We start from the raw sequence: 55322 nt of genomic DNA on the forward strand, positions 1-55322 counted from the left end.
GCACCTGGCCGGCATGAAGGACTCCAAGGTGATCGTGGCCATCAACAAGGATGGCGAGGCTCCGATCTTTTCGGTGGCCGACTACGGTCTGGAGGCGGACCTCTTCACCGCAGTACCGGAGCTGGTCAAGGCGCTGTAAGCACCAGTGGCGCTGTAGCCCCTACTGCGCCACAAAGCCGCTGGCCTTGATGATGCGGGCCCAGGTCTTGGTATAGGCCTGTTCCCGGCTGGCCAGTTGCTGGCTGTTCATGAAGCCCACGGTCAGCCCCATGTGCGTGAGGCGGTCCTTCACATCGGGCATGGTCAGTACCTTGGCCAGCGCATCGGAGAAGCGGTCTATCGCCGCGCGCGGCGTACCGGCCGGTGCGAAGAAGCCGTAGTACGGCACGTCCTCAAAGCCGCTCAGGCCCAGCTCGGAAAAGGTGGGCACATCGGGCAATATGGCTTGGCGCTTGGCGCCCATCACTGCCACGATCTGCAGCTTGCCAGCGCGGTGGTTCTCGATGAAGTCTGGAACTGAAGCCACGCCTGCTGCTATCTGATTGCCCAGCATGTCGGACATCATGGGCGCACCGCCCCGGTAAGGTGCGGCCTGCAAGTCCAGCGCATATTTCTGCCCGATCACCTGCACCAGAAACTCCGGCACGGAGGCTGGCGCGGGAACGCCAACCGTCCCCTTGCCGCCGCCCTGGCCCTTGATCCAGGTCACGTAGGCCGTCATGGATTTCGCCGGTGTGCCACCCGACAGGGCAAAGGCATTCACAAAAGTTGCCACACCGGCCACGGGCACAAAGTCCTTGGCCGGCTCATAGCCCGGGTTCTTGAGCACCTGCGGCAGTATGGAAATGGTGTGGTCATGCGACAGAAAGACCGTGTTGCCGTCCGCAGCCGCGGCCTTGAGCGCCTGCGCCGCAATCTGGCCGCCAGCACCCGCCTTGTTTTCCACCAGCACCGGAACGCCCAACACATCCTTGAGTTTGTCACCCAGCGTGCGGGCAATCGCATCGGTGCCACCACCGGGCGGAAAGCCCACCAGCATGTGCAGCGCAGACCCCTCTGCCCGGGCCGCACCGGCAAAAACCAAAGCAAGACATACCCAGGCACGCACAAAAGAACGGACTATTTTGAACATCGGCATTCAGCGTAAAAAGGAAAATTGCATTATCGCGATCCGCCGTCGCGTCGCTTGCAGACCTAGGTGAACTTTGGGCTCACGCATTAAGCCGCACGACGGCCCCAGGGCGGCTTCTGAAGCACAATCGCGCGGTCATACCCTATGGTCAGCTCAACCATGCAACCCATTGTTCTCATAACCGGTGCCTCCCGTGGCATTGGTGCCGCCACAGCCCGGCTATGCGCAGCCGCAGGCTTCACGGTCGCAGTCAACTTCCACAGCAATGCCTCTGCGGCCCAGTCCGTGGTGCAGAACATCATCACAGCTGGCGGTCATGCATTTGCCGTGCAGGCCGACGTGGCGCACGAAGACCAGGTGCTGCGGATGTTCGAGGCGATTGACAAGCAGCCAGGTCGCCTGGGCGCGCTGGTCAACAATGCCGGCTTGGTGGATGTGACCAGCCGCGTTGAAGACATGTCGGTTTCACGCTTCAGGCGCATGTTCGACACCAATGTCATTGGCACCATGGTCTGTGCCCGCGAAGCAGTGCGACGCATGAGCACCCTGCGCAATGGTGCAGGCGGCGCCATCGTGAACGTCTCCAGCGTGGCATCCACCCTGGGCAGTCCGGGACAGTATGTGGACTACGCCGCAAGCAAGGGCGCGGTGGATGTCTTCACCATCGGTCTGGCTCGCGAAGTCGCGACCGCCGGGATACGCGTCAACGCTGTGCGCCCGGGCATCATCGACACAGAAATTCACGCCTCCGGTGGCCAACCCGAGCGCGCTCGCCAGCTCGCCCACCTGATACCGATGCAGCGCGCGGGAACTGCCGAAGAGGTGGCCCAGGCCATTGTCTGGCTGCTCAGCCCGCAGGCAAGCTACACCACAGGAGCCATTTTGGATGTAGGAGGTGGAAGGTAGACATTGGAAAACCGAATGCCGTGAATCTATACTGAGCAGGGTATGCATTCAGATGCATAGGCGGAGTTGTATCGCTGTCGGCTGCCAAACTGAGAGACGACTTTCACATGAAATATAAATTGGGAACCCTATGAAGCTTGAGAACATTTCCTTTGCCCACAAGCTGTGGCTACTCGCTCTGTTCATCATCATCACCATGACGGCAGTGTCCATCTACGGACAGCGTACTTCCAAGGCACACCAGCAGGAAGCCATTGAGCAGATCCAGCTCCACGAAAGCCGGATCACCGAGGCGGTGCGTTGGCGTGGACTGATCGAGGCCAACGTTCAAAGAACGCTGGCCCTGGCCTCTTCCATGGACCCGGCCATTGCCGATACCTTCACGGAAAGCAACAAGGCCGGCATCGTGGCCAGCAGTGCCATGCAGAAGGCCATTCTGGAGCATGCAACTTCCGAGGAAGACAAGAAGGCGCTGGCTTTGGTCGGCGAACGCCGCGCTGCAGTGCTGGGTATCGTGAAGAACCTGGCTGAACTCAAGAAGGCCGAGAACGCCGCCGAAATGGCCAAAGTGGCCAAGGAGCAGTTCCTGCCAGCCATCACGGGTTACCTGGACGCGCTGGACGGTTTCGTCAAGGCGCAGGAACAGGCACGCGATGTGGCCAAAGAAACCGCACTGGAAAATGCCAGCCGTGCAGAGATGCTGAGCTATGCCGGCATGCTGGGCGTGGTGCTGATCAGCTTGTGGCTGGTGTACACCATGACCCACTCCATCATCCAGCCGCTGAACCAGACAGTCGCCGTGGCCAAAAACATTGCAGCCGGTGACCTGACCCAGCATCTGCAGACCACCCGCCAGGATGAATTCGGCGAACTCATGCGTGCCGTGGATGACATGAATTCCCGCCTGCACGGCGTAGTCAGTGAAGTCATCACCGCATCCTCATCGGTGGCCAATGCCAGTACCGAGATTGCCCAGGGCAACCAGGACCTGAGCGCCCGCACCGAGAGCCAGGCCAGCGCCCTGGAGCAGACGGCGGCGTCCATGGAAGAGCTCAGCTCACAGGTCAAGCACAACGCAGACAACGCACGCCAGGCCAACCAGCTGGCATCCAGTGCATCCACCGTGGCCGTGCGCGGCGGCGAAGTGGTGGGGCAGGTGGTGGAGACCATGAAGGGCATCAACGAATCCAGCCGCAAGATCTCCGACATCATTTCCGTCATCGACGGCATTGCCTTCCAGACCAACATCCTGGCCCTGAACGCTGCGGTGGAAGCCGCACGCGCCGGCGACCAGGGACGTGGCTTTGCCGTGGTGGCATCGGAAGTGCGGGCCCTGGCCGGACGCAGTGCCGAAGCGGCCAAGGAGATCAAGGCCCTGATCAATGCCAGTGTGGAGCGGGTGGAGCAAGGCACCGTGCTGGTGGATGAAGCCGGCACCACGATGGGTGAAGTCGTCAGCTCCATTCGCCGGGTGACGGACCTGATGGGCGAGATCAGCTCGGCCAGCAACGAACAGTCGGCCGGCGTAGCGCAGGTGGGAGAGGCAGTGGCACAAATGGACCAGGCCACCCAGCAAAATGCAGCGCTGGTGGAAGAGATGTCCGCAGCCGCAAGCAGCCTGAAGTCGCAGGCGGCAGATCTGGTGAAGACGGTTGCCATCTTCAAGCTCGAGACCGGGCACGGCGTGGCCAAAGCCACGGTGCGTTCGACAACTCCCAAGAGCACTCCGTTCCAGGGCCAGGAGCGCCGGGGCGCCGCAGCGGCTGCTGCAGCCAAGCCTGCCGCCACCAAACCAGCAGCGCCTGCGGCCCCGGCCGCCGCCTTGCCCAAGCCGGTCATACAGGCCAAGGCAACCGCCAAGGCCAACGACGACGAATGGGAAACTTTCTGAGTCTGGCTTGGTAGCCTAGTGCCCAGGCCAGCACTACACTCACCAGGCCATGGAACTCAAACCCCTCGTCACCCTGCTGGCCATTGTCAACCCGTTGGCCATCGTGCCGTTCTTCATCCACTACACGCAGGGGTTCTCGCGCGAGCAGCGCCGCCAGACCATTCTGGTCTCCACCTTGAGCACTTTCATCGTGATTGCGGTGAGTGCGCTGGCGGGTCTGCAGATCCTGGAGTTCTTCGGCATCACGCTGGCGAGTTTCCAGGTGGGTGGCGGCATGCTGCTGCTCACCAGCGCCCTCAACATGCTCAACGCCCAACCGGCCGAAGCCAAGCCCAGCACCAACGTGATGGAGGACGGTGCTGAAAAGGCCGCACAGGGCTCCAGCATCGCGGTGGTACCGCTGACCATCCCGCTCCTCACCGGACCGGCCACCATGTCCACGGTGGTGATCTATGCCGACAAGGCCAAGACCATGCTGCAACTGGCCACCCTGGTGGGCTATGGCGTGGTGGTGGCGCTGGCCACGCTGGCGTGTTTTTCTTTGGCCGCACCCATCGCCCGCTTCCTGGGCAAGACCGGCATCAGCGTGATGACGCGTCTGATGGGTCTGATCCTGGCCGCGCTAGCGGTGGAAGTGATGTCCGACGGTCTGGTCAAGCTCTTCCCGCTTCTGGGCGGACACTGAGCCTTAGGCCGCTGTCTGGTTGGACAGCAGGTCCGCCACCAGCTCTAGCCGCAGCAGCGGGCTGTCCAGCCGCAGCAGGCTTTGCTTGAAGGTGGTGGGCAAAGACAGCAGATCACACCAGCGGTTGGCCACCCAGCCGCATTCGTCCAACCGGTAGGGCTGAGAAAAAAGCGGCGACTCCTGTGGCGACTGGCTGCTCTGCTGCTCCAGCAGATGCGCCAGCGCATGGGCCACAGGCCGCAAGTCCTCCGGAATGGGCATGGGTTCGTCATTGGCAAGATGCTCCACATCGCCCACCCACAAGCCGTGCTTGAGTTGCCTGCGTGCACGAACCTTGAATCGGCCGCCGCCCGTACAACGGATCACCATCAGTCCGGCCTGGGGCGCGGCAAAGTCGACGATGGTGGCAAGCGTGCCTACGTCGGCAAAGTCCTCGCGCACAAAGGCCTCGCCCGTGGGCGCCAACGGGTCGCGCGTACGCACTTCCTGCCCTTGGGTGAGCGACACCACGCCAAACGGTGTACCACTCTTGTGGCATTTGCCGATCAGGTCCAGATAGCGCACTTCAAAGATCTGCAGACTCAGGCTGCCGTCCGGGAACAGCACCGTGTTGAGCGGAAACAGCGGCAGCTCCTGCTGCACGGTGCCGGGAGTGGGGGCGGTCCAGGTCGTCACGGTGTTGTGGATTCCGCACTGGCCACTTGCTGCACCCAGGCGTCCAGTTGCGCGATCAGCGCGTCACTGGCTTGCGCAAGCGCCTGCACACCGCCTGCGGCGTCGCCACGGGTGGCCGCCTTCTGCACCACCAGACTGGTTTGTGCCAGCGTCCTGGCGGGCAGGCCAGTGCGGCTCAGCGTCGCACGTACGCGCACCAGGCCCGAGCTGTTCTGTGCCGACTCGAAGTAGTGGCTGAACTCCTCCAGCTCCAACCGCAGCACCAGCGTGCCGGGCGCCACCGCGTCGGCGGGCAACAGCACCGGACGGCGCTGCCCCAGCTGTTCGCGCAGGCGCTGGCGCAGCAGCTGTCCGGGCGGCATGGTCCAGTGGGCCTGGGCGTAGGGACGCAGTTGCTGCGCGTCGGCATAGGCCAGGCGGTACAGCACCGCATTGCCTTCCAGCGCTGCCGGGGCTTCCACATCCGCCAGCACCAGAGGCGGCAACGGCGCCATGCGGTTGGACATCACGGGCTGGGTGGCACCCGGACCGAAGTCGTACACCACGCTGCGCGCAGCGGGCGGCGCAGCACAGGCGCACAACAGCGCACCCAGCAGCAGTGCCGATGGAAGCGCCACACTGCGTCGCAGGGATTGGAGGGACAGAAGTTGCAGATGCATAGGGACCTCAGGGTTGTACCGCCGGGCTGCCAGCCTTGTCGGACGGTGGCACAAAGCCGCTTTCACCAGGACCGGGCGCGGCAGGCCCTTTGCCAAACAGCAGCGACTGGGGTTGATCGCCAATGTCTTCCACCGCACGCCCCACCAGACGGACCGTGCGGGTGGCCTCCTCGCTGGTGCGACTCAGGCGCGGCAGCAGGGTGGCGTTGAGGGTGGTGGCGGTGTTGGTCAAGGCCTCGGTGCTGCGCGCAATGCGGTCCAGCGTGCCGCCGGGCTCATTCATGCGCACCGAGGTGCGGCGGAACTGCTCGGCGGAATTCTTGACGACTTCGGCACTGTCGCGCAGCCGCTCGGAAGTTTGCTGCATGCTCTTGAAGGTGGCGTCCACCTGGGCGGTCAGCCGTGGCAGGTTGGTGCTGCCCTCAGGTCCGGTGCCCGTCAGCGCCTGGTCCGCATGGCGCGTCAGTTGCTGGATGCTGGCGGCAGCCTGACCGAGGTTGGCCACTGCGGTCGTCAGCGTCTGCTGGTTCTCCGGAGCCAACAGGGCGTTCATGCGCTTGCTGGCTTCTTCCAGCTGGTTGAGCAGGTTGCCGCCCTGCTCGGTCAGGCGCGACATCAGCCCCGCTCGCATGGGGATGCGCGCCGGATGCGCCTTGCTGGTGGACAGGGGTGCTCCGGTCAAGCCGGCATCGTCGAGCTGCACGAAGGCCAGGCCGGTCACGCCCTGAAAACCCAGGCTGGCAAAAGTAGTGGTGCTCATGGGCGCGCTGTCATTCACGGCGATGCGCACCAGCACATTGCCCGGAACTTGCGTATCCAGTCCAATGGCCGTGACCCGCCCCACGCTCACGCCCTTGTAGCGCACGCCGGCCTGGGGCTGCAGCCCGTTGACTGATTCCTTGCTGGAAATTTCGAACTGGCGCTGTTCACTGGTATCGCGCTTGAGCCACAGCGCCATGGCGATCAGCAGGGCCATCATCAGCAGCAAGAAGGTGCCGGCAGCGATGGCGTGGGATTTGTTTTCCATGAGGTTCTCTTTTTACACGCCTTGCGCCGGGTGGTGCAAGACTTCCATGGCGCGCTGCCCACGCTCGCCCAGAAAGAAGTCGCGCACGAACGGATGGGCAAAGCGGATTGCTTCACGCAACGGTGCATCGACAATGATGTGCTTGTCGGCCACCACCGCCACGCGGGTACTCAGCTCAAAGATGGTGTCCAGGTCATGGGTGACCATCACCACGGTCAGGCCCAGCTCCTGGTGCAGCGACCGCAGCAAGGTGCAGAACGCATCGGATGCATCCGGGTCCAGCCCCGCGGTGGGCTCATCCAGCAGCAGCAGGGGCGGGTCCATCACCAGGGCGCGTGCCAGGGCCACGCGCTTGATCATTCCGCCGGACAGATCGGCCGGCATCTTGTGTGCAGCAGACGGATCCAGCCCCACCATCTGCATCTTGACCATGGCCACATCGTGGATCAGGTTCTTGGGCAGCACACCCAGCTCGCGCAGCGGAAAGGCAATGTTCTCCAGCACGGTGAAGGCGGAGAACAGGGCACCATGCTGGAACAGCATGCCCACCCGGCTGGCGGCACCGGCCCGGCCCAGCTCGCTGGCGGGCTCGCCCAACACCGTCACACTGCCCTTGAGTGGCGTCTCCAGCCCAAGGATCTGGCGCAGCAGCACGGTCTTGCCACCGCCCGAGCCACCCACGATCGACAGAAACTCGCCACGTGCAATCGTCAGGTCCAGGTCCTGGTGGATGATGGCGCGCACGCCGCGGGTGGAGAACGACGACCACAGCCCGCGGATCTCGACGATGGGCGGTACCACGGCGCTCACAGCCCCACCCCCTTGAACAGCACGGCAAACAGCGCATCCACCAGGATCACCAGCGTGATGGAACTCACCACCGATGCCGTAGTGCCCTCGCCCAGACTCTGGGTATTGGGCAGCACACGCAGGCCGAAGTGGCAACCGTTGATGGCAATCAGCAGGCCGAACACCAGCGACTTGAACAGGGCCAGCCAGAGGTTGGACAGCGGCACCACCTTGGGCAGCGCAATCAGGAAATATTCGGGCGAGAGGTGTATGGACAAGTCAGACGCCAGCATGCCGCCCAGCAGTGACGCCGCCGTGGTCCAGATGGCGAGCAAGGGCATGACCAGCGCCAATGCCAGTGCCCGCGGGAACACCAGTCGGTAGCCGCGGCGTATGCCCATGACGCGCATGGCATCCAACTCTTCGGTGACGCGCATCACGCCAATCTGGGCGGTGATGGCCGAACCCGAGCGACCCGCAATCAGGATAGCCGCCAGCACCGGCCCCAGCTCACGTATCAGTGCCATGCCGAGGATGTTGACGATAAAGGCGTCCGCGCCAAACTGGCGTAACTGACGCGACATGAGGTAGGCCAGCACCACACCGATCAGGAATCCGACCAGCGCCGTGATCGGCAACGCGGTGGCGCCGATGCGGTAGATGTGGCCGGAGATATCGCGCCAGGGCGCACGGCTGGGGTCGCGCAGGAAATTCAGCGTGTCCAGGAACAGCTGGCCAATAAGTCGCAGTGCACTCTCCGCGTGGCTTTCCACACCCATGAGCCACTCGCCCAGCTTGAGAAACAGCTCCTTGAGTGTGGTGTGATGTGGCTTGGGCGGTGCCACGGCAAACCGTGCCACCCGGTTGAGCGTGGCACGCTGCAGGTCCAGCACCATCACGTGGCGCGGCCAGACCCGGCCCCAGGTGTTCCACAACAACTGCGCGCCGGTGTGGTCGAGCCGCTCGATATGGCGCAGGTCCCAGCTTGCTTCCATGCCGCCCTTGCCGTGTCGCGGCAGCGACTCCTGCAGGTTGTTCCAGAGGTCACGGTTCGCCAACGTACCGGCGCTCCAGCTGCCGTACAAGACCAGACTTTCCCCAGTGGCAGAGGCCTCCTTGACGATGCGCGGCGGGGTGTTTTGCACTGGTGGTTGCAGGGACTGAATTATGTGAGGGCTATGGTAGCGCCTCCGCACAGCTTGCAAGCAAAATACGGGGATTCATTGGCTTTACCCGCACACCATGGCTGACCACTCTTCGTTTCTCTCCACGCCCGAACTTTCGGTCGAGCTACGCGGCACCGTGCTGTGGCTGACCATCACGCGCGAAGAACGCCGCAATGCCATGAGCCATGGAGTGCTGGCATCCATGGCGCAGGCAGTTACACAGGCACAGTCGCACCGCGACATCCGTGCCATCGTGGTCACGGGCGCAGGCAGCAAGGCCTTCTGCGCCGGCGCGGACCTGCAAAGTGCCAACGCATTCACCACCGACTACTCCGAGCCGCATGGCCATCTGGCGCAGGTGCTGCGGGCTGTGCGTGCCAGCACCATTCCGTTGATCGCGCGGGTCAACGGCGCCTGCATGGCCGGTGGGATGGGCCTGATGAGCATGTGCGACATGGCCGTTGCCTCCAGCCACGCGGTGTTCGGCTTGCCGGAAGTCAAGGTAGGTGTGTTCCCTGCACAGGTGCTCAGTGTGCTGCAGCACCTGATTCCGCGGCGCGTACTGGTGGAGATGTGCCTCACCGGCGAACCCATCACCAGCGCGCAGGCGCTGGAATACGGGCTGGTGAACTATGTGGCCGACGATGTGGATGCCAAGCTGCAGTGGCTGCTGGAGCGCATGCTGGACAAGTCGCCAGCCGCCATCCGGCGCGGCCTCTACACCATGAAGAAGGTGGAATCCATGGCCTTTGAGGAGTCCATGGCCTTCACCGAGAGCCAGATCGCGCTCTTCACCCTAACCGAAGACGCCAAGGAAGGCCAGAAGGCCTTCCAGGAAAAACGCAAACCGCAGTGGGCCGGGAAATAAATATGAGTGAGACAACCTTTGACTACATCATCGTCGGCGCCGGAACGGCCGGCTGCCTGCTGGCCAACCGCCTGAGTGCCAACGCCTCCAAGCGCGTGCTGCTGATCGAGGCCGGCCGCAAGGACGACTACCACTGGATCCACATTCCGGTCGGCTACCTCTACTGCATCGGCAACCCGCGCACCGACTGGCTCTACAACACCGAGCCCGACGCCGGCCTCAACGGCCGCACCCTGCGCTACCCGCGCGGCAAGACACTGGGCGGCTGCAGCAGCATCAACGGCATGATCTACATGCGCGGTCAGGCGCGCGACTACGACCAGTGGGCAGCGCTCACCGGCGATGCCGCCTGGAGCTGGGACAACAGCCTGCCCTACTTCAAGCTGCACGAAGACCACCACAAGGGTGCCAACGCCCTGCACGGTGCCAAAGGCCAGGCGCCCGAGCTGCTGCAGCAAGACGGCTCCGAGTACCGCACCATCCTGCGCCACCACCAGGCCGGCGGCGAATGGCGGGTGGAAAAGCAGCGCCTGCGCTGGGACGTGCTCGATGCCTTTGCCCAGGCTGCCACCCAGGCCGGCATTCCCGCCACCGATGACTTCAACCGCGGCAGCAACGAAGGCGTGGGCTACTTCGAGGTGAACCAGCGCGCCGGCTGGCGCTGGAACACGGCCAAGGCCTTCTTGCGCCCTACCTGTTATGGCCGCCCCAACTTCGAGCTGTGGACAAATGCCCAAGTCGCCAAGCTGCTGGTGGAACCCAACACCGCAGGCGAGGACCGCCCGCTGCGCTGTACCGGCGTGCAGGTCTGGAACGGTTCGGAGATGGTGACCGCCACGGCGCGTGCCGAGGTCATCCTGTGCGCCGGCGCCATTGGCTCGCCGCAGATTCTGCAGCTCAGCGGCATCGGGCCCGCACCCTTGCTGCAGTCGCTGGGCATTCCGGTCGTGCACGACCTGCCGGGCGTGGGCGAGAACCTGCAGGACCATCTGCAGATTCGCGCGGTGTTCAAGGTCAAGGGCGCGACCACCCTCAACACCCAGGCCAATTCCCTCTGGGGCAAGGCCAAGATCGGCCTGGAATACGCGCTCAAGCGCAGCGGTCCCATGAGCATGGCGCCCAGCCAGCTGGGCGCCTTCACCCGTAGCGATGCGTCCCAGCCCTACCCCAACCTGGAGTACCACGTGCAGCCTCTCAGCCTGGAGGCTTTCGGCCAGCCGCTGCACAGCTTCAATGCCTTTACCGCCAGCGTCTGCAACCTCAACCCCAGCAGCCGCGGCCACGTGCGCATCACCTCGCCCGATTTCCGCATGGCGCCGGCCATTGCGCCCAACTACCTCAGCACCGACGAGGACCGCAAGATCGCCGCCGACTCGCTACGCCTGACCCGCAACATCGTGCGCCAGCCCGCCTTGCAGAAGTACGCCCCTGAGGAGTACAAGCCCGGCGTGCAGTTCCAGACCGATGCCGAACTGGCCAAGTTGGCCGGGGACATTGCCACCACGATTTTTCATCCCGTGGGAACCACGCAGATGGGCCGCGCCGACGACCCAACCAGCGTGGTCGACTCGCGGCTGCGGGTGCACGGCGTGGCGGGCTTGCGCGTGGTGGATGCGGGCGTGATGCCGCGCATCACCAGCGGCAACACCAATTCGCCCACCCTGATGATTGCGGAAAAGGCCGCCGAATGGATTGCACAGGGTAAGTCCTGATACTCCCTTGCAGGGTGGCGGGGTACAGTCCGTCTGTTCGCGTGTTGGAGCGTAAGAATACATTCCATCGGCACGAGACCTGATACGAAACCGATCCCGAGGAAGCTGTCGAACCATCGGCAATACAAAGCAAGAACAGTGGCTCCACGAAGTGCCACGAAAAAAAGCACCGGCTACCCCGGTGCTTTTTTTTGCCTGTTCAGTGCGGATGCGACAATCTTCGGATGGAAATGCTTGTCGTGGCCCTGGCCTCACTTTTCGCCGGTTTTGTGGATTCGATGGTCGGGGGCGGCGGGCTGATCCTGATTCCTGCTCTGCTCACCACCTTCCCCAACGCCCACCCGGCCACGCTGTTTGGCACCAATAAGGGCGCCTCGGTCTGGGGCACGGGTATTGCCACGTTGCAGTACAGCCGCCGTGTCCAGATGCCCTGGCACGCGTTGATTCCAGCAGCCACCGCGGGCTTTGTGGCGTCGCTGGGCGGCGCTTGGCTGGTGACCGTCGTGTCACCAGACTACCTGCGCAAGATCCTGCCGCTCATCCTGGTGCTGGTACTGGGCTACACGCTGGCGCGCAAGGAGCTGGGGCGGCACCATGCCCCCCGCTTCACGGGCTCGGCAGAGGCGGTAGCGGCCTGCTGCATTGGCGCTGTCATCGGCTTTTACGATGGTTTCTTTGGGCCTGGCACCGGCAGCTTCTTTGTCTTCTGCATGGTGCGTTTTCTGGGCTACGACTTCCTGCATGCTTCGGCAGCAGCCAAGCTGCTCAACACGGCGACCAATGTGTCGGCCCTGATCCTGTTCATCTACAAGGGTCACATCTGGTGGCACTTCGCACTGGTGATGGCGGTTGCCAACGTGGTGGGCAGCCTGGCCGGCACCCACATTGCCCTCAAACACGGCACCGGCTTCGTACGCGTCGTTTTCATCCTGGTGGTCTCGGCATTGATTTTCAAGACCGGCTACGACGCGTTCCTGCGTTAATCCGCGTCAGTGCCTGCCACCAGGCGGAGGCCAGGGTATTTCGGATACCAGACGCGGTTTGCCTATGGGCGCGGCGGCCTGACCCTTGCTGATGGCGGCCAGATCTTCCTCGCTGGGGTATTGCCCCATCAGCCAGTAGTCCAGCACGCGCCGCGCAATGGGAGCCGCCTGTTCAGCGCCCCAGCCCGCGTTTTCCACCACCATGGCGATGGCAATCTTGGGGTCTTCCGCCGGGGCATAGGCCACATACAGGGCGTGGTCACGCTGGTGCTCGGCAAGCTTGCTGGCGTCATATTTCTGGTCTTTGCCAATACCAACGGCCTGGGCCGTGCCGGTCTTGCCGCCGCTGGCGTAACCAGCCCCTGCAAATACCTTGGCTGAGGTGCCCTCCAACGTCACACCCACCATGGCCTTGTGGATCACGTCCAGGTTGGCTGGCTTGATGCCCAGATTCACTAGCGCCGGCGCGGTGATCGGAACCATGCTGTGGGTGACCGGGTCCTGCGTGGCAATCGCCAGATGTGGTGTGGGGCGCACTCCGTTGTTGGCCAGGGTGGCGATCGCCTGCCCGAGCTGCAGCATGGTGAAGGCGTTGTAGCCCTGGCCGATGCCCAGCGAGATGGTTTCACCGGCGTACCACTTCTGCTGCTCGGCGCGCTTGTAGGCACGCCGCTTCCAGTCGGTGGAAGGGAGCAGACCGCGGGTCTCGCCCAGGATGTCCACGCCGGTGATTTCACCGAAGCCGAAGCGCTGCATCTGGTCGTGGATGGTGTCCACGCCAAGATCGTTGGCCAGCGAGTAGTAGTAGGTGTCGCAGGACACGACGATGGAGCGGTACATGTTCACCATGCCATGTCCACCCTCCTTGTCATCGCGGAACCGATGCCCGCCGAACATGAAGAAGCCGGGGTCGGAAACCGTGAACTCGGGGCTGCGCGTGCCGGTCTCCAGGGCCGCCATGGCCATGAAAGGCTTGTAGGTGGAACCCGGCGGATAGGTGCCGCGCAGGGCCCGGTTGAGCAGCGGTTTGTCGATGGATTCGTTGAGGGCCTGCCAGCTTTCGCTGTCAATGCCTTCCACAAACAGATTGGGATCAAATGTGGGCTTGCTGACAAAGGCCAGCAGCTCTCCAGTCTTGGGGTCTATGGCCACCAGCGCACCGCGGCGCTCGCCATACATGGCCTCGATCAGGTGCTGCAGCTTGATGTCGATGGAAAGCTTGACCGTATTGCCGGGTGTGGCCGGATTGCTGGCGAGCTTGCGCACGGCGCGCCCGCCGGCAGAGGTTTCGATCTGCTCCACGCCGGTGATGCCATGCAGCTGTGTCTCGTAGCTTTGCTCGATACCGAGCTTGCCGATGTATTCGGTGCCACGGTAGTTGTCTGCGTCGTCACCTTCGTCGATCTTTTCCTTCTCCGACTGGTTGATACGGCCGATGTAGCCAATCACGTGGCTGGCAAGCTCCCCGTACGGGTAATTGCGGAACAGGCGCGCCTTGATTTCCACCCCCGGAAACCGGTAGCGCTGCGCAGAAAAACGGGCCACCTCCGTATCGGTCAGCCGGGTGCGTATGGGCAAGGATTCAAAACTGCGCGACTCTTCCAGCAGCTTCTTGAAGCGGCGGCGGTCGCGCGGCGTGATCTCCATCACCTTGGAGAGATCGTCCAGCACTTCTTCCAACGGCCCGCTCTTGGACGGCGTGATCTCCAGCGTGTAGGCCGAGTAGTTGTTGGCCAGCACAACACCGTTACGGTCCAGGATCAGCCCCCGGTTGGGCACGATGGGAACGACCGAAGTGCGGTTGTTTTCAGCCTGTGCACGCAGGTCTTCATGACGCCAGATCTGCAGATACACCAGCCGCAGAATCAGCAGCAGGAAACAGACCAGCACCACCAGACTGAGCACGAAAATGCGGGTACGAAACCGCGCCAAATCGGCTTCGACGTTCCGTAAAACGGTCATGGCAGCAACGCGACCGTGCGATTGCCCGCCGGGCCGCCCCAAGGGCAATCAGCCCCCTTGGGGGGCAGCGTAGTACACGCAGTGACAAGCGTGGGGGCCATATTACAAGGGGCGGTTGGCGTCGGGGTTGGGTGCGCGACGCTGCGGCGCCAGCAGCGCAACAGTGGCCACCGGCCACAAGAGCGACTCCAGCACGGGCGAAAGCAGAATCCACCAGCCGGGGAAGGTGCCACCCACCATGAGGCGCAGGCAGATCTCCACCAGATGGGCCGCCGCAAACAGCGGGAATACCTGCACCATCTGAGACGCCACCGGGAACCACAGCAGACGCCGGTGGATGGTGATGGCAAAGAAGCTCAGCACCGTATAGGCCAGGGCGTTCTGGCCCAGCAATGCGCCCTGGTGCACATCGGTCAGCAGGCCAAACACAAAGGCGGCGCCAATGCCTACGCGCAGCGGCTGGTGCACGGTCCAGAACACCAGTACGACGGCCAGCAGATCGGGCACCCAGGCGGCGCGTCCCGTCAGCCCCATGTTCAGGACCATGTCGATCAGCATGGCAGCAAGCATGCTGCCCCACACAAACAAGGGATTGGCCGGCAACAGCAGTTGCTTGCCCTGCGGCATGATCATGGCTTGATCACCTCCCCGCGTTTGTTGCGTGTTGGCGCGGGCGGCTCCGGCACCGGCCGGGGCGGCGGCTGCTCCGCCATGGAAGCCAGCACCAGCACATGGCTGGCGCCCGAAACCAGGGCGGCAGGCACGCAATAGATGCGCGCGAAGATGGCATCCACGCGACGGTCCACTTTCTCGATGCGCGCCACCGGCAACCCCGGAGGGTACACGCCATCGACACCACTGGTGGTCAACAGATCCCCCACATTGGCGTCCACATTGGCCGCCATGTAGCGCAGCTCCATCGCATCGGCATGGGTGGTGGTGTCGCCAAAAGCCACACCGCGCGCGCCGGTGCGTGTGTTGAGCACCGGAATGGCATGGTCGCGATCGGTGATCAGGGTGACTTCACTCACCAGGGGATAGACGCGGGTAACCTGGCCCAGCACACCGCGCTCGTCCAGCACGGGTGAACCTTCCTGCACCTTGTTGACCAGCCCCTTGTCGATGATGACCTTGCGGGAGAAGGGATCGGCCGAGTCGTACAGCACCTGGGCCGCAATGCCGGTGGCCTGCTGGCGCTGGCGCAAGTCCAGCAATTTGCGCAGCCTGTCGTTTTCGAGCGTGAGCTGTTCCACCTGGTTGGAGCGCAGGGACTGCAATCCCAACTGCTTGAAGGCCTCTTCCTTGGAGCGCTGTGCCGCGTTCAGGCTGGAGAAGTAATCACTGGTGCCCAGCAGCAGGTTGACGGGCTGCAACGCCAGCCATTGCACCGGATAGATGACCGCAGCCAGCACCACGCGTAGCGGCTGCATCACCTTGAAGCGTGTATCGGCCACCATGAGGAACAGCGCCAGGGCGCTGCACACTGCCAACTTGGACAGCGCTGAGGGCCCCTGGCGGAAAAAGGGTGGGGGTGCTCTGTCCAGCGTACCGAGAGGCATCGCCGACCTCGGGGATTATTCGCTGGTGAAAATGGAACCCAGACGCTCCATCTGCTCCAGCGCGATGCCGCAACCGCGCACCACACAGGTCAGCGGATCTTCGGCAACCAGCACCGGCAGGCCGGTTTCTTCGGCCAGCAGGCGGTCCAGATCACGCAACAGCGCACCACCGCCGGTGAGCATCATGCCGCGGTCGGCAATGTCGGCTCCCAACTCGGGCGGCGTCTGCTCCAGCGCGTTCTTTACGGCGGAGACGATGTTGTTGAGCGGGTCGGTGAGCGCTTCCAGGATTTCGTTGGAAGAAATCGTGAAGCTGCGGGGCACGCCTTCGGACAGGTTGCGACCGCGCACTTCCATTTCCTTGACTTCGGAGCCGGGGAAGGCCGAGCCGATCTGCTTCTTGATGGCTTCTGCGGTGGGCTCACCGATCAGCATGCCGTAGTTGCGGCGGATGTAGTTGATGATGGCTTCGTCGAACTTGTCGCCACCCACGCGCACGCTGCCCTTGTAGACCATGCCACCCAGCGAGATGACGCCGACTTCGGTGGTACCGCCGCCGATGTCCACCACCATGGAGCCGCTGGCTTCCGATACCGGCAGACCGGCGCCGATGGCGGCGGCCATGGGTTCCTCGATCAGGTACACATCGCTGGCACCGGCGCCCAGGGCGCTTTCGCGGATGGCGCGACGCTCCACCTGGGTGGAGCCGCAGGGCACGCAGATGATGATGCGCGGGCTGGGCTTGAGAATGCCGCGCGGATGCACCATCTTGATGAACTGCTTGAGCATCTGCTCGGTGACCGTGAAATCGGCAATCACGCCGTCCTTCATGGGGCGGATGGCTTCAATATTGCCGGGCACTTTGCCCAGCATGGCCTTGGCTTCGCGGCCAACGGCCTGGATGGTCTTCTTGCCTTGGGGGCCACCCTCGTGGCGGATGGCAACGACAGAAGGTTCGTCCAGAACAATGCCCTTGTCGCGTACAAAGATCAGGGTGTTGGCCGTACCCAGGTCAATCGCCAGGTCGGTAGAAAAATACCGCCGGAAAGATCCAAACATCTCAATTCCTCTCGGGCACAGACGGGACTTCGCTCGTCTGTCACCATGTTCTATTCAATAAAAACCGTGAATTCGGCCCTGAAAAATGTGCTTGCGCAGACTTCAAGCCAAAGGCGGGATAATACCCTATCGCTCGGGAATACCCTGCGTAACCAGCCCTTGCCGGGCGCCATTTACCTTTGTTTTCAATCTTATTTCACCCATGTCACTGACATCTTCCGACATCGCGCGTATCGCCAATCTGGCGCGGCTGGAGCTGACAAGCGAGCACAGCGACCGCATGCTGAACCAGCTCAACAGCTTTTTTGACATCGTGGAACAGATGCGCGCCGTGGACACCACAGGCATAGAACCGCTGGCCCATCCAGTGGCCGCCATCGGTGACATCGCCCTGCGCCTGCGCGAGGACGTGGTCAGCGAGCCCAACCAGCGCGAAGCCAATCAAAAAAGTGCGCCTGAAGTACAGAATGGCCTGTTCCTGGTGCCCAAGGTCATTGAATAAGGTCTGATGCAATGACAACTTCCCTTTCCCAAACCGCATTGCACGACCTGGGCGTGCAACAACTGGCCACGGCCCTGGCCAGCAAACAAGTCTCCGCCGTAGAAGCGGCACAGCACTTCCTGGCGCGCTCGCAGGCGCATGCCGATCTGGGCGCGTACGTGGATGTCAACGCTGAAGTCACGCTGGCCCAGGCCGCTGCGGCTGATGCCCGCATTGCGCAAGGCAGCGCCGGCCCGCTCGAGGGCGTGCCGATTGCGCACAAGGACATCTTCGTCACCAAGGACTTCGCCACCACGGCCGGCTCGCGCATGCTCAAGGGCTACCGCTCGCCCTTCGATGCCACCGTCGTCACCCGGCTGGCACAGGCCGGCATGGTCACCCTGGGCAAGCTCAACTGCGATGAATTCGCCATGGGCTCCAGCAATGAGAACTCCGCCGTGGCACCCGTGGGCCAGGATGCCCCGGCACCCGTGCGCAACCCCTGGAACACCGAACGCATCCCCGGCGGCTCCTCCGGCGGCAGCGCCGTGGCTGTGGCTGCGCGTCTGACACCCGCTGCCACCGGCACCGATACCGGCGGCTCCATTCGCCAGCCCGCGTCCTTTTGCGGTGTCACTGGCATCAAGCCCACGTACGGACGTGCATCGCGTTACGGCATGGTGGCCTTTGCCTCCAGCCTGGACCAGGCCGGCCCCATGGCACGCAGCGCCGAAGACTGCGCCGCCCTGCTCGGCACCATCTGCGGCCCCGACCCGGACCGCGACTCCACCTCGTTGGACGTGCCCACTGAGGACTTCAGCCGCACCCTGAACGACTCCATCGAAGGCCTGCGCATCGGCATCCCCAAGGAATTCTTTGGCGCCGGTCTCTCCGACGATGTGCGCAACGCCGTCAACGCCGCCCTGGCGCAGTACGAAAAACTCGGTGCCAAACTGGTACCCATCTCGCTGCCACGCACCGAGCTGTCCATTCCGGTGTACTACATCATTGCGCCAGCAGAAGCCTCCAGCAACCTGAGCCGCTTTGACGGTGTGAAGTTCGGCCACCGCGCCAAGCAGTACACCGATCTGGCCGACATGTACAAGAAGACCCGCTCCGAGGGCTTTGGCGAGGAAGTCCTGCGCCGCATCATGATCGGCACCTATGTGCTCTCGCACGGCTATTACGACGCCTACTACCTGCAGGCGCAGAAGATCCGCCGCATGATTGCCGATGACTTCCAGAACGCCTTCAAGGAGTGCGACCTGATCGCCGGCCCGGTGGCACCCACCGTGGCCTGGAAGCTGGGCGAAAAGTCCGACGACCCGGTGGCCAACTACCTCGCCGATATCTTCACCCTGCCCGGCTCCCTGGCCGGCCTGCCCGGCATGAGTGTGCCGGTGGGCTTCTCCACCACCGAGCAGGACAAAGGCATGCCCATCGGTATGCAGCTGATCGGCAACTATTTCAAGGAAGCACGTCTGCTCAACGCGGCGCACCGCTTCCAGCAAGCCACCGACTTCCACGTCGCACGCCCCGCAGGATTCTGAACATGTCAGTTAGCACCACACCCACTCTTCTGGACCGTCCGGACGCGCCGCTGGTTGGCGGCTACGAAGTCATCATCGGCTTTGAAACCCACAGCCAGCTCTCCACCCATTCCAAGATCTTCTCGCGTGCCTCCACCGCCTTTGGCGCCGAACCCAACACGCAAGCCTGCGCCGTGGATCTGGCTTTGCCGGGCACATTGCCGGTGATGAACAAGGGCGCGGTCGAGCGCGCTATCGAGTTCGGCTTGGCCGTGGGCGCGCACATTGCGCCGCGCAGCATCTTTGCGCGCAAGAACTACTTCTACCCCGACCTGCCCAAGGGTTACCAGATCAGCCAGTTTGAAATCCCGGTGGTGCAAGGCGGCGTGGTCGAATTCTTCCTGGGCGACAGGAAGATGGCAGTGCGCCTGGTACGCGCCCATCTGGAAGAAGATGCGGGTAAATCGCTGCACGAAGACTTCATCGGCCAGACCGGCATCGACCTCAACCGCGCCGGCACGCCACTACTGGAAATCGTGACCGAACCCGACATGCGCTCCAGCGCCGAAGCGGTAGCCTATGCCAAGGAACTGCACAAGATCGTCACCTGGATCGGCATCTGCGACGGCAACATGCAGGAAGGCTCGTTCCGCTGCGACGCCAACGTGTCGGTGCGCAAGCCCGGCGGGCCTTTGGGTACGCGCCGCGAGATCAAGAACCTCAACAGCTTCAAGTTCATGCAGCAGGCCATCGACTACGAGGTGCGCTGGCAGATCGAACAGATCGAAGACGGTCACGCCATCCAGCAGGCCACGGTGCTATTCAACCCCGATACCGGCGAGACCCGTGCCATGCGCACCAAGGAAGACGCGGCCGACTACCGCTACTTCCCCGACCCGGACTTGCCGCCGCTGGAGATTTCGGAAGACTGGATTGCCAAGGTGCGCGGCGAGATGGCCGAACTGCCGCGCGTGATGGCGCAGCGCTTTGTGAAGGACTATGCGCTCAGCGAATACGACGCGACACAACTCACGCAAAGCCTGGCGTTGGCTGCGTATTTCGAAGCAGCGGCCAAGGCCTGTGGCCAGCCCAAGCTGGCCAGCAACTGGATCATGGGTGAGATATCGCGTCGCCTGAATGCTGAAAATAGTGAAATTTCCGCTTCACATATTTCTGCAACTGCACTTGCTGCATTGATCGTACGCGTTTATGACGGCACGATCAGTAACAACGCAGCCAAGCAAGTCCTGGATGTGCTGTGGAATGACAAGGTGGTCATCGAACCAAGCGCAACTGATCAGACTCTGATCGACGCCATCATCGAAGCCAAGGGCCTCAAGCAGATGAACGACACCGGCGCTTTGGAAAAAATCGTCGATGAAGTGATCGCCGCCAACGCCAAGAACGTGGCCGAGTTCAAGGCTGGCAACGAAAAGGCGCTCAACGGCCTGGTCGGTCAGATCATGAAGGCCAGCAAGGGCAAGGCCAACCCGCAACAGGTCAACGACCTGCTGCGCTCCAAGCTGGCCTGAGCCCTATTTGGAAGCGGCTGAAGCAGCCCAGAGCTGACGCAAACGCGTCAGCTCCAAATCAAAGCGCTCATTGACGCGGCGGCTTTCGCTCTCCTGCTCTGCGATGAACTGCTTCTGCACTTCCACGCTGTGCTTGTTGTCTTCCACCTGGCGCTTGAGATACATGGGTGCCTTGCTGGGGTCCTTCTTGTAGAACTCCATTTCGTCGTCCAGCTTCTTGCGCTGTGCAGCCAGTTCATTCAGGCGCAGGTCGGCAGCCTTGCTCACCACATCGATTTGCGCCAGCGCTTCGGCGCGCTCCTTGTCGTGCACCGCCTTGCTCGGGTAGCGAATCAGCAGGGCGCGGTCACGGCGGTGCTCTTCGGCCAGGCGGTTCTGTTCTTCAAGCTGCTGCTTTTCCCTGGCTTCCTGCTGGGCACGTTCGGCGGCGGTCAGACTGGGGCCGACCTTCTGCTTCACGGTGCCACTGGGGTTGAGCACCTTCTGCTCGCGGTCCAGACATTCCGGAATGGGGCGGTCCGAGGTGAGTTTGCGCCCTTGTGCATCCACACAGGTATAGATTCCTCCCACTGGCGCGTTCTGTGCCCAGGCAGCGCCTGTCACCGTGAACAACGCCAGCAATCCACCTGCTACCAATTTCATAAGCTTCCTTCTTCGACTCCGTAGCGCTGACGATACGCCAACACTCTCTGATGGTCTTCGGGCGAACTGCCACTGCCACCGGCTGCCAGATACTGCATCAAATCAGTGAGCTTCGCAATGGAACACACCTGCAGCCCCAGTTTATGCTGCACGTACTGCACTGCGCTGTAAGGCACATCCTGGCCGTTCTCCGTGGCCATCTCCTGACGATCCAGAGCGATGCAGACCGCGTGCGGCACAGCACCCGCCGCACGGATGATGGCAATCGACTCACGCGCTGCCGTTCCCGCCGACATGACGTCGTCCACGATCAGCACCCGGCCCTTGAGCGGAGCGCCCACCAGGGTGCCGCCTTCGCCATGGTCCTTGGCCTCCTTGCGGTTGTAGGCAAACGGGACGTTGCGACCGCGCCGGGCAAGCTCCACGGCCAGCGCCGCACCCAACGGAATGCCCTTGTAGGCCGGGCCGAACACCATGTCGAATTCGATGCCACTGGAGAGCAGGCGCTGGGCATAGAATTCGGCCAAACGCATCAGCCTGGCGCCATCGTCAAACAGGCCTGCGTTGAAGAAATACGGGCTCATGCGACCCGCCTTGGTCTTGAACTCACCGAAGCGTAGCACCCCGCATTCCACGGCAAATGCCACAAACTCCAGGGCCAGCGGGTCCGCTTTCGCGCCTTGCGCAGGGTCTTGAATCGACATGGGAAATTCCTTGTTTAAGTTAACCAGCCTGAACCTCAACGGCATCCGCTCCGCCACCAGCAAAGGTCTGGAAGCCTGGCTTGCGCAGGCCGCACCGGATTGTATTTGCGTGCAGGAGGTCAAAGCCCAGGCGCCCGATCTGGCCGACCGCTTCGAAGAGCTTGCCGGACTGCGCGGCTACTTCCATCTGGCCGAGAAAAAAGGCTACTCGGGCGTGGGCATCTACACCAAGCTGGAGCCCAGCGACGTGGTGGTGGGCTACAACTCGCCGGAGTTCGACCCCGAGGGCCGCTACGTGGAGCTGCGCTTTGACACGCTGCAGCGCAAGCACTCCATCATCAGCGCCTACTTTCCCAGCGGCTCGTCCGGTGAAGAACGGCAGCAAGCCAAGTTCCGCTTTCTGGACGAGTTCTACCCGCACATGATGGCGCTCAAGGCCGAGCGCGACTACATCCTTTGCGGCGACATCAACATCGCGCACCAGGAAATCGATCTGAAGAACTACAAGGGCAACAAGAAAAACTCCGGCTTTCTGCCCGAAGAACGCGCCTGGATGACCAAGCTGCTCACCGAGGGCGGCATGGTCGACGTCTACCGCACCCTGGAGCCCACCGCCACCGACGCTTGCTACACCTGGTGGAGCAACCGTGGCGAGGCTTATGCCAAGAACGTGGGCTGGCGTCTGGACTACCACCTGGCAACACCCACTCTGGCCGCCGGCGCGCGCGAAGTTGCCATCTACAAAGACCAGCGCTTCTCCGACCACGCACCCATCACCGTAGGCTACGCCTGGTAGCGGCTTCGTGGTCGAGCCGGCACAGCCGGCTGCCCGGCGCCCAGGGTTAGCCCTGGGCGAGATCGACCAATTTTTTCAAAACGGGAACTGCCTGGCGCAGGATATCCCGCTCGTCCTCGTCCAAGGCTTCCGCCAGAGCTTTTGCGATCCACTGCGCCCTTGCCGTGCGGTCAGTTGCTGTTTCCCGCAGACCGGCTTGCGTGACGTGGATGCGATAGCCCCGCTTATCCTTGGGATCGGGCAGGAGTTCAATCAGTCCCTCTGCCTCCAAACGCGTCGTCACCAACCGCATGCTTTGGTGTTTCACGCCCCGGGCGTCGGCAAGTACTGCAATACTCACGGGGCCAGCGCGCTCCAGGTAGGCCAGCGTTTCCCCGTGTGCGTCTGACGGAGTGCCCGCCTGGGTTCTCACCGACCTGACAAAGCGGCCAATGACTTCACGCAGTTCGTCCGCCAAGGCCTCCGCCTCGGTTGACGCTCTCACTGCCGTACTTCGTCTGGTCACTTAGGCGCCCTTCCTGTCTTGCTAGATTCCGATTTGCAAGACCTGCTTCAGCCAGCCCGCAGCTGGGATAGAACCGCCGTTAGCGTGTTGATGCCCCAATGTTCGACATACCGACCGCCATGCACACGCACGATATCAATCACGTCGATGACCACGGGCATGTCCGTCGCAGCCAAGCCCATGAGGCTGCCCGTGTGGGTGCCACTGATGCACTTGCGGGTGACCACCCTGTCGCCATCACAGAGCTGTTCATGGATTTCAACCTTCAGTCCGCCCAGTGCCGGGCGCAGCACTTTCTCGAAGGTGTTCCATATGCTCTCGGGCCCGTTGGGTGCCCCGTCAGGTGCGGAGCGGTTGACGAAGGATTCGTCCATCAGCTCCAGGAAGGACGCTCGACGACCTTCTTCAATGACTTCCTTGTTGAATCGCCGTACGACGTTCTTGCGTGCTTCTGCTTCCATAGGCTCTCTCGGTGTATGGGTCGTGTGCACCTCTGCGCACTTGCGCATAATATACAGTAATACTGCATAAATGGAACGAAATTATGAATCCCCACTGTCCGGTCCTAGCTGGCCTGTGCGCCCAGTCTGGTGAGATGTACCTGCCATTTCTGTACCCCGGCTTCACCCAGCGCATCGACCAAGCCGATCAGCGTCTTGTGAACCGGCGAGATGCCCACAAAGCCCAGAATGTTGCGCTCCAGTGACTTCACGCTGTGGGCGCGAAAGTACCAGCGGTACAGCAGTGCTGGCATGCCCATGGTGACCACCACGCGGGCGGACTTCCCAGTGAGGGCCTTGTGCTGGAACAGGTCTTTGCCATCCCTCTTGAAGGCAAAGTCGGGGCGTGCCACCTGCTCCAGAAATCCCTTGAGCAGTGCCGGCATGTCGCCCAGCCACAGCGGAAAAAAGAAGACGATGTGCTCGGCCCAGGCAATGTCCTTCTGCGCCTGCACCAGACCTTGTGGCAGGGCTCCGTTCTGCCAATCGTTCTGGCTGTGCAGCAGGGGAAAGTCGAGCTGGGCCACGGCCAGCCTGCGCACCGCATGACCCGCGGACTGCGCGCCCTGTGCGTAGGCCTCTTCCAGGTGATGGCCCAGGTGGATGGCAGAGCCATCCGGATGACCCTGGATAAGGAGAATGTTTTTCGCTGTCATAAGGCCCCCGCGTGAACAGAAAATGCTGGCTCAACCGCATCCCTGATCCTGCGCCCTGTCGGCGTGCCCTGCCTTGATGAAAGTCAGCGCGTGAGGAAAAAGGGCCGCTATGGGTTCCCCGTGGTCGGGCCCTTTTCGAACACCCGCAACCCCTGCTGGGACGCAATCCGCGGGTCCACCGCCTGGGTGACGGCGCTCACCACGGCCACGCCATCCACACCGCAGTTGCGCACATCGGCCATGCATTCCAGCGTGATGCCGCCAATGGCCACCACCGGATAAGGCGCAGCCAGGCGAGCCCACTCCTGGAGGCGTTCCAGCCCCACAGGCTCATACGGCATGACCTTCAATGTGGTGGGAAACACCGGCCCGATGGCCAAATACGAAGGGCGTGCAGTCTTGGCCAAAGCAAGCTCGGCGGGCGTATGGGTGCTCAATCCCAGACGCATGCCCGAACTGCGTAAGGCATCGCGCTCGGCATCGCTCAGCGCGGCCCAGTCTTCCTGTCCCAGATGGACGCCGTAGGCGCCCAGCGCGATGGCGTGCCGCCAATGGTCATTGATGAAGACCTGCGCACCGGGCACGGCGTGACCTGCGGCCACGGCAGCACGCACCTGCTCTCGCACTGCGGCATCGTCGCCCGAAGCGGGCTTGAACCGCAGTTGCACGGTGCGCACGCCCCAGTGCAACAGGCGCTCCACCCAGCTTGCGTCTGGCATCACCGGATAAAAACCCAAAGGCCCGCTCAGGGGTACGAAGGAGGCAGAGGTAGCTTGTGCTGGCATACGGTCCTTTACTGCGCATGCCAGAACGGCATGCCAACGGTGGGGGTGGATGCCTGTGCGGCGCTGCGCTCGGGCATGGGTGTGGCCTGGTAGGCATCGCGTCCGGCTGACACGGCGCTGGCAAATGCGCGCGCCATGCGCACCGGGTCGCCAGCCTGGGCTACGGCGGTGTTGAGCAGCACGGCATCAAAGCCGAACTCCATCACGGTAGCCGCGTGTGACGGGCGGCCCAGCCCCGCATCGACCACCAGCACCGCGTCGGGCAGGCGCCGGCGCAAGGTCTCCAGCGCATACGGGTTCATGGGGCCGCGGCCGCTGCCTATGGGGGCGGCCCAGGGCATCACCGCGGCGCAACCGGCACCATGCAGGCGCTGCGCCATGACCAGGTCATCGGTGGTGTAGGCGAACACGGAAAAGCCGTCACGCACCAGCTGCGTGGCCGCATCCAGCGTGGCCAGCAGATCGGGCTGCAGGGTGTAATCGTCGCCAATCACTTCGAGCTTGATCCAGGGCGTGCCGAAGATCTCGCGCGCCATGTGGGCCAATGTGATGGCCTCGTTGGCACTGTGGCAGCCCGCGGTGTTGGGCAGCACCTGGCAACCCATAGCCTGCACACGCTGCCAGAAGTGGTTGCCACCGCCGGTCTCGGGTTGCAGGCGACGCAAGCCCACGGTCAGTACCTGGGTGCCGCTGGAGCGCACCGCATCGGATAGCACCTGCAGTGAGGGGTAATGCGCCGTGCCCAGCAGCAGGCGGCTGGACAGGGTGGTGCGAGCCACTTGCCACGTGTCTTCTGTCGCGGCGACGCTGTGCTTGTCCTGGGGGATATCCTGCATATCAGCCTCCGGTAATCGGTGCCACCACGTCCACGCGGTCGCCACTTTGCAGCGGCTGCTGCGGCCACAGCCCGCGTGGCACAAAGGTGTTGTTGATGGCGCAGGCAAAGGCCGCGTCCATGGCAAAGCCGCGCTCCAGCAGCAGCGCCTGCAAGGTAGGCGCCTGCGTTTGCAGCACCGCTCCGTTGATGAAAATTTCGCGTTCGTTCATGGTTGTTGCTCCGTAATTTTCTGCACCATCGACTCCACCAGCGCAGGTGCGCACAGGTAGCCGTGGCGGTACAAGCCGTTGATGTGCCAGACACCATTGCGCTGCAAGCAGGCGGGCTGGTCGTTGTCCAATGCCGGGCGCAGCGCGGCCGACAGACGTTCCACCCGCGCCTCACCAAAGGCCGGGTGCAGGCTGTACAAGGCACTGCCCAGCTCCAGCATGGAGCGCAGGGTGACGGGGCCGGTGTCTTCGGACTCCAGCTCGGTGGCGCCGACCACGAACGCATGGTCCGGGCGCGGCGCCACATAAAGCTGGTAGCGCGGGTGCATGAGCCGCACGGGTCGCTGCAACTGCACGCCTTTGCATTCCACGCGCAGCACCTCGCCACGCACACCGCGCAACTTCGGCAGCGCCGACTTGCTGCCCACGCCGCGTGCATCCACGCAGATGTCCACGGTCACCTCCAGACCGTTGCTCGCCACCATGCGCTGCGCCTCCAGACTATCAACCGGCATGCCTTCGTGCCAGACGGCGCCCAGTCGGTCCAGCACACCGGCCAGCGCCGCCATCCACTGCTCGTTGGAGAGTTGCCCCTCACCCAGCAGATGCAGGCCGTTGGCAAAGCGCCCGGCCAGAGCGGGCTCCAGTTGGGCGATGGCTGGGGCGTCCAGCTTTTGCACCTGCGTGGCAAACGCGGGCGGCAGCTTGTGCTGCAGCAGCCGGGTGAAGTGCTGCAGGGAACTCTGATCGGGTGCGTGGGCCACCACCAGCGTGCCCTGCTTGCGGTAGTACACCGGTGGCGCATCCGGGTGATCCGCGTGCAACGCATCCACCCACTGCGGCCATAGCTGCATGGAGCGCTGCCCCATGGCGAACACCACGGCGTCGGAGACGGCCAGCTCGGCCAGCGGCGAGAGCATGGCTGCAGCCGCCATCGATGCCGTGTCCAGCGCGTCACGCCTGCGGCTGTCCAGCAGCGTGACGCGATGGCCGGCACGCAGCAGCCGCCAGGCCAGCATGCGGCCAGCCAGACCGGCGCCCGCAATGCCTATGTGCAAAGGCTTCATGCGCGCGCCCCTCAGAGATAGATTTCGCTGCCGGCCTGGCGGAACTCCTGGGCCTTTTCGTCCAAGGCCGAGCTGACTTGCTGGATGGGGATCACGCCCGCTGCGCCCTGCAAGGTGGTGCTGGCGGGGTTCAGCCGCGCGAAGTCACGCACTTCCTGCGAGATCTTCATGGAGCAGAACTTGGGACCGCACATGGAGCAGAAATGCGCCACCTTGGCGTTCTCTTTGGGCAACGTTTCGTCGTGGTAGGCCATGGCCGTGTCCGGGTCGATCGCCAGGCGGAACTGGTCTTCCCAGCGGAACTCGAAGCGCGCCTTGGAGACGGCGTTGTCCCACATCTGCGCGCCGGGGAATCCCTTGGCTAGGTCAGCCGCGTGGGCGGCAATCTTGTAGGCGATCAGGCCCTGCTTGACGTCATCGCGGTTGGGCAGGCCCAGGTGCTCCTTGGGCGTGACGTAGCACAGCATGGCCGTGCCGTACCAGCCAATGTTGGCAGCACCCATGGCTGAGGAGATGTGGTCGTAGCCCGGCGACACGTCCGTGATCAGCGGGCCCAGGGTGTAGAAGGGCGCCTCGAAGCAGGCCTCCAGTTGCTTGTCCACGTTTTCCTTGACCAGTTGCAGCGGCACGTGACCCGGCCCTTCAATCATCACCTGCACGTCGTGCTTCCAGGCAATCTGCGTGAGTTCGCCCAGGGTGTGCAGTTCGGCGAACTGTGCTTCGTCATTGGCGTCGGCGATCGAGCCCGGACGCAGGCCGTCGCCAAGCGAGAAACACACGTCGTAGGCCTTCATGATGTCGCAGATGTCTTCGAAGTGCTCGTACAGAAAGCTCTCGCGGTGGTGCGACAGGCACCACTTGGCCATGATGGAGCCGCCGCGCGAGACGATGCCGGTGAGGCGGTTGGCGGTGAGCGGCACATAGGCTAGGCGCACGCCGGCATGGATGGTGAAATAGTCCACGCCCTGCTCGGCCTGCTCGATGAGCGTATCGCGGAACAGTTCCCAGCTCAGGTCTTCAGCGCGGCCATGTACCTTTTCCAAGGCCTGGTAGATCGGCACGGTGCCGATGGGCACGGGTGAGTTGCGCAGAATCCATTCACGCGTCTCGTGGATGTTGTCGCCAGTGGAGAGGTCCATCACCGTGTCGGCGCCCCAGCGGATGGACCAGACCAGCTTGTCCACTTCTTCCTCAATGGACGAGGTGACCGCCGAATTGCCGATGTTGGCATTCACCTTCACCAGAAAGTTGCGGCCGATGATCATCGGTTCGCTCTCGGGGTGGTTGATGTTGGAGGGGATCACGGCGCGGCCGCGAGCTACTTCGTCGCGCACGAACTCAGGCGTGACCTGCTGCGCCATCAACGCACCAAAGGCCTGGCCCGGTTTGGGCAGACGCTCGGTGGCCAAGCGCTCCTGGAGTTGTGCGCGCACCAGGTTTTCGCGGATGGCGATGTATTCCATCTCCGGCGTGATGATGCCCTTCTTCGCATAGTGCATCTGGGACACGTTGGCGCCCGCCTTGGCGCGGCGCGGTACCGGGGTGTGGGCCATGCGCAAGGCCTGTAGACGCGGATCCTGCAGGCGCTGGCGTCCGTAGGCACTGCTGATACCCGGCAGCGCTTCGGTGTCGCCACGCTCGGCGATCCAGGAGGCACGCAAGGGTGCCAGACCGCGGGTGATATCCACGGGCACCGAAGGATCGGTGTAAATGCCGGAAGAGTCATACAGCCGCAGGGCCGGATTGGGCTCGCGCCGCGGCTCACCGCTGCCAGTGTGCACCAGCGTGTCGCTGAGCGTGACTTCGCGAAACGGCACGCGGATGTCCGGGCGCGAACCCTGGATATGGATGCGGGAAGAGCCCGGGAAAGGCGTGCGGGTGATGCGGCTGGCAAGGCCCGCGGTATCTACGGTGTTCGATGTTTGGGTCAAGGCGGTCTCCGGTTGTAAAGAATGGAGCCTGCCTGGGCGGCCGGGTTGTGCCCTGGGAATTGCCAGGTGGGACCGGTGCCAATATGCGTTGTTCCCTACGCGGGAATGACCCCGATCAGGTTCAGCGGGTTCCACCAAAGTGGTCTCAGCCTCGACTTTCGTCTACGGCGCCCCGACAAGCCCGGCCAGTGTATGCGAAATTGGATTCAGTTGAGTGTGTGCAGCTCTGCGCCACCCGACGCTTGCGCCGAAAGCAGCTCCACCAACTTGCCCTGCGCCATGGGCTGATGGTAGAGAAAGCCCTGCATGATCCTGCAGCCCGCGTCGGCGAGGTACTTGGCCTGCACGGCCGTTTCCACCCCTTCCGATACCAGGTTCAGGCCCAGGCCCTGCGCGATGGCCACAATGGCCAGCACCACCGGGAACTGGGCACCCGAGTCCTGGATTTCCATGACAAAGGAGCGATCGATCTTGATGGTATGGATAGGGAAGCGGTGCAGATACGACAGCGATGAATAGCCCGTCCCGAAGTCGTCGATCGCCACGCTCACGCCCAGTTGGCAGAGCTTGTCGAGCTGATCGATGGCATTTTGCGGATTGCGGATGCAGATGTTCTCGGTCACCTCGACCTCGATCTGCCCGGGCGGGATTTGGTGGCGCACCAGCGCGTTCTTGAGCTTCTCGAAGAAGTCACCCCGGTCCAGGTACTGCGGAGAGATGTTGAGCGACAGGCGCATGGAGTCGCCCCCAAGTGCCGTCCACTCCAGGAAGTCACGGCAAATGGCCTCCAGCATCCAGTCACTGATAGGCAGGATCAGGCCGCTCTCTTCGGCAAACGGCAGGAATTCGCCGGCTCCCATGAAGCCGCGCGCGGGATGGTTCCAGCGCATCAACGCCTCGGCGCCGATGATCTTCTGGGTGCTGATGTCCACTTGCGGCTGGTAGAACATTTCCAGCTCGCCGCGCTCCAGGGCCATGTGCAGGTCATGCTCTAGCACGATCTTCTGGTACGAGGTTTCGAGCAGGCTGGCATGGAAGAACGCGTAGCCGTTCTTGCCCTGCGACTTCATGTGGTACATGGCGATGTCGGCATTGCGCACCAGTTCCTCCTGCTGCGAACCGTCGTAGGGGTACAGGGCAACACCAATGCTGGCCGACACGTGCACGGGCTGACCAGCCACCTGAAACGGCTGGCGCAGACAGTCCACAAACTTGCCCGCGATCAGCGCGGCGTCCTGGCGGTCGCTCAGCTCTGGCAGCACGGCGGTGAATTCGTCACCTCCCAGGCGCGAGAGCGTGTCGCAGCGGCGCAGACAGGCCTTGAGCCGCGTGGCCACCTGCTGCAGCAGGGCATCGCCTGCGCCATGGCCCAGCGTGTCGTTCACCACCTTGAAGCGGTCCAGATCAATGAACATCACCGCCAGATTGGTCTCGTTGCGCTTGGCCTGCAGCAATGCCAGGCCAAGGCGGTCTTTGAACAGCGCGCGATTGGGCAGCTCGGTCAGGATGTCGTGATAGGCCTGATAGGCAATCTGTTCGTCGGCGCGCTTGCGCTCGGTGACGTCACGCGCCACGCAGTAGGTGCCGCCTTCGGTCTTGTGGCGCGCATCCAGCTTCACCGAGTCACTGTCCGTGCCCGGCTGAATCATCACCATGACGATGCTGAAGGTGCGTGGCTCGTTTTCCGCGCGCAAAGGCTTGAGCCGCAGTTCCACGCTGCGCGATTGCGAAAACGCGGTGCGCCCTTCGTTGAACACATAGTTGGCGCGCTCCATATCGCCCTCATACACCACGGTGGAGTAATGCTGACCAATCAGCTCTTCGCGCCGGTAGCCCAACAGTTGTTGTACGCGGTCATTGATGAAGGTGAAGCAGCCGTCCGGACCCAGGGTGTAAATGATGTCTGGCGAGCTATCCACCAGATAGCGGTACATGCGCTCCGAGCGCTTGAGCTGCTGCGCGATGCGCTGGTTTTCCGACTCCAGGCGCCGCTGCTGCAGGGCATTGCCCACGGTCTTGTAGAGCTCTTCCCTCGGATACGGCTTGCGCAGATAGCCGTAGGCGCCCTGGCGTATGGCTCCGATGGCCGCTTCAATTTCGGTGGCACCGCTGGTCACCACGACCTGGGCGTCCAGATTGCGCACGCTGATGAAGTCCATGACATCATGCCCGCTCACTTCCGGCATGTGCAGGTCCAGCACCACCAGATCAAACGGCGTCCTGCTCAAGTGCTCTATGGCCTCCCGTCCGCCGCCCGCAGTTGTGATGTGGTAGCCCCTGCCGTTGAGCAGCTCCAGCAGACTGGCCAGCACGCGGGGTTCATCATCCACCAGCAATACGCGTGGCTGGTATTCGCCTACCGGAGAGTTGAGCAATTGGGAGGACTGTAGAAACGCGGCATCGACCGATGCGCCCTTTCCAGCCGAAGCGTGGGTATCAAACACGATCTTGCAGGAAAGGCATGCCGGCGCCGCTGCGAGCGGAGGCCGTCACGGGCACGGGCAATTCCATCTCGAACGCGGTGCCCATGGCACTGCTCTGGCATTCGATTCTGCCGCCCAGCTTCTTGACCAGACCATGCACAATACTCAGACCAATGCCGCGATTCGTGCCAGCCTTGGTGCTCTGCACGGGAGAAAACAGCCGGCTACGCAGTTGGGGCGGAATGCCGGGACCGTTGTCCTTCACGCACAGCGTGTAGTAGGGGCGGCCATCCCGCTGCACCGGGCCACCGAGCGCGATCTCGATACGACCGCCCTTGGGCATGGCCTCGACAGCATTCTTGATCAGGTTGACCAGGATCTGCTTGATCGTGTCGGCCGGGCCTTCGATCTCGCAGTCGCGCTCCGACAATTGCGAGAGGATTTCCACCGACGGGGGCAGGAACTTGCTCTCGCGAAACAGGCGCACCACATTGCCCACGACGTGATTGAGATTGACCTTGCCGGGCGCGACCACGGGGGCCGCACCGACAAACTCATTCATGATGTTGCCGACACGGTCGATTTCTTCATTCAATACGCTGAGCTCGCCTTCCACGGGTTCATGCCGTGTGAGTTTGTCATCCAGCACACCGAGGTAGTTCTTGATGATGGACAGCGGATTGTTGACTTCGTGCAGCACGCGCCTTGCGCTTTCCCGATGCTCTTCCTTGATGGCAGTGATACGGCGGTCGATCTCGCTGCGATCGCTGTTGACCACATTGAGCGCCGTAGCGGCCTGCACACCAAAGGCCTGCAGAAAGCGCTCGCGCCGCTTCAGATCGGGCATGAGGCGAGCGGGAACACCACCCACCAGCACGCCCAGGCAACGCGCGCCACTGGTCAGGGGAATGCATACCAGGCCATCCGCATCAAAGGTGCGCAGGAGCTGCTCTTCGTTCAGATTGAGCAAACCATCCTTGCGGCTCAGGAAAGCCACCCGGTTCTGCAAGGCGCACTGCGCGATGCCGCCACCAGCCGACAGCATCACGGAAAACTCGGACAACCGCTGCAAATGGTCCGCCACGGACACGCCGACCAGTGACTGGGCGTTGCCGCTCATCAGCAGAATGATGGTGTTGTCCAGGTCGTACAGGATTTGGGCGTTCTGGCGGATGACCTTGAGGAGCTGGTTGTCATCCTTTTGCCGCGCCAGCGATTGCCCCACCTCGGCGGCCAGCGCCATGTGCTGAATTTCCTCGTTCATGCGCTGCTGGATCGGGTTGGCCGCCGGAGCACCCAAGGTCTGCGGTGGCGTCCAGGCCTCCAGACCCGACAGATCAATGCCCAGATAGGCTGCTGCCTTTTCCACCTGCCCGGCGGCTCCCTGCGTGATCGCCAGCAGGTTCTCGCCGGAAATCTTGCACAGGTAGCCGGCATCTTCGGCCAGCGGCAGCGCTGCGTCGTGCGAAGCCAGCGCATGGGCCAGATGAACAATGCGGATCAGCGGGTGCGCACCCTCGACCCGGCTGGCCGGCTCATGGTGGTAGAGCACCGCATCGGCCATGTAGGAGTCCAGATTCCAGCGCTCGATCAGCCAGGCTCCGGCCTCCACATGGGAAATCTGTAGGCTACGCTGCTCCAGGGCGCACAGCGTCTCGTTGTCGGGCGAGTAGAAGATGCTGGTGTAGTCGTCGGGCGCGGCTGCCAGCAACGCCATGCGACCAACATCGTGCAGCAGGCCGGCGAGATAGGCTTCCTCACCATGCGCATAGTCCATGGCCCGGGCCAGCTCGCGCGCAATGACGGCCGTGGTCAAGGCATGCTTCCAGAAGACGCGCAGGTCACTGTTGGCGGAATACGGAAAGCTGTTGAATGTCTGCAGCACCGACTCGCTGATGACCAGGGTTTTGATCATGTCCGAGCCCAAAGTGGAAAGGGCCTGCATCAGGCCCACTTTCTGTCCACCCCGGTTGTAGGCTGCGCTGTTGGCCACGTTGAGTACCTTGACCGTCATGCCCGGATCGTTGGCCACCAGCTTGGCCATTTCAGCCATGCCCGCTCCGTCTGCTTGGCACAACCCAAGCAACTTGAGCAAGATTTGTGGCATCGCAGGCAGCTTCGCAACCAGCAACCGGTTGCGAATGTCCTGATCAGACTGGATCATATGTGACGATATTAGAGCCAACTGTTTTATATTGGGTACTCATAAGGGTACCACGAGCCTTGCAGGCGGTTCAATCGAAACAGACCCTCACCAGACAGGGTAGTGTGTCGTACAGACCACACTCGCGCAACCTTGCCTGAGCAGTTGGCGCCGACTTTACACGGCTGCGATATTGGCACGGTCATGGACACAACCACCTCGACAGCGTCATGCTGCGCCCATGGCGGGACCGACCTGGGGCGGTTTGCTGAAACGCGTTAGTGAATGGTATTCTCCAGATTAATAGCAATTGTTGGAGGATGAATGTGAGCATTGGCAGGCGAAATCTCTAATTCTTGTTTCCATGCCCTTCCATTCAACTAATCCACCATGAGCTCCCCCACCTTGGATCGGGTCCTGGATGCCGTGCTGCGGGTAGACGGCAAGCTCGATATCCTGTTCGTGTCGGAGCCGGGCCAGCGCTGGTTTACCCAAATTCCTGGCGCGCAGATACCCAAGAATTTTGCAGAGGTTGTACACCCGGAAGACGTCGCGGGCTTCCGTCAGGCGCTGGCCGGGACAGCTGAAACCTTCTCGCGCGACCTGCGCATTCTCAAGGGTGGTGCGGAGTGCTGGATCAACCTGCGCTGCTATCCACTGTCGGGCGTGGGTCAGCACGTTTTCTGCATATTCGATATTTCACGCTGGAAGACCGAAGACTTCGCGCTACGTCGGGCTGCCGAAAATGACGAGCTCACCGGCTTGCCCAACCGCGCCTTCCTGAAGAAGACAGTGGACGAGTACATACAGGAAGGCAAGGGACCGTTCTCCATCGCCCTGCTGGATCTGGACGGCTTCAAGAAAGTCAACGACACCTATGGCCACGCCATGGGCGACGCCGTGCTGGTGGAAACCACCAAACGTCTGGTCAAGCTCATTGGGCCGGGTGACATGATGGCGCGCCTGGGTGGTGACGAATTCGTGCTGCTGTACGGGGGCAAAAACGCGGAGGCCGCCAAGCTGGCACTCAAGAACGTGCTGCTGGCCGTAGCCCGTCCCTATGACACTGCGCCGCACAATGCCTATCTGGGCGTGAGCATCGGCGTGGCGGAGTACCCGCTGCATGGTGAGGACTACTCCACCCTGCTCAAGAATGCCGACACGGCCATGTATTTCTCCAAGAACGCGGGCAAGAACCGTGTCACCGTGTTTGCCGCGACTGAGGCCAATGTGGACTTCTCCATCCGGGCCGCCATCCACAACGGCATTCAGGAAGGCGAGTTCTACATGGAGTACCAGCCACAGTACGACATGCAGAACAATCTGGTTGGTGCCGAAGCGCTGATGCGCTGGGTCAACCGCGATCTGGGACGCGTCAATCCGGACCAGTTCATCCCCATCGTGGAAGATTCGGGCCTGATGCCTTTTCTGGGCAAATGGGCCTTGCGCTATTCCTGCTACCAGCTCAAGAAGTTCCACGCCCTGGATCCGGACTTTGTCATGTCGGTCAATGTTTCGCCCGTGCAGTTCGGCAGCGACAACTTTGACGAGCAAGTGCTGGAAGTGATACGGGAGTCCGGCATAGATCCCTCCAGACTCGTTCTGGAGATCACGGAATCCACTTTGATGAGCAGCCAGCAGAAGACCGAGAGGGCGCTGGCCCGGTTGCGCGAACACGGTATCCGCTTCTCGATTGACGACTTCGGTACCGGCTTCTCCAGTCTGTCGTACCTGACCCGTCTGCCGGTGTCCAGCATCAAGATCGACAAGGCTTTTGTCACCGCCATGGGTGAAGACGGCAGCGAGGCCATATCGGATCGCAAGCTGATTACCGCCATGATCAACCTGGCGCACAGCATTGACCTCAAGGTGGTGGCCGAAGGTGTGGAAACCAATGCCCAGTTTGCCTTCCTCAAGGCTGCCGGTTGCAACCTGGTCCAGGGTTACCTCACCGGCAGACCTCAATCGGCGGAAGCATTGAGTCGATTGCTACAACCCCAGGCGGCTGTCGCATGAGCTCCAGCGTACTGGACAAAATCCTCCAGGCCATGGATTCGTCCAAAGGAGTTCCGGCGACGGAGCGCTCAGTCGCGTCGGTGTTGGGTGCACTGGACAGCAGCGAGGACGGCAAGCAGCGGGTGGTGGACCACATCATCGAGGACTTTGCGCTGACCCAGAAGGTGCTGAAGCTGGCCAACTCCTCCATGTATGCGCCCTTCTCGGGCGGCTCGGCCTCCGTCAGCTCGGCTGTGGACGTCCTGGGTTCCGAGGCGGTGCTGCATCTGGCCCTGGGCGCCGATCTGGTGTCCGAAGAGGAACTGCGCAAGGATGAGCACCTGTCCCAGACCCTGATGGCCTCGGAGCTGGCTCGCAATGCCTGCGTTGACCGGGCTGAGGACGCCTCGATCGCCACCCTCATGTACGAGATCGGCCGTCTGATGACCAGCCGATACCTGCCGGTCGAAACCGCTGCAATTGCGCGCCAGGTCGCGGCAGGCAAGACCCCCGATGCAGCTGCGCTGGCTGTGCTGGGTGTTTCCTTTCAGGATCTAGGAGTGGAGCTGGCCGCACGCTGGAATTTGCCCCAGACCCTGCGCGCCACCATCGATGGCAGCGGCGACCCCACGCTGGTGGGCATCGCCCGGTTTTCAAGCTCCGCGTCCGCGCTCATTTCTGAAGGGAAGGTCGAGGCGGCGCATGCATTGCTGAACGACCTGGACCTGCCGGGCGTCGACAAATCCCGCCTGGGCGCCATCGTCAGCAGTCAGGCCGAACACATACGCCAGACGCGACCCGCGCGAGTGGTCGCGTCCAACGAGTCACGGCTGGACACGCTGCTCAAAGACCTGCAAAAGGAACACAAGGCGAGCCTGGAAGAGCTGGCCAACACCCTGCTGCCCGGCATCAGCGAGGTGCTGCATACGGCGCACTGCCTGCTATTCATGATCACGCGCTCCGGCGAAATGCGGGTGCGTTGCGCCTATGGCAAGGGCATTGATGAGCTCAAGAGCCGCCTGCGCATATCCGCGGAATTCATGCCCACGGCTTTTCATGCCTCCATCAAGAACCAGATGGATGTCTCGATAGCGGACGTCTCCAAGCTCAAGGACGCGTCCTTGCCGGAGGGTTTTCGCGCGTTGTTGCCCACGGTGACCAAGTTCGTCATCCTGCCCATTGCCAACAGCAGGGTCTCGGGCCTGCTGTATTGCGACTGGGACACCGACGTGGTACTCAAGCCCGCAGAGATGGAGGGCATCAAGAAGCTGCGCGAATTCATGCGCCCTTACTTCCCTGCATGAACACGACGCAAAGGACCCTGGAAGTTCTGGTGGTGGACGATGACCCGTTCGCACAGGAACTGGTGCGCGAATCCTTGGGCGCATGGGGAAGCATGACGATCACCTGTGCGGACGACGGCGTTGCCGCCCTGCGCCTGCTGCGCTCTGCCAAGGTCCTGCCCGATGCACTGGTCTGCGACATCTACATGCCCAATATGGATGGGCTTGAATTCCTGGAGCAACTCGCGCGCATGCAGTTCAAGGGCGCGGTCATTATCGTCAGCGGAGTCAACATCGACATGCTCGACATGGCCCGCCAGATTGCCAGTACCAGCGGCCTGGAGGTGACCGGCGCCTTCGTCAAGCCGGTGGCCCACGTCCAGTGGGCCAACGCACTGGGCCTGAATCCGGCAGGCTGACTCCACCATGGTCAAGACCACTTCCCCGGAACTGGAACGCCGCTCCATCAACGTGCTGGTCGTTGACGATGACTCTTTTCAGCTGGATCTGAGCGCAGAGCTGTTGCGCAGCCTGGGCTTTGGCGCCGTGGCCGGCGTCACCAGTGGCGATGAGGCCCTGCAACGGCTGGCCGAACAACCGGGGCATTTCCAGCTCACCCTGATCGACCTCCAGATGCCCGGCATGGATGGCTTTCAGTTCATGCAAAGCCTGACGCAGTTGGACTACTCCGGTGCACTGGTGATCGTATCGGGTCAGTCGGAGGACGTTATGCGCGGCGCGGCCCTGGTTGCCAAACTGCATCGCTTCACCCTGCTGGGCACACTCCCCAAGCCGCTGGAACGCGATACCCTTGCCGCCCTGATTGCCAAGCTCTGAAGCCAATTGCCATGCCCCTGCGCGCACTGGACAATGAACTGGAACTGCTGCCACTCTGGGACGCAGGCGCCCTTGCGCGGGCAGTTGGCGACAACCCCACCATCCACAAGCGCTTGCTGGGCAAATACCTGGAGAGTGCACCCGCAACCGCCAGCGCCATTGCGACTAGTGTTGCGCATGGGGACTGGCAATCGGCCTCCGAGCATTCACACCGGCTGAAATCGTCATCACGCGCAGTGGGCGCCATGCGTTTGGGCGCACTGTGCGAAGCGCTGGAACGCGAAGGGCGCGCAGCCAATGGCGCAGGCTGTACCGCGTTGGCGCAGGCAGTTCTTTCCGGGTTTGAAACGGTTGCAACGCTGATCAGGGCGCAGCTGTAGCATGGGGCGGATGACCAAAGGCGCGCGACAGAACGACATCAACTTTTTTTGACGGGCATGGAATAAAGCGGGCTCCCGCAGCGTTTATCCAGTGCGCACACCTTGATGCGAACCTTGACCGGAGACTCCCATGAACCTGCATTTTTCCCCATTGCCCCGCAAAGTGGCTCTGACACTGGTATTGGCTACTGCCCTGCTGGGCGCCTGCGCCACCATGGGCAAGGCACCTGCCATGGTGGCAGACGGCGTACTGACCGGCCCCAACGGCATGACGCTCTATACCTTTGACAAGGATGCCGCTGGCTCTGGCAAGTCAGTATGCAACGGCCCCTGTGCCAACAACTGGCCGCCGTTGATGGCCGCAGACTCGGATGCAGCCAAGGGCGACTACTCCATCATCACCCGCGACGATGGCAGCAAGCAATGGGCCTGGAAAGGCAAGCCCCTGTATTACTGGGCCAAAGACAGCAAGCCCGGCGACAAGACCGGTGACGGCTTCAACAAGGTGTGGCAGGTTGCAAAACCATAAGACATACTGAAGCTGCTGCATGCGCTCTTCCCTGCTCGAACACATTCCGGCCATGCGGCGCTATGCGCGCTCGCTGACCGGTGACGTGTGGGCGGCGGATGATCTGGTGCAGGACACGCTGGAGCGTGCCTGCTCCCGCTGGCGCCTGTGGCTGGCCGGAACCAACCTGAGAGCCTGGCTGTTCACCGTCATGCACAACCTCTATATCAGCGAAGTGCGCCAGGTGCAGCGCCGTGCAGCACCCCATCTGGTCTCTGACATCGACGAGGTCAGCCACGAACTGCACGCTCCTGCACCCATGACGGATTTGCAGCTGGATCTGCAGCGTTGCCTGTTGCGCTTGCCGGTGGACCAACGCGCGGTACTGCTGCTGGTGACGGTGGAAGACATGTCCTATGCGGAAGTGGCCAAGGTCACCGGCGTACCTCTGGGCACCGTCATGTCACGGCTGTCCCGCGCCCGGGACCGTATGCGTGAGCTCATGAGCGAGCCTGCCGATGGCGCCGCGGCCACACCTTTGAGGCGATTGAAATGACTGCAATGCAACCGGACACGCTGGACGCGTCTCTGCGCAATCTGCATCAAGAGGTGCTGGATGAACCGGTGCCGCAAACCTTGCAGACAGCCGGCAACGCGTTGGCAGAGTTGCAGGACCGGGTGGCGCGCGAGCGCCGCTGGCTGCACACGGCTGCCGGTTTTGTGATGGCGGCCGGGTTGGGCTGGTTTGCGCATGGCTATGTGCAGCAAAACGCCCTGCAGATGTCCCGCAGTGCCGTGGAGCGTGAGTTTGTGCGCCAGGCCAGCTTTGCCTACAGCGTCTACCTGCCAGAGAAGCGCCATCCGGTGGAGGTGGCTGCCGCCGAGCAGGCCCACTTGGTGCAATGGCTGTCCAAGCGCCTGGGCAAGCCGCTGAAGATCCCGCAATTGGATGCGCAGGGGTTTGAACTGGTGGGCGGGCGCCTGCTGCCCGGCGATGCGGGAGCGCGGGCCCAGTTCATGTTCCAGGATGGCCAGGGGCGGCGCCTGACTCTCTACATGGGTGCACTGGAGAAGTCGGCCAACAAGGCGGACACCGACGCCACCCAGTTCCGCTTCGAAACGGATGGCTCGGTCCCCAGCTTCTACTGGGCCGAACAAGGCTTTGGCTACGCCCTCTCAGGCCAGGTGGACAGGGCCACGCTGATGGCGCTGGCCACCAGCGTGTACAACCAGATCAACAACTGAAGCCGCTCCCCCGGAACGACCCTTTACCTAGAAGTCAATCGCCAACGGCGTGGGAAGCTTGTCATCCAGGTACAGGCTGTATTCGTCCCAGACGCCTTCGCCATAGTGCTTGTCGCACAGGGCTTCAATATCGGCCAGGGTGATGAACAGCGTGCTGAACATGGTGTCGTAGAAGAACGGCTCGCTGGTACCCGCCTCCACGTCCTCTTCAAAGTGGTAGCCGTGCACCCAGACGCGCTTGCCAGCGTGGCGGGCTTCAAAAGCTGCCTTGCGCTTCTGGTACTCGACTTCTTCGTATTCGTCGTCATCCATCTTGCGCAGGTGGAAGGCGTTGCCATGCAGGGGGTGGGCGGGGTCCAGCTGCAGGTCCACCATCTGCCAGTCGGTGGAGATCTGGGTGGCAACGTTGGCCAATTGTTCGGGGGTGATGTCACCTTCCCAATGCACCACGTCGATGCAGCGGGAGTGGCCCACCTCTCCGTCCCAGATGCTGGCGCTGTGTTTCATGGTTTTGGGGTTCATAGGACAAAAGTCTCCGGTTGGTATGGCCGCTATCTTAGGAGGAATCCCGCAACCATCGCCAAATGCGCAGTGGCATCCGTTCGCCAACGCCCTGCGCGATGTGGTTTTCCACACTTGTGGCGCAACCCGCATGGGCACAGAATGCGCGCACATTCTTACAACAAGGAGCATGGAATTGAAACGTCTAACCAGTCATCTGTATTTCTGGGTTCTGATCGCGATCATCCTGGGCGGCACCTACGGCTACCTGAGCCCCACAGATGCCGTCAAGCTCAAGCCGTTGGGGGATGGCTTCATTTCCCTGGTCAAAATGCTGATCAGCCCCGTGATCTTCTGCACGGTGGTGCTGGGCATTGCCGGCGCGGGTGACATGAAGAAGGTCGGGCGCGTAGGCGGCAAGGCGCTGCTGTACTTTGAAGTGGTGTCCACCTTCGCCCTGGCCATCGGCCTGATCGTGATGAATTTCTTGCGCCCCGGCGCCGGCTTCAACGTGGACCCTGCCACGCTGGATGCCAAGGCGGTGGCCAACTACGCCAAGGCTGCCAACGAGCAAAGCACGGTCGACTTTGTGCTGCACATCATTCCCAAGACCTTTACCGATGCCTTTACCGGCTCCGGTGACCTGCTGCAGGTGCTGCTGGTGTCGGTGCTGTTTGGCTATGCCCTGGTTCACATGGGCAAGGCACAGAAGGCGGTACACGTCTTCATTGAAGAGGCTTCGCACATCTTCTTTGCCATGATGAACGCCATCATGAAGCTGGCCCCCCTGGGCGCTGGTGGCGCCATGGCCTTCACCATCGGCAAGTACGGTGTTGGCGCGCTGGCGCCGCTGGCCAAGCTGATGGGCAGCTTCTACCTGACCTGTGCCCTGTTCGTGATCGTGGTGCTGGGTGCTATCGGTCTGCTGGTGGGCTTCAACATCTTCCGCTTCATCGTCTACATCAAGGACGAACTGCTCACGGTGCTGGGCACTTCGTCTTCGGAGTCGGCGCTGGTGCCGTTGATGCGCAAACTGGAAAACCTGGGCTGTTCGAAGTCGGTAGTCGGTCTGGTGGTGCCTTCGGGCTACTCCTTCAACCTGGACGGTACCAACATCTACCTGACCATGGCGGCGCTGTTCGTGGCCCAGGCGCTCAACATCGATCTGACGCTGACGCAGCAGCTCACCATGCTGGGCGTGGCCATGCTGACTTCCAAGGGCGCCTCCGGCGTGACCGGTGCGGGCTTCATCACCCTGGCGGCCACCTTGGCAGTAGTGCCCACCATCCCGGTGGCCGGTCTGGCACTGATCCTGGGCATTGACCGCTTCATGTCCGAGGCGCGCGCCCTGACCAATTTCATTGGCAATGGCGTGGCCACGGTGGTGGTATCCCATTGGGAAAACGAGCTGGATAGGGACGCCATGAACAAGGCACTGAAGTCCTGATCAGACTTTCAGACCGAACAACAGCCGGTAACGCGCCTATTGCGCGGTACCGGCTGTTTTTTTGGCGCGCTCATACAGCGGCATGACCTTGGGCAGATTGGCCTCGATATCGGCAATGCGGGTCTGACCGGACGGGTGGGTGGAGAGCCACTGCGGTGGCGCACCCTGGTTGGACGCCGTCATCTTCTGCCACAGGGTGACGCCGGCGCGCGGATCAAAGCCGGCGCGCGCCGCCAGCTCCATGCCCACCAGGTCGGCCTCGGATTCATCGGAACGGCTGAATTCCAGCGTCAATAGTTGCGCGCCGTAGTTGGTCACGGTCTGGCCTAGTTGGCCAAAGCCGAACACCTGCGAAATGATGTTGGCTCCCATGCCGGTGGCGGCGTTCTTGCCCATGCGCTCACGCGCATGCTCGCGCAGGGCGTGGGCTATTTCGTGGCCCATGACCATGGCCACTTCGTCATCGGTAAGCTGCAGTTTCTTGAGGATGCCGCTGTAGAACGCAATCTTGCCGCCCGGCATGCAGAACGCGTTGATCTGGGTGGAGCCAATCAGGTTCACCTCCCATTGCCATTGGCGTGCACGGTCGTTCCAGGGTATGGCATAGGGGATCAGCCGCTGGGCAATGCTGCGCAGACGCTTGACCTGCGCATTGTCGGCCGGCCCCAGCGCATTCTTGGACGAAGCCTGCTGCAGCATCAATGCATATTGCTTGGCGGCAGAGCGCTCCACGGTTTCTGCCGGCACCAGATTGGTAAAGACGGAGTTCTTGCCGACGTTGATGCCCTCCCCGTCCAACGCATGGGAAGCCAGCGGCTGCACGAGGAAGGCACACGTCAGCACCAGCGGCGCGACACGCAATGGCAACAAGTACTTTGAAACAACTCTTTTCATAAATCCTAGAAGTGGGGCGCTGTGCCCGGCTGCACAAGAGGCCAGCAAGTATTATTCCCCCATGACCCCATCCACGCACGGCGCACCTCCCGCAGCACCCAAGCCCACCTGGGCTCAAACCCTCAAGGTCTACCTGGAACCCGCCTCCCTGCGCATGCTGTCGCTGGGTTTTTCCGCGGGGCTGCCGCTGCTGCTGGTGTTTGGCACGCTGAGCTTCTGGCTGCGTGAAGCCGGTGTGGACCGCAGCACCATCGGTTTCCTGAGCTGGGTGGGCCTGGCCTACGGCTTCAAGTGGGTGTGGTCACCCCTGGTGGACCGTTTGCCAATTCCGCTGCTGACCCGGCTGATGGGGCGCAGGCGCAGCTGGCTGCTGCTGGCGCAGTCCCTCATCGTGGGCGGGCTCATCAGCATGGCCTTCACCGATCCCAAACTGGCCCTGGCACCCATGGTGTGGTGCGCCATTGCGGTGGCGTTTGGATCGGCCACGCAGGACATTGCACTGGATGCCTTTCGCATCGAGTCCGCCGACATGCAGCACCAAGCCGCGCTCTCGGCCACCTACCAGACCGGCTACCGGCTGGCCATGATCTGGGCCGGAGCCGGCGCGCTGTGGCTTGCGGCCCGCTCGGAGGTGGCGAATGCAGAGGTCTACCAGTACGGCGCCTGGCAGACCGCCTATCTGGTGATGGCGGCCAGCATGCTGCCCGGCGTGTTGACCGTGCTGTTTTCCAAGGAGCCGCTGCAGCGTGAGATCCCTCCCAGCCGCAATGCCGCCGAATGGCTGCGCGGTGCGCTGCTGGACCCGTTTGCCGAGTTTGTACGGCGCTACCGCTGGCAGGCCATCCTCATCCTGGGGCTGATCGCCACCTACCGCATCAGCGATGTGGTCATGGGCATCATGGCCAACCCGTTCTACGTGGACATGGGCTACACCAAGGACGAGGTGGCAGCGGTCACCAAGATCTACGGCGTGGTCATGACGCTGGTCGGTGCGTTTGTAGGGGGCGCCATGGCGCTGCGCATGGGCGTGATGCGGGTGCTGATGCTGGGCGCCATCCTGAGCGCGGGCAGCAACCTGCTGTTCTCCTGGCTGGCAGGCCAGGGCCATGATGTGACCAAGCTCATCTTCGTCATCTCCGCCGACAACCTGGCCGGGGGCATCGCCTCTTCCGCTTTCATCGCCTACCTGTCGTCGCTGACCAATGTGAACTACTCGGCCACCCAGTATGCGCTGTTCAGCTCCATGATGCTGTTGTTGCCCAAGTTTGTGGCGGGGTATTCGGGCGTCTATGTGGACCACTTCGGCTACGCCAGCTTCTTCACCGCGACCGCGTTTCTGGGTGCGCCGGTGCTGCTGCTGGTCTGGCTGGCCTCGCGCATTGCGACGCAGGAAATGCAGTAGCTGCTGTTTACCTATCTTTACCCCCACTTCAAGCGCAGCAAATTGCTTTGTAAAGTTGCGGCGCTAGACTGCAGCCCATGACCCAACATCTGCTCATGATCGAAGACGACGCCCGCCTGGCTGCCATGGTGGGCGAATACCTGGAACAAAACGGTTTCGCGGTCAGCAAAGCGCCCGACGGTCTGAGCGGCATGGCCCGCCTAAGCCAGGAAGGCGACAGCAACCCTCCCGACTTGGTCATCCTGGACCTGATGCTGCCCGACATCGACGGGCTGGAAGTCTGCCGCCGCGTGCGCGCACTGACCACTGCGACGTCAAAGATTCCTATCCTGATGCTGACCGCCAAGGGCGACCCCATGGACCGCATCATCGGCCTGGAAATGGGTGCCGACGATTACCTGCCCAAGCCTTTTGAACCACGCGAGCTGCTGGCCCGGGTGCGCGCCATCTTGCGCCGCAAGACCGAAGGCGTCACTGCGCCTGCCAGCAACACGCTGCGCTACGGCTCCCTGACGATAGACCGGGATGCCCGTACCGTCACCGTGGACAACAAACCCTGCGACCTCACCTCCTACCAATTCGACCTGCTGGTGGCCCTGGCAGAGCGTGCCGGCCGGGTGCTGACGCGCGACCAGATCATGGAGGCCGTACGCGGCCGTGAGCTGGAAGCCTTTGACCGTTCCATCGACGTACACATGGGCCGCATCCGCGCAGCCATCGAAGCCGACCCCAAAGACCCCAAACGCATCCTCACGGTGCGGGGTGTGGGTTACGTGTTCGCCCGGCAGCAGGAATGAATCTCTTCTTCCAGAGGTTGTATGTGCGGATCTGGCTGGCCGTGGTGCTGGCCGTGGCCGTTCTGACGCTTCTGGTGGGCTGGGCCTGGCGCATGACCGCCGAGCCTCCCTTGCGCGAGGTGGTGGTACGCAATGCGATGGGAGACGTGATCGGCAAGGGCCAGGTAAGGCTGGCACGACCCGGTGACTTGCATCCCAATGACCATGCTGCTGACAAACCGGATGTCGAAGCGGGTCACATCGAGCCAAGCAACGGCGCCACCCCGGCCCCACCGGATACGGCAGGTGCTGAGCCATCGCAGGAAGAAACCCGGGAAATTGCCCGCAGCCGATACGGCAACGGACCGGAATTCACCGTGCGCATGAATGACGGGCAGACCATGCATCTGCACCTGCCGCGTCCACCCAACGGAAACTGGCGCGCGCCCTTTGGATTTTTCTGGACCTTGGGACTGGTTGCCGTGGCTGTGGCCCTTGCCATCTACCCGATCGTGCGTCGCCTCACCCACCGGCTGGAGGCATTGCAGCGCAATGTGGAGCGCTGGGGCGATGGCGACCTGAGCGTGCGCATGGCCACCGGTGGCCGCGACGAGGTGGGCTTTCTGGCAGCGCGCTTCAACAAGGCCGCCGAACAGATTGAGACACTGGTCAAGACGCGCGAAGCCTTGCTGACCTCGCAAAAGTCGCTGCTGGCCAATGCCTCACATGAACTGCGCTCCCCGCTCACCCGCATCCGCATGGGCCTGGAGCTGATGGGCAACAACACCAGCCCCACGGCACGCCAGGAAATATCACGCAACATCGCCGAGCTGGACCAGTTGATCGACGAAATTCTGCTGGCCAGTCGCCTGGACGCCAAGGAAGCGGACCTGGGTACCGTGGAATCGGTGGACCTGGTGGGCCTGGCAGCCGAAGAATGTGCACGTACGCAGGTGACGCTGGATGTGGAGGTTTCGTCCGTGCTGGTGCCAGGTGTGGCCAAGCTGCTGCGCCGTGTGGTGCGCAATCTGCTGGAAAACGCCAAACGTTACGCCGCAGGCGAGGCCACGCTGACGATACGCACCGAAGGGGGCCAGGCTGTCATCCAGGTCAACGACCGCGGACCGGGTGTGCCGCCTGAGCTGGCCGAGCGCATCTTCGAGCCGTTCTACCGGCTACCCGGCGCCTCCGAACGCGAGGGTGGTGTGGGCCTTGGACTGTCGCTGGTGAAGTCCATCACGCTGCGCCATGGCGGCACGGTGAGCTGCCGCAACCGGCCCGATGGCGGTGCCTGTTTTGAAGTGCGGCTGCCGCTGGCCGCCTGAGCCGGCGCACATCTTTAGCCGACGAGAGCGATGTGGCCAACACGGGCCGGGGGTGGATATGACCTGCATCAAAATAGCGGGCCAGTCCCCATACCGCATCACAGATGACAAGCCATGCCCACACTGCTCGCTTCGCATAGCTCACCCAGGCCCATCACCGGTCTTTTCACGGAGTTCAGCAAGCAGTTGCTGGAATTGCACGGCCCGGCCCGTAAGCGCCGCCTGGACCGATTGATACCCGATGCCGTCCAGGCCCTGGGATCGCTATTGCCGCTGCGCTCCGCCTGGTGGGGAGAGTGCACCGCAGGCGACACCACCACCAGTTCGCTCAACTGGCAACATGGAAGCATGGGACTGCCAGCCACATTCGCGCAAGAGTGGAACGCCATCAGTGATAGCGACAGGTTTGCCCAAGCCTCCATCGATGCCTTGGGTCAGGTATTTAGAGACAGTGGCTACACATTGGACAGCGAGGAGGTGGAGCAATTCGCCCGCCGCCATAAGCTATTCCACGCTATGGCGATCACCATGGGGCTGCAAGACAGCAAGATGCGATTTTTCGTGTCCATCTACCGCGATGAAAAGGATCCTCCATTCGACGACATGGAGGCCCTCGTATTCGGCGAATTCTGTCGACATCTGCAGCAAATCTGGTGGGAAGCTGTGCAACACGCGGTTCAACGCGCGGCCTTGGCCGGATTGGAAGGTATGGCCCTGTGTGAGACCTCAGGGCTGTTGGTGCACATCGGCACGGACATAGCCAAGACGATCAGAAAGCGCTTTCCTTCGTGGTCGGGCTCCAGACTGCCGCAAGCCTTGCACCCACACCTGTCCGATGCCCCCTGCAAACTCCAGTGGGGCCGCTCCAGCATCAGCTTCACGCGCTGCGGGGAGTACGTGGCCCTGCTGCTGAATTCAACCTTGCTGCATGACAGTCTGGCCCCGCGAGAGCGAGCAGTGGCCGTGCTGTATGCCAGCGGCCACTCCTACAAAACCATCGCACGCCGACTGGATCTGAGTCCCGCAACGGTGAGAACCTATCTGCGTGATGTGTACCTGCAGCTCGGCGTGCGCAACAAGATTGAGCTGAGCAAGTCGCTCGGCCACCAGCCCGCCCCCTCTACCACGTGATCACCCGCGTGGCGCCCCTCCGCATCTGCGGAGGGGCGTTTCGTTAACCATCCAGATACATTGGCTCTGGAAGTTGTGCACCTCCAAACGTACGGAGATTGCAGTCAGAACAACTTTCCAATAACCAGATGAAGGAAGAGCCATGTTGAAAGCGCGGAGGGCGCGTGCGCGCGCCTTGTGGGGTGGATTGATTGTGTTGACGGCTGCCGCCGTCTTGGTGGCCGGATGTGGGGGGGCAGACCCTGAACCCGCCGACACCGTTTTCAACCATGGCTATGTCTACACGGTAGACGCGTCGAACTCGGTCAAGCAAGCCGTTGCCATTCGCAAAGGACTGGTGGTCTATGCTGGCACAGACGATGGTGCCAAAAAATTCATAGGTAGCGCCACCAAGGTCATTGACCTGGGCGGACGCATGTTGATGCCCGGTTTTGTCGATGGCCACTTGCATCCTATCGGCGGGGGACGTGCACTGCTCTTGTGCAACCTGAACTACGCCACATTGACACGCGCCCAGATGCGCACGCAGATCCAGGCCTGCCTGGACGCTTCGTCCAATAAAGAACCTGATGGCTGGCTGGAAGTGGTCAATTGGGCGCGCCAGGCTACACAGTCGGTTGATGCCGATCCAGACAAGTCCACCTTGGACGCACTCTCCACCAGTCGACCCATCCTGGTACGCTCTTCGGACTTCCATTCCGTGCTGGCCAACTCGCGCGCGCTGGCTTTGGCCGGGGTCACCAGGAACACACCAGACCCTGCGGGCGGGTCGTATGCGCGGGACGCGCAAGGCAACCCAACAGGTATTTGCGAAGATACCGCCAGCTTCGCCGTGGCAGCCCTGATTCCGCCCGACAGCGACGCAGACATTCTGGCGCAGGGCCGTGCGGCACTCGACGCAATGCGCCGCCAAGGTGTCACTACCTTCATGGATGCGGCAGCAGGTGACACCCAGGGCAAGACCTTCAGCACCTTGCAAAAGAACGGCGAACTGACCGCACGCGGATTCTTCGCCATCCAGCTGAGTGTGGATGACGCCACAGCCGACCCCGTTGCCACGGTGGCAGCCGCCAAGGCCTTGGCGGCCAAGTACGACCAAGGTCCGTCCAAGGCTGCGCCGGGCATCAACTTCCATAACCTGAAGATGTTTGGTGATGGAGTGGTCAATGCCCCCGCCGACACAGGAGGCCTGCTGACTCCGTACAACATGAATATCGGCACCGCCAATGCACCTAACTGGGTGCCAAGCACCAACTCGGGCAAGGTGTATTTCTCACCCGCAGTACTCAAGCCCCTGATGGCGGAAATTGCGAAGTCTGGAATGGACCCACACGTCCACGCCACGGGTGAACGTACCGTGCGGCAGACATTGGATGCCATCGAATATGCGCGCCAGCAGGTGCCCAACACGAGCTTCCGCCCCGTGATTGCGCACAACGAAACGGTCGATACCGCGGACTATGGGCGCTACAAAGCGCTGGGCGTCATGGCGTCGTTCTCCTTTCAATGGGCGCAGCAAGCGCCTTACTCCACCGGCGAAACCGAGCACCACCTCGGCCCTGATCGTTTCGCCCGCATGGAACCCTTTGGCAGCCTGCATAACGCGGGCGCCCGGGTGGGTTACGGCAGCGATTGGCCCATCGATCCCTTCGATGAAATGCTGGCTCTGAAGATAGGCGTCACCCGTTCGGGCGACCCCACGAACCCGAATAGCTACGGCCCCGATCTGGCTGGCAAGATCAACAACGACCCGGCGCTATCGCGGCAGGATGCGTTGCGCGCCATCACGATGAATTCCGCCTACCAGCTCCGCATGGAAGACAAGATCGGCTCCATCGAAGTCGGCAAGTATGCGGATTTGATCGTGCTCGACAAGAACTTCATGCAGGTGCCTGACGACGAACTGGCACGCAACAAGGTGCTCATGACCATGGTGGGCGGCTCGGTGGTGTGGGCGCTGGATCCGTTTGTCAGCGGACCCAACCCGTCTGCAAACTTCATGCCTCAAAAGGCGCAGAGCCTGAATATGGGTGCATCCGTCGGGCACGAAGCCTCGCTGCCCAGGCATGTGATGGGCTGGGAGATACTGCGGACCCTCAGGCAGAGGATCAATTAATCCACGGCCCGGCGCAGTCGCCGAACGCGACCGCCGGGCTGCCGCGGCAGGCTGGTCAACTGGCTTTGAGGAAGATGTCGCGGTCGGGCGCGAAGTTTTCGTGCAAAGGCAGCAACGCGCCACCCAGGGCGCGGGCATCGGAGCCTATGCTGCCTTCCACCAGCGTGGCCGGCCACAGACCTTCCCAGTCGTAATGGGACAAGGCGGCTTCGGTGTGGTCTATCAAGCGGGTGAGCATGGCGCGTGAGAAAGAGCCGTCAATCACCACTGCATCGATATCCAGAAACGCAGTGCCGCTGACCACGCATTGCGCCAGTGCCAGTGCCGCGCTGGAAATCCATACGTTGGTCATCTCCGCATAAGGGGCTTCGAGTGCCCGCTCATCGTAGGCGGCGGTGGGGTCCAGACCGCGTTCGCGAAAACTCTGCTCCAGCTCCCACAGCGAGGCGTGGGCAATCAGTTGCTCCGGCATGCCCTTGCCGGTGGATACCTGCAGGGGCAACGAAGCGACCGCACCGGCATTGCCGTGCACGCCGTTGTGCAGGTGCGAGTTGATGACCAGTCCGCCCCCCACAAAGGTATCCACAAACAGGTACAAAAAGCTTTTCAAGTCCCGCCCGCGCCCGGCCACCAGTTCGGCCACGCAGGCTGCGGATGTGTCACGGGCGAAGCTGACCGGCGCATCGGTAAACGACTGCACCTGGGCGCACAGGTCGATATGGTTCCACTCGTGCGACACGGCAGGTGGCAGGCCCAGCATTTTGTGCCAGCCCCCCAGGTTGAAGGGTGCTGCCAGGCCAATGCCGATCAGGCGCAGGGCCAAGGCACCCAGACCATCCTGTATGGCAGCCATGTGTTGTTTGATGGCGGGCAGCAGGGTCTGCGCGTCCGGGAATGCATAGGGCAGGGTTTCACGTCGGCGCACGGCGCCCGTGAAGTCGACCAACAACAGATCTGCGCTGCGGCGGCCAATCTTGATGCCCAGCGAAAACGCACCGTCCGGGTTCAGCGCCATGGGCACCGAGGGTTGGCCAATGCGGCCGCGTAAGGGCTCGTGGCGGATCAACAGCCCGTCTTCTTCCAGGCGGCTGGTGATCAGGCCGATGGTCTGCGCGGTCAGGCCGGTGAGTCGCGCCAGCTCCGCCTTGGGGCAGCTGCCATTGAGCCGGATGGCTTGCAACACCACCCGCTCGTTGAACTGGCGCATGCCCACATGGTTGGAGCCACGCGGGCGCAGCACCTGGGGCATACCCGAACGGCCACTGCCTGGGTCAAGGATGGGGCTTTCGGGTGTATCAACAAGGCTCATGGACGCAGATTTTCTCCTATGACGCCCTTGCGCAGCAAAAAGTTTCCAAACGGCTGTTGCTCGCCCGTAAGAACCACGGCAAATGCTCCCATGGTGCGTTCGTAAAAAGCATAGCGTTCAATCGCCTCGGCCGACTGACCCTGCCGAAAGCTGGGCTCCAGCTGGGACAGCACTTCGCGCTGCAAGGCCGAGCGATAGCCCGCAGGCTGGTTGCTCACATGCATGTAGCCCACCGGATGCACTTCATCCGCCACCAGGGGCAGCAGCGAACTCACCGCCGCCACGGCACGCGCCATGCCGATACCAGGCAGGCGGATCAGGGGCTTGTCCTTGGTGTAACGCACGGCGGTGAAGTTGGCATCGGCCAGCACGATGGCGTCGTCATGGCCCATCTCCATCAGCACCTTGAGCAGTTCCGGCGTCAGAACCGGGTCAATTCCTTTGAGCATGGGTATTCCTAGTGGGCCAGAGCGTCTTCGGGCAGTTCGCTGGCGGACTTGGCGCCCGTCATCACGGCCACCGTATCGCTCATGCTGATCTTCTTGGGATTGACCACCGCGGCACGCTTGCCCAGGCGGGCGATGTGGATGCGGTCGGCCACTTCGAAAACGTGGGGCATGTTGTGCGAAATCAGCACCACGGGCAGGCCTTTGTCGCGCACGCGGCGAATCAGCTCCAGCACCATATTGCCTTCCTTCACACCCAACGCGGCAGTCGGCTCATCCATGATGACCACGTGCTGGGCAAAGGCTGCGGCGCGCGCCACCGCGACGCACTGGCGCTGACCGCCGGAGAGCGTTTCCACCGCCTGCGTCATGGAGCGTATGCCCACCTTGAGGTCGTTCATGCGGGAGATGCTTTCTTCCAGCATGCGCTTCTTGTCGATGAATCCCAGGCTGCCCAGGAAGCCTGGGCGGCGCAGCTCGCGACCGAGGAACAGGTTCTCTGCAATGGTCATGGCCGGTGCCACGGCCAGGTCCTGGTAGACCGTTTCGATGCCGGCGCGGCGGGCATCGATTGGGCTGCGGAACTGGATGGTTTGCCCATCCAGCTGGATTTCACCCTCGTCGGGGATGGTGGCACCCGAGAGGCATTTGATCAGGCTGGACTTGCCGGCACCGTTGTCGCCGATGACGGCCAGGATTTCCCCGGCGCGCAGCTCGAAGTCGGCGCCGTCCAGGGCAGTCACCTGGCCGTAGCGCTTGATCAGGCCCTTGGCCCGCATCACGATGGGAGTGGAAGAGTCAGGGGCGCTCATTAGCGTGCTCCTTTGCGGGACATTTGGTCGGTGGCAACGGCCAGAATCACCAAGATGCCGGTTACCAGGATTTGATAGACGGAGGACACGCCAATCAGCGTGAGGCCGTTGCGGAACACGCCCACAATCATGGCGCCCACCAGGGTGCCCAGAATGATGCCGCGGCCGCCAAACAGGCTAGTGCCGCCCAGCACCACAGCAGTGATGGCGTCCAGGTTTTCGGTCTGCCCGGCGTTGGGGTCACCGGCTCCGGTGCGGGCCACCGACAGCATGGAAGCAATGCCGTAGAACACGCCAGCCAGCACATACACCCCCAGGAGCACGCGGTCCGTGCTGATACCGGTCAGGCGGGTGGCCTCGGGGCTGTTGCCCACGGCATAGACGTGGCGGCCGGCAGCGGTTTCGCGCAGCCAGATCCAGATCACGGCGTACAGGGCCAGCATCAGGATGGCGCCGTAGGCAATGTTGGTATCACCCAGCTTGAGGGTGTTGCCCAGCCAGTTCATGCCGTCCGGGATGTTGGTGATAGTTTGCGCGTGGGAATACAGCTGGGTGCAGGCAAAGGCGATGTTGAGGGTACCCAGCGTCACAATGAACGGAGGCAGCTTGATGCGGGTGACCAGGAGGCCATTGATCAGGCCGAACAGGGCGGTCGCCGCGATGCCACAGGCTATGGCCACGGGCGCCGACAGGCCGTAGTCGGCTGCGAATTTGGTCATGACGATGCTGCCCAGCGCCATTACCATGCCGCAGGACAAGTCGATGCCGGCGGTCAGGATCACCAGTGTCTGGCCGATGGCAATCACCCCCACCACCATGACCTGTTGCAGGATCAGGGAGAAGTTCTGGGTGGACAGAAAGCGGTCGCTTTGGGTCGCGAAGAATATGCACGCAATCAGCAGCGCGATAAACGGTCCCAGGGTGGCGATCGGGGGAAGTTTGGAGGTTTTGGTGTTCATGGTTTGGCGTGGCTCGCGTTGGAGGTTGTCCTGCTCACGTTGAATCCGGATCGGGGTACCAGCACACGGTACCGACGCCGGAAAGACTGCCGACAAGCAGCCCTTCCGGTCTTCAGCTTACAGGTGGGGAATTACTTGTTGCCCCAGCACAGGTCGGTACCAACCTTCACGTCCTTGCTGTCCACGCCCTTGATGGCCTTCGCAGCGATCAGGGTCACGCCGGTGTCGGTGTAGCCGCTTTGACGCTTGCCGTCCTTGGCGTATTGCACGCCGGCAGCCACACCCATGGCGGCCATCTTCAGGGGGTATTGCTGCGAGGTTGCGGCGATCACGCCAGCGCCCACGTTCTTCACACCTTCGCAGCCGCCGTCGACCGAGACGATGACCACATCCTTTTCCTTGCCAGCGGCCTTCAGAGCCTTGAAGGCACCAGCGGCGGCGGGTTCGTTGATGGTGTAGACGACATTGATGTTGGGGTTCTTCTGCAGGCAGTTTTCCATGCCGGTCTGACCCTTGGCGGCATCACCGAAGCTGTCGGCCATGCAGACCACCTCGGCAGGTTGGGCCAGCTCATTGCTCTTGGCATCCAGGCTCTTCAGGCCATAGCCTTGCAGGAAGCCGTTGTGGCGTTGTGCGCCCACGGGGTGGCCGGGGAACAGGTCCAGCGTGGCGATCACGGGCTTCTTGCCGTTCAGGGCAGCCTTGGCGTACTGGCCGATCAGTTCGCCGGCCTTGTAGTTGTTGGTGGCAAACAAGGCGTCAGCGCCTTCGAAGGGGCTGTCCAGCGCAATCACTTGCACGCCCTGGGCCTGGATCTTCTTGACGGTGGGGATGATGGCGTCGCCAGAGGATGTGATCAGGATGGTCTTGGCACCAGCGGCAACCATGTTTTCCATGGCGCTGATCTGGCCGGCGGTGTCGCCGTCCTGCTTGCCCGCAGCGCTGATGAGCTTGGCGCCCGCCTTCTTGGCTTCGGCTTCAGCGCCTTCCTTCATCTTCACGAAGAAGGGGTTGCTGTCGGTCTTGGTGATCAGGCCGATCACGGTTTCTGCGGCGAAGGCAGAAGAGGCAGCGGAAGCTGCAAAAGCGATGGCGGTCAGGGCCAGGGTGGTGGATTTTTTCAAGCTCGTTCTCCTCGAATGAATGTCGTTGGATCGTGGGTAATCAGGGATTGGAGGTCCCTGGGTTCATACGCTTTACGTCTTAGCGTGGCTGGACTATATTCGCTCCAGACTAATTAAATCAAGTTACTTTAGTAATGGAAAACCCTAGTATGGTGCAAAAAAATATGCAAATCCAGGTAGCCACGGCAGGCGAAGCCCTGATCGACATGATCCGCAATCCCGACGGGCGTTATGAGCCTTGTCTGGGCGGCGCGGTCTACAACCTGACCCGTGCCCTGGCGCGGCAGAGTATTGAAACCCTGTACCTCAACCCGCTCTCGCGCGACCGCTTTGGGCGCCAGTTGGCCGAGGGGCTGCTGGCTGACGGCGTGCATCTGGCGCGCCCGGAGCCCGTGGTGGAAGTGACCTCATTGGCCGTGGTCAGCGTCGACGATGCCGGCCATCCTGACTATGCGTTCTATCGCGAAGGCGTGGCCGATCGCGCCACTGATGCCGTGCGCCTGACCCAGGCCTGTGAGGCGGCACCGGCGCTGCAAGTGGTCTGCACGGGCGCGCTGGCGCTATCGCCCGACGACGCCGGCATCTACCTGCCCTGGCTGGCCGGACAGCGCGACTCCGGCAAAGTGGTGGTGATTGATGCCAATCTGCGGCCGTCCGTCATGCCAGACCTGCCGCGCTACCGGGCCCATGTGCTCAACACCCTGCAATACGCCGATGTGATCAAAGTCAGCGATGAAGACCTGGACAACCTGGGCATGGCGGGCGCTACCGCCCTGGACCAGGCCCGCAACCTGCTGGGGCAGTGTGATGCGCGCGTGATTGCGCTCACCCGGGGCGGCGCGGGTGCCAACCTGCTCACCCGGGCTGGCGCCGTGTTCCATGCCCGGGAGTCTGCGCCGCTTGCGGTGGTGGACACGGTGGGTGCCGGAGACTGCTTCCTGGCCGGTCTGGTCACGGCCATGCTGGAGGCGGGCTTGGCTGCGGACTGGGGCAGTGCGGAAGTGAACGCTTCGGTGGC

At 62.5% G+C, this 55322-nt stretch carries 54 protein-coding genes, 1 pseudogene and 1 riboswitch (1 of these 56 running past the window's edge); of the genes and pseudogenes, 26 read left to right on the forward strand and 29 right to left on the reverse strand.

What is annotated here, in order from left to right:
- Positions 1–139, forward strand: a pseudogene (locus tag AC1RMF_RS09640) (electron transfer flavoprotein subunit alpha/FixB family protein); the annotation flags it as partial.
- Positions 140–160: 21 nt separating this feature from the next.
- Here AC1RMF_RS09640 and AC1RMF_RS09645 read toward each other — a convergent pair.
- Entirely contained in the window at positions 161–1132 is a 972-nt protein-coding gene (locus AC1RMF_RS09645) for a Bug family tripartite tricarboxylate transporter substrate binding protein (protein WP_493141290.1), read from the reverse strand.
- A gap of 159 nt (positions 1133–1291) precedes the next feature.
- Here AC1RMF_RS09645 and AC1RMF_RS09650 point away from each other — a divergent pair, with 159 nt between their 5' ends.
- The 3 genes from AC1RMF_RS09650 to AC1RMF_RS09660 all read left to right on the forward strand — a co-directional run bounded on the left by AC1RMF_RS09650 (position 1292) and on the right by AC1RMF_RS09660 (position 4614).
- On the forward strand, positions 1292–2038 hold the full coding sequence (locus AC1RMF_RS09650) for an SDR family oxidoreductase (protein WP_342619677.1): 747 nt from the start codon (positions 1292–1294) through the stop codon (positions 2036–2038).
- A gap of 130 nt (positions 2039–2168) precedes the next feature.
- Positions 2169–3929, forward strand: coding sequence for a methyl-accepting chemotaxis protein (locus tag AC1RMF_RS09655; RefSeq protein WP_493141291.1), 1761 nt, complete (start codon positions 2169–2171; stop codon positions 3927–3929).
- A 49-nt stretch (positions 3930–3978) separates the two neighbouring features.
- Positions 3979–4614: a MarC family protein gene (locus tag AC1RMF_RS09660; RefSeq protein ID WP_342619679.1), complete on the forward strand. Its 636-nt coding sequence runs from the start codon at positions 3979–3981 to the stop codon at positions 4612–4614.
- Between the two features lie 3 nt (positions 4615–4617).
- Here AC1RMF_RS09660 and AC1RMF_RS09665 read toward each other — a convergent pair whose 3' ends face one another.
- The 5 genes from AC1RMF_RS09665 to AC1RMF_RS09685 are packed head-to-tail and all read right to left on the reverse strand — an operon-like array spanning position 4618 to position 8909.
- Positions 4618–5289 (reverse strand): LON peptidase substrate-binding domain-containing protein, encoded by a 672-nt coding sequence (locus tag AC1RMF_RS09665; RefSeq protein WP_493141292.1) that lies wholly within the window; start codon positions 5287–5289, stop codon positions 4618–4620.
- Entirely contained in the window at positions 5286–5948 is a 663-nt protein-coding gene (locus tag AC1RMF_RS09670) for an ABC-type transport auxiliary lipoprotein family protein (protein ID WP_493141293.1), read from the reverse strand. The genes AC1RMF_RS09665 and AC1RMF_RS09670 overlap by 4 nt, the downstream gene beginning before the upstream one ends.
- 7 nt (positions 5949–5955) lie before the next feature.
- Positions 5956–6975 (reverse strand): MlaD family protein, encoded by a 1020-nt coding sequence (locus AC1RMF_RS09675; protein WP_342619682.1) that lies wholly within the window; start codon positions 6973–6975, stop codon positions 5956–5958.
- 12 nt (positions 6976–6987) lie between these two features.
- Entirely contained in the window at positions 6988–7776 is a 789-nt protein-coding gene (locus AC1RMF_RS09680) for an ABC transporter ATP-binding protein (RefSeq protein WP_342621041.1), read from the reverse strand.
- A gap of 5 nt (positions 7777–7781) precedes the next feature.
- Complete coding sequence (locus AC1RMF_RS09685; protein ID WP_342619683.1) at positions 7782–8909, reverse strand: MlaE family ABC transporter permease; 1128 nt, start codon at positions 8907–8909, stop codon at positions 7782–7784.
- Between the two features lie 97 nt (positions 8910–9006).
- Here AC1RMF_RS09685 and AC1RMF_RS09690 point away from each other — a divergent pair, with 97 nt between their 5' ends.
- The 3 genes from AC1RMF_RS09690 to AC1RMF_RS09700 all read left to right on the forward strand — a co-directional run bounded on the left by AC1RMF_RS09690 (position 9007) and on the right by AC1RMF_RS09700 (position 12493).
- Positions 9007–9798, forward strand: a complete 792-nt coding sequence (locus tag AC1RMF_RS09690; protein ID WP_493141294.1) for an enoyl-CoA hydratase/isomerase family protein — start codon at positions 9007–9009, stop codon at positions 9796–9798.
- A 2-nt stretch (positions 9799–9800) separates the two neighbouring features.
- Positions 9801–11510 carry a GMC family oxidoreductase gene (locus AC1RMF_RS09695; RefSeq protein WP_493141295.1) on the forward strand — a complete coding sequence of 570 codons (1710 nt, stop codon included), beginning with the start codon at positions 9801–9803 and terminating at the stop codon, positions 11508–11510.
- A gap of 224 nt (positions 11511–11734) precedes the next feature.
- Positions 11735–12493, forward strand: a complete 759-nt coding sequence (locus AC1RMF_RS09700) for a sulfite exporter TauE/SafE family protein (protein WP_342619686.1) — start codon at positions 11735–11737, stop codon at positions 12491–12493.
- A 6-nt stretch (positions 12494–12499) separates the two neighbouring features.
- Here AC1RMF_RS09700 and mrdA read toward each other — a convergent pair whose 3' ends face one another.
- The 4 genes from mrdA to AC1RMF_RS09720 all read right to left on the reverse strand — a co-directional run bounded on the left by mrdA (position 12500) and on the right by AC1RMF_RS09720 (position 17073).
- Positions 12500–14455 carry a penicillin-binding protein 2 gene (mrdA, locus tag AC1RMF_RS09705; RefSeq protein WP_493141296.1) on the reverse strand — a complete coding sequence of 652 codons (1956 nt, stop codon included), beginning with the start codon at positions 14453–14455 and terminating at the stop codon, positions 12500–12502.
- A gap of 102 nt (positions 14456–14557) precedes the next feature.
- Complete coding sequence (gene mreD, locus AC1RMF_RS09710; protein ID WP_342619688.1) at positions 14558–15088, reverse strand: rod shape-determining protein MreD; 531 nt, start codon at positions 15086–15088, stop codon at positions 14558–14560.
- The gene (mreC, locus tag AC1RMF_RS09715; RefSeq protein WP_342619689.1) at positions 15085–16014 is read right to left on the reverse strand and encodes a rod shape-determining protein MreC; all 930 of its coding nucleotides are present in this window, start codon (positions 16012–16014) and stop codon (positions 15085–15087) included. The genes mreD and mreC overlap by 4 nt, the downstream gene beginning before the upstream one ends.
- Before the next feature lie 15 nt (positions 16015–16029).
- Positions 16030–17073 carry a rod shape-determining protein gene (locus tag AC1RMF_RS09720; RefSeq protein WP_342619690.1) on the reverse strand — a complete coding sequence of 348 codons (1044 nt, stop codon included), beginning with the start codon at positions 17071–17073 and terminating at the stop codon, positions 16030–16032.
- 202 nt (positions 17074–17275) lie between these two features.
- On the opposite strand from AC1RMF_RS09720, the gene gatC reads away from it, so the two are divergent.
- From gatC to gatB, 3 genes are read left to right on the forward strand one after another with little or no spacing between them, the layout of a single operon-like run.
- The gene (gene gatC / locus AC1RMF_RS09725; protein WP_493141297.1) at positions 17276–17575 is read left to right on the forward strand and encodes an Asp-tRNA(Asn)/Glu-tRNA(Gln) amidotransferase subunit GatC; all 300 of its coding nucleotides are present in this window, start codon (positions 17276–17278) and stop codon (positions 17573–17575) included.
- A gap of 11 nt (positions 17576–17586) precedes the next feature.
- Positions 17587–19104, forward strand: coding sequence for an Asp-tRNA(Asn)/Glu-tRNA(Gln) amidotransferase subunit GatA (gene gatA / locus AC1RMF_RS09730; RefSeq protein WP_493141298.1), 1518 nt, complete (start codon positions 17587–17589; stop codon positions 19102–19104).
- A gap of 2 nt (positions 19105–19106) precedes the next feature.
- On the forward strand, positions 19107–20615 hold the full coding sequence (gatB, locus tag AC1RMF_RS09735; RefSeq protein ID WP_493141299.1) for an Asp-tRNA(Asn)/Glu-tRNA(Gln) amidotransferase subunit GatB: 1509 nt from the start codon (positions 19107–19109) through the stop codon (positions 20613–20615).
- 3 nt (positions 20616–20618) lie between these two features.
- Here the strand turns inward: gatB and AC1RMF_RS09740 are convergent, their stop codons facing one another.
- Positions 20619–21257 carry a DUF4124 domain-containing protein gene (locus AC1RMF_RS09740; RefSeq protein ID WP_493141300.1) on the reverse strand — a complete coding sequence of 213 codons (639 nt, stop codon included), beginning with the start codon at positions 21255–21257 and terminating at the stop codon, positions 20619–20621.
- Positions 21254–21961, reverse strand: coding sequence for an orotate phosphoribosyltransferase (pyrE, locus tag AC1RMF_RS09745; protein ID WP_342619695.1), 708 nt, complete (start codon positions 21959–21961; stop codon positions 21254–21256). Before pyrE ends, AC1RMF_RS09740 begins: the two co-directional genes overlap by 4 nt.
- Before the next feature lie 10 nt (positions 21962–21971).
- On the opposite strand from pyrE, the gene AC1RMF_RS09750 reads away from it, so the two are divergent.
- Positions 21972–22757, forward strand: a complete 786-nt coding sequence (locus tag AC1RMF_RS09750; protein ID WP_493141301.1) for an exodeoxyribonuclease III — start codon at positions 21972–21974, stop codon at positions 22755–22757.
- A gap of 46 nt (positions 22758–22803) precedes the next feature.
- Here AC1RMF_RS09750 and AC1RMF_RS09755 read toward each other — a convergent pair whose 3' ends face one another.
- The 10 genes from AC1RMF_RS09755 to AC1RMF_RS09800 form a co-directional block, all read right to left on the reverse strand.
- A complete protein-coding gene (locus AC1RMF_RS09755) occupies positions 22804–23214 on the reverse strand; it encodes a MarR family winged helix-turn-helix transcriptional regulator (RefSeq protein ID WP_342619697.1) in 411 nt (136 codons plus the stop codon).
- Between the two features lie 95 nt (positions 23215–23309).
- Positions 23310–23723, reverse strand: coding sequence for an ester cyclase (locus AC1RMF_RS09760; RefSeq protein WP_493141302.1), 414 nt, complete (start codon positions 23721–23723; stop codon positions 23310–23312).
- A 104-nt stretch (positions 23724–23827) separates the two neighbouring features.
- Positions 23828–24418, reverse strand: a complete 591-nt coding sequence (locus AC1RMF_RS09765) for an NAD(P)H-dependent oxidoreductase (protein ID WP_493141303.1) — start codon at positions 24416–24418, stop codon at positions 23828–23830.
- A 107-nt stretch (positions 24419–24525) separates the two neighbouring features.
- A complete protein-coding gene (locus tag AC1RMF_RS09770) occupies positions 24526–25203 on the reverse strand; it encodes a thiamine phosphate synthase (protein WP_493141304.1) in 678 nt (225 codons plus the stop codon).
- 8 nt (positions 25204–25211) lie between these two features.
- Positions 25212–26039, reverse strand: coding sequence for a thiazole synthase (locus tag AC1RMF_RS09775; protein WP_493141305.1), 828 nt, complete (start codon positions 26037–26039; stop codon positions 25212–25214).
- Position 26040: 1 nt separating this feature from the next.
- The gene (gene thiS / locus AC1RMF_RS09780; RefSeq protein ID WP_493141306.1) at positions 26041–26250 is read right to left on the reverse strand and encodes a sulfur carrier protein ThiS; all 210 of its coding nucleotides are present in this window, start codon (positions 26248–26250) and stop codon (positions 26041–26043) included.
- Complete coding sequence (gene thiO / locus AC1RMF_RS09785; protein WP_493141307.1) at positions 26247–27317, reverse strand: glycine oxidase ThiO; 1071 nt, start codon at positions 27315–27317, stop codon at positions 26247–26249. Before thiO ends, thiS begins: the two co-directional genes overlap by 4 nt.
- An 11-nt stretch (positions 27318–27328) precedes the next feature.
- Positions 27329–29248: a phosphomethylpyrimidine synthase ThiC gene (gene thiC / locus AC1RMF_RS09790; RefSeq protein WP_493141308.1), complete on the reverse strand. Its 1920-nt coding sequence runs from the start codon at positions 29246–29248 to the stop codon at positions 27329–27331.
- A gap of 75 nt (positions 29249–29323) precedes the next feature.
- A riboswitch (TPP riboswitch) is annotated at positions 29324–29433 on the reverse strand.
- A 21-nt stretch (positions 29434–29454) separates the two neighbouring features.
- A complete protein-coding gene (locus AC1RMF_RS09795; protein ID WP_342621042.1) occupies positions 29455–31623 on the reverse strand; it encodes a putative bifunctional diguanylate cyclase/phosphodiesterase in 2169 nt (722 codons plus the stop codon).
- Between the two features lie 61 nt (positions 31624–31684).
- Positions 31685–33835 (reverse strand): HDOD domain-containing protein, encoded by a 2151-nt coding sequence (locus AC1RMF_RS09800; protein ID WP_342619705.1) that lies wholly within the window; start codon positions 33833–33835, stop codon positions 31685–31687.
- A gap of 369 nt (positions 33836–34204) precedes the next feature.
- Between AC1RMF_RS09800 and AC1RMF_RS09805 the strand changes: the two genes are divergently transcribed.
- The 8 genes from AC1RMF_RS09805 to AC1RMF_RS09840 all read left to right on the forward strand — a co-directional run bounded on the left by AC1RMF_RS09805 (position 34205) and on the right by AC1RMF_RS09840 (position 40062).
- Entirely contained in the window at positions 34205–35830 is a 1626-nt protein-coding gene (locus AC1RMF_RS09805; protein WP_493141309.1) for an EAL domain-containing protein, read from the forward strand.
- Entirely contained in the window at positions 35827–37113 is a 1287-nt protein-coding gene (locus AC1RMF_RS09810) for an HDOD domain-containing protein (RefSeq protein WP_342619707.1), read from the forward strand. The genes AC1RMF_RS09805 and AC1RMF_RS09810 overlap by 4 nt, the downstream gene beginning before the upstream one ends.
- On the forward strand, positions 37110–37511 hold the full coding sequence (locus AC1RMF_RS09815) for a response regulator (RefSeq protein ID WP_493141310.1): 402 nt from the start codon (positions 37110–37112) through the stop codon (positions 37509–37511). Before AC1RMF_RS09810 ends, AC1RMF_RS09815 begins: the two co-directional genes overlap by 4 nt.
- A gap of 7 nt (positions 37512–37518) precedes the next feature.
- Complete coding sequence (locus AC1RMF_RS09820) at positions 37519–37929, forward strand: response regulator (RefSeq protein WP_493141311.1); 411 nt, start codon at positions 37519–37521, stop codon at positions 37927–37929.
- Between the two features lie 11 nt (positions 37930–37940).
- Positions 37941–38309, forward strand: coding sequence for an Hpt domain-containing protein (locus tag AC1RMF_RS09825; RefSeq protein WP_493141312.1), 369 nt, complete (start codon positions 37941–37943; stop codon positions 38307–38309).
- 130 nt (positions 38310–38439) lie between these two features.
- Positions 38440–38838, forward strand: a complete 399-nt coding sequence (locus tag AC1RMF_RS09830) for a COG4315 family predicted lipoprotein (RefSeq protein ID WP_493141313.1) — start codon at positions 38440–38442, stop codon at positions 38836–38838.
- A 19-nt stretch (positions 38839–38857) separates the two neighbouring features.
- Positions 38858–39373, forward strand: a complete 516-nt coding sequence (locus AC1RMF_RS09835; RefSeq protein WP_493141314.1) for a sigma-70 family RNA polymerase sigma factor — start codon at positions 38858–38860, stop codon at positions 39371–39373.
- Entirely contained in the window at positions 39370–40062 is a 693-nt protein-coding gene (locus tag AC1RMF_RS09840) for an anti-sigma factor family protein (RefSeq protein ID WP_493141315.1), read from the forward strand. Before AC1RMF_RS09835 ends, AC1RMF_RS09840 begins: the two co-directional genes overlap by 4 nt.
- Before the next feature lie 27 nt (positions 40063–40089).
- On the opposite strand, the gene AC1RMF_RS09845 is transcribed toward AC1RMF_RS09840, so the two are convergent.
- The gene (locus AC1RMF_RS09845; protein WP_342619713.1) at positions 40090–40584 is read right to left on the reverse strand and encodes a hypothetical protein; all 495 of its coding nucleotides are present in this window, start codon (positions 40582–40584) and stop codon (positions 40090–40092) included.
- Positions 40585–40753: 169 nt separating this feature from the next.
- Here AC1RMF_RS09845 and AC1RMF_RS09850 point away from each other — a divergent pair, with 169 nt between their 5' ends.
- Complete coding sequence (locus AC1RMF_RS09850; protein ID WP_446737985.1) at positions 40754–42010, forward strand: dicarboxylate/amino acid:cation symporter; 1257 nt, start codon at positions 40754–40756, stop codon at positions 42008–42010.
- A gap of 36 nt (positions 42011–42046) precedes the next feature.
- On the opposite strand, the gene AC1RMF_RS09855 is transcribed toward AC1RMF_RS09850, so the two are convergent.
- Positions 42047–42904, reverse strand: coding sequence for a M48 family metallopeptidase (locus tag AC1RMF_RS09855; RefSeq protein ID WP_493141316.1), 858 nt, complete (start codon positions 42902–42904; stop codon positions 42047–42049).
- Between the two features lie 61 nt (positions 42905–42965).
- Between AC1RMF_RS09855 and AC1RMF_RS09860 the strand changes: the two genes are divergently transcribed.
- The 5 genes from AC1RMF_RS09860 (at position 42966) to AC1RMF_RS09880 (ending at position 49654) form a co-directional block, all read left to right on the forward strand.
- Entirely contained in the window at positions 42966–44306 is a 1341-nt protein-coding gene (locus AC1RMF_RS09860) for an AmpG family muropeptide MFS transporter (RefSeq protein WP_493141317.1), read from the forward strand.
- Positions 44307–44383: 77 nt separating this feature from the next.
- Complete coding sequence (locus AC1RMF_RS09865; RefSeq protein ID WP_342619715.1) at positions 44384–45103, forward strand: response regulator; 720 nt, start codon at positions 44384–44386, stop codon at positions 45101–45103.
- Positions 45100–46407 carry a sensor histidine kinase gene (locus AC1RMF_RS09870; RefSeq protein WP_493141318.1) on the forward strand — a complete coding sequence of 436 codons (1308 nt, stop codon included), beginning with the start codon at positions 45100–45102 and terminating at the stop codon, positions 46405–46407. Before AC1RMF_RS09865 ends, AC1RMF_RS09870 begins: the two co-directional genes overlap by 4 nt.
- Before the next feature lie 114 nt (positions 46408–46521).
- A complete protein-coding gene (locus AC1RMF_RS09875) occupies positions 46522–47538 on the forward strand; it encodes a helix-turn-helix transcriptional regulator (RefSeq protein WP_493141319.1) in 1017 nt (338 codons plus the stop codon).
- Between the two features lie 142 nt (positions 47539–47680).
- Positions 47681–49654, forward strand: coding sequence for an amidohydrolase (locus AC1RMF_RS09880; RefSeq protein WP_493141320.1), 1974 nt, complete (start codon positions 47681–47683; stop codon positions 49652–49654).
- Positions 49655–49709: 55 nt separating this feature from the next.
- Here AC1RMF_RS09880 and AC1RMF_RS09885 read toward each other — a convergent pair whose 3' ends face one another.
- The 5 genes from AC1RMF_RS09885 to AC1RMF_RS09905 form a co-directional block, all read right to left on the reverse strand.
- Complete coding sequence (locus AC1RMF_RS09885; protein WP_493141570.1) at positions 49710–50903, reverse strand: ROK family transcriptional regulator; 1194 nt, start codon at positions 50901–50903, stop codon at positions 49710–49712.
- A gap of 56 nt (positions 50904–50959) precedes the next feature.
- A complete protein-coding gene (locus tag AC1RMF_RS09890; protein WP_493141321.1) occupies positions 50960–51412 on the reverse strand; it encodes an RbsD/FucU family protein in 453 nt (150 codons plus the stop codon).
- Positions 51413–51420: 8 nt separating this feature from the next.
- Positions 51421–52221, reverse strand: coding sequence for an ATP-binding cassette domain-containing protein (locus AC1RMF_RS09895; RefSeq protein ID WP_342619720.1), 801 nt, complete (start codon positions 52219–52221; stop codon positions 51421–51423).
- Complete coding sequence (locus AC1RMF_RS09900; RefSeq protein ID WP_342619721.1) at positions 52221–53180, reverse strand: ABC transporter permease; 960 nt, start codon at positions 53178–53180, stop codon at positions 52221–52223. The genes AC1RMF_RS09895 and AC1RMF_RS09900 overlap by 1 nt, the downstream gene beginning before the upstream one ends.
- Positions 53181–53311: 131 nt before the next feature.
- Positions 53312–54304: a substrate-binding domain-containing protein gene (locus tag AC1RMF_RS09905; protein ID WP_342619722.1), complete on the reverse strand. Its 993-nt coding sequence runs from the start codon at positions 54302–54304 to the stop codon at positions 53312–53314.
- 164 nt (positions 54305–54468) lie between these two features.
- On the opposite strand from AC1RMF_RS09905, the gene AC1RMF_RS09910 reads away from it, so the two are divergent.
- A protein-coding gene (locus tag AC1RMF_RS09910) for a PfkB family carbohydrate kinase (RefSeq protein WP_493141322.1) crosses the window boundary here: on the forward strand, positions 54469–55322 show its 5' portion. It continues 145 nt past the right edge of the window; 854 of the gene's 999 nt are visible here — the first part of the coding sequence; its start codon is at positions 54469–54471; the stop codon falls past the right edge of the window.

Source organism: Rhodoferax sp. GW822-FHT04A08 (assembly GCF_058801025.1).

Excerpts from the sequence above, each read along its gene's own strand:
- AC1RMF_RS09810 (WP_342619707.1), top strand. The coding sequence starts at position 35,827 with ATGAGCTCCAGCGTACTGGACAAAATCCTCCAGGCCATGGATTCGTCC.
- AC1RMF_RS09765 (WP_493141303.1), bottom strand. The coding sequence starts at position 24,418 with ATGACAGCGAAAAACATTCTCCTTATCCAGGGTCATCCGGATGGCTCT.
- AC1RMF_RS09760 (WP_493141302.1), bottom strand. The coding sequence starts at position 23,723 with ATGGAAGCAGAAGCACGCAAGAACGTCGTACGGCGATTCAACAAGGAA.
- AC1RMF_RS09675 (WP_342619682.1), bottom strand. The coding sequence starts at position 6,975 with ATGGAAAACAAATCCCACGCCATCGCTGCCGGCACCTTCTTGCTGCTG.
- AC1RMF_RS09700 (WP_342619686.1), top strand. The coding sequence starts at position 11,735 with ATGGAAATGCTTGTCGTGGCCCTGGCCTCACTTTTCGCCGGTTTTGTG.
- AC1RMF_RS09855 (WP_493141316.1), bottom strand. The coding sequence starts at position 42,904 with ATGAAAAGAGTTGTTTCAAAGTACTTGTTGCCATTGCGTGTCGCGCCG.
- AC1RMF_RS09825 (WP_493141312.1), top strand. The coding sequence starts at position 37,941 with ATGCCCCTGCGCGCACTGGACAATGAACTGGAACTGCTGCCACTCTGG.
- gatC (WP_493141297.1), top strand. The coding sequence starts at position 17,276 with ATGTCACTGACATCTTCCGACATCGCGCGTATCGCCAATCTGGCGCGG.
- AC1RMF_RS09660 (WP_342619679.1), top strand. The coding sequence starts at position 3,979 with ATGGAACTCAAACCCCTCGTCACCCTGCTGGCCATTGTCAACCCGTTG.
- pyrE (WP_342619695.1), bottom strand. The coding sequence starts at position 21,961 with ATGTCGATTCAAGACCCTGCGCAAGGCGCGAAAGCGGACCCGCTGGCC.
- AC1RMF_RS09845 (WP_342619713.1), bottom strand. The coding sequence starts at position 40,584 with ATGAACCCCAAAACCATGAAACACAGCGCCAGCATCTGGGACGGAGAG.
- AC1RMF_RS09850 (WP_446737985.1), top strand. The coding sequence starts at position 40,754 with ATGGAATTGAAACGTCTAACCAGTCATCTGTATTTCTGGGTTCTGATC.
- AC1RMF_RS09800 (WP_342619705.1), bottom strand. The coding sequence starts at position 33,835 with ATGATCCAGTCTGATCAGGACATTCGCAACCGGTTGCTGGTTGCGAAG.
- mreC (WP_342619689.1), bottom strand. The coding sequence starts at position 16,014 with ATGCCTCTCGGTACGCTGGACAGAGCACCCCCACCCTTTTTCCGCCAG.
- AC1RMF_RS09900 (WP_342619721.1), bottom strand. The coding sequence starts at position 53,180 with ATGAACACCAAAACCTCCAAACTTCCCCCGATCGCCACCCTGGGACCG.
- gatA (WP_493141298.1), top strand. The coding sequence starts at position 17,587 with ATGACAACTTCCCTTTCCCAAACCGCATTGCACGACCTGGGCGTGCAA.
- AC1RMF_RS09720 (WP_342619690.1), bottom strand. The coding sequence starts at position 17,073 with ATGTTTGGATCTTTCCGGCGGTATTTTTCTACCGACCTGGCGATTGAC.
- AC1RMF_RS09820 (WP_493141311.1), top strand. The coding sequence starts at position 37,519 with ATGGTCAAGACCACTTCCCCGGAACTGGAACGCCGCTCCATCAACGTG.
- AC1RMF_RS09885 (WP_493141570.1), bottom strand. The coding sequence starts at position 50,903 with ATGCCCCAGGTGCTGCGCCCGCGTGGCTCCAACCATGTGGGCATGCGC.
- AC1RMF_RS09695 (WP_493141295.1), top strand. The coding sequence starts at position 9,801 with ATGAGTGAGACAACCTTTGACTACATCATCGTCGGCGCCGGAACGGCC.
- AC1RMF_RS09805 (WP_493141309.1), top strand. The coding sequence starts at position 34,205 with ATGAGCTCCCCCACCTTGGATCGGGTCCTGGATGCCGTGCTGCGGGTA.
- mreD (WP_342619688.1), bottom strand. The coding sequence starts at position 15,088 with ATGATCATGCCGCAGGGCAAGCAACTGCTGTTGCCGGCCAATCCCTTG.
- mrdA (WP_493141296.1), bottom strand. The coding sequence starts at position 14,455 with ATGACCGTTTTACGGAACGTCGAAGCCGATTTGGCGCGGTTTCGTACC.
- AC1RMF_RS09840 (WP_493141315.1), top strand. The coding sequence starts at position 39,370 with ATGACTGCAATGCAACCGGACACGCTGGACGCGTCTCTGCGCAATCTG.
- thiS (WP_493141306.1), bottom strand. The coding sequence starts at position 26,250 with ATGAACGAACGCGAAATTTTCATCAACGGAGCGGTGCTGCAAACGCAG.
- AC1RMF_RS09670 (WP_493141293.1), bottom strand. The coding sequence starts at position 5,948 with ATGCATCTGCAACTTCTGTCCCTCCAATCCCTGCGACGCAGTGTGGCG.
- AC1RMF_RS09880 (WP_493141320.1), top strand. The coding sequence starts at position 47,681 with ATGTTGAAAGCGCGGAGGGCGCGTGCGCGCGCCTTGTGGGGTGGATTG.
- AC1RMF_RS09775 (WP_493141305.1), bottom strand. The coding sequence starts at position 26,039 with ATGCAGGATATCCCCCAGGACAAGCACAGCGTCGCCGCGACAGAAGAC.
- AC1RMF_RS09870 (WP_493141318.1), top strand. The coding sequence starts at position 45,100 with ATGAATCTCTTCTTCCAGAGGTTGTATGTGCGGATCTGGCTGGCCGTG.
- AC1RMF_RS09860 (WP_493141317.1), top strand. The coding sequence starts at position 42,966 with ATGACCCCATCCACGCACGGCGCACCTCCCGCAGCACCCAAGCCCACC.
- AC1RMF_RS09895 (WP_342619720.1), bottom strand. The coding sequence starts at position 52,221 with ATGAGCGCCCCTGACTCTTCCACTCCCATCGTGATGCGGGCCAAGGGC.
- AC1RMF_RS09865 (WP_342619715.1), top strand. The coding sequence starts at position 44,384 with ATGACCCAACATCTGCTCATGATCGAAGACGACGCCCGCCTGGCTGCC.
- AC1RMF_RS09835 (WP_493141314.1), top strand. The coding sequence starts at position 38,858 with ATGCGCTCTTCCCTGCTCGAACACATTCCGGCCATGCGGCGCTATGCG.
- AC1RMF_RS09690 (WP_493141294.1), top strand. The coding sequence starts at position 9,007 with ATGGCTGACCACTCTTCGTTTCTCTCCACGCCCGAACTTTCGGTCGAG.
- AC1RMF_RS09830 (WP_493141313.1), top strand. The coding sequence starts at position 38,440 with ATGAACCTGCATTTTTCCCCATTGCCCCGCAAAGTGGCTCTGACACTG.
- AC1RMF_RS09645 (WP_493141290.1), bottom strand. The coding sequence starts at position 1,132 with ATGTTCAAAATAGTCCGTTCTTTTGTGCGTGCCTGGGTATGTCTTGCT.
- AC1RMF_RS09875 (WP_493141319.1), top strand. The coding sequence starts at position 46,522 with ATGCCCACACTGCTCGCTTCGCATAGCTCACCCAGGCCCATCACCGGT.
- AC1RMF_RS09815 (WP_493141310.1), top strand. The coding sequence starts at position 37,110 with ATGAACACGACGCAAAGGACCCTGGAAGTTCTGGTGGTGGACGATGAC.
- AC1RMF_RS09655 (WP_493141291.1), top strand. The coding sequence starts at position 2,169 with ATGAAGCTTGAGAACATTTCCTTTGCCCACAAGCTGTGGCTACTCGCT.
- thiO (WP_493141307.1), bottom strand. The coding sequence starts at position 27,317 with ATGAAGCCTTTGCACATAGGCATTGCGGGCGCCGGTCTGGCTGGCCGC.
- gatB (WP_493141299.1), top strand. The coding sequence starts at position 19,107 with ATGTCAGTTAGCACCACACCCACTCTTCTGGACCGTCCGGACGCGCCG.
- AC1RMF_RS09650 (WP_342619677.1), top strand. The coding sequence starts at position 1,292 with ATGCAACCCATTGTTCTCATAACCGGTGCCTCCCGTGGCATTGGTGCC.
- AC1RMF_RS09890 (WP_493141321.1), bottom strand. The coding sequence starts at position 51,412 with ATGCTCAAAGGAATTGACCCGGTTCTGACGCCGGAACTGCTCAAGGTG.
- AC1RMF_RS09770 (WP_493141304.1), bottom strand. The coding sequence starts at position 25,203 with ATGCCAGCACAAGCTACCTCTGCCTCCTTCGTACCCCTGAGCGGGCCT.
- AC1RMF_RS09740 (WP_493141300.1), bottom strand. The coding sequence starts at position 21,257 with ATGAAATTGGTAGCAGGTGGATTGCTGGCGTTGTTCACGGTGACAGGC.